Origin of the sequence: Allorhizobium sonneratiae, from assembly GCF_023700755.1 — a bacterium.
In the GTDB taxonomy this organism is placed as follows: domain Bacteria; phylum Pseudomonadota; class Alphaproteobacteria; order Rhizobiales; family Rhizobiaceae; genus Allorhizobium; species Allorhizobium sonneratiae.
On the sequence record NZ_JAMKOJ010000005.1, the window covers coordinates 286,532 to 335,662 of the forward strand.

The window sequence follows — 49,131 nt, forward strand, 5'->3', positions numbered from 1 at the left end:
GCATTTTCGGCGGTGTTTCTGCCGGAAAATCGCTGACATCGCTGCAATAGGCGACATTGCCGATGCGAAACCCCAGAGACATGATATCTCCATGCTGCTGGAGCAGGGGCAGGAAGTCTATCGCGCCGCCCTTCCCTTCAATCCTGATCGGCTGATCGATATCGTCGATGAGCACAGACTTGATGATCGGCGGATAATTGCTGCCGTCCGGGGTTTTAAGACAATAACCGAAGCCCGCCTCAATCCGGCGCATGGTTTCCGGATCGGCGTGAATGGGAATACGATGATGCTGCATCAAGGCGAAACCGCGCAGATCGTCGATGCCATGCAGATGGTCGGCATGAGAGTGGGTATAGATCACCGCATCGATGCGGGAAACCTCGGCGCGGATCATCTGCTCGCGAAAATCCGGTCCTGTATCGATGACCACCGTGGTCACGCCGCCATCGGGGGCAAACTGCTCAACCAGAAGTGCTGCCCGGCTGCGCCGGTTTTTAGGGTTGGTCGGATCGCACGCGCCCCAGTCACCGTTGATCCTCGGCACGCCCGGTGACGAGGAGCATCCTAGAACGGTGAAACGGCGCGTATAAGGCATCGGTCAGAGTCTCGGCATTTTAGCAAACAGCCGCAAGGCATTGTCTGTGGTGATCCGGGCGATCTCGGCATAGCTCACCCCTTTGACCTCAGCCAGAACCTCCGCCGTGTTCACCACATAGGACGGTTCGTTGCGTTTTCCACGCCAGCGCTTTGGCGCAAGGTATGGCGCATCGGTCTCGACCAGAAGACGGTCGAGTGGCAGGTCTTTGGCGATGGCGCGCAGCTCTTCGGATTTCGGAAAGGTCAAGATGCCGGAAAAGGAAATATAACCGCCAAGCTCCACTCCGGTTTTCGCCAGCATTTCACCGGCGGAAAAGCAATGCAGGATGAAGGGGAAGGCCCCTTTCTCCGTCTCCTGCCGCAGAATGTCCGCCATGTCTTCATCGGCGCTGCGGCTATGGATGACGAGCGGCAATTGCGTGCGGCGTGCGGCCTCGATATGGCGCAGAAAGCCGGTCTTCTGATCTTCCGGCGTCTGGGTGTCGTAGAAATAATCCAGCCCACACTCGCCGATCGCCACAACCTTGTCATGGGCCTCGGCCAGCCGCACCAGATCGTCGGCACTGATGTCCAGCTCCTCGCCCGCATTGTTGGGATGGGTGCCGACCGAGCAGAACACCGAAGGGTAGCGCTCGGTCAGCGCCAGCAATCCATCAAGCTTTGCGACGCGGGTGGAGATCGTCACCATTTGCTTCACACCCGCATCATGGGCGCGCTTGACCAATTCGTCGCGCTCGGCGTCGAAATCGGCAAAATCCAGATGGCAGTGGGTATCGATCAGCATCAGGTCAGGCCTTGTTTGCTTTGGTGTCTGCTTCGGGGGCAACATAGCGCGGGAACACCGGCGAAACGGCGGGCAGTTCCGTACCCGGCGTCAGGCGACCAGCCTCGCCCAGCCTGGCGAAGACGCGATCATCCGGGGCAACGGCCACGAGGTCGAGCAGTTTAGCCGCACTATCCGGCATGATCGGCTGGAACAGAATGGCGATCTGGCGCACCACTTCCGCCGTGACATAAAGCACCGTCGCCATGCGGGCCACATCCGTCTTGCGCAAAACCCAGGGCTCCTGAGCGGCAAAATAACGGTCGGCCTCATTGACGATGTTCATGATCGCGCCCACCGCCTTGTGGATCTGCTGGCGCGACATTTCCTCGCGGCAGATCGCAATGGCTTCGTCAGCGGTGGCAAGAATGGCCTTGTCGGCATCGGTCAGCGGACCGGGTTCCGGCACCTTACCTTCGAGGTTTTTGGCGATCATCGACAGCGAACGGCTGGCAAGATTGCCGATGCCATTGGCAAGATCGGCATTGATGCGGGTGGCAATCCCCTCTTCCGAATAGGAACCGTCCTGGCCGAAAGACACTTCGCGCAGGAAGAAGAAACGCACCTGATCCAGCCCGAAATGGTTGACCAGATTAACCGGATCGACAACATTGCCGAGCGATTTCGACATCTTCTCGCCCTTGTTGAGCAGGAAGCCATGGGCATAAACGCGCTTCGGCAGCGGCAGGCCCGCCGACATCAGGAAGGCAGGCCAATAGACCGCGTGGAAGCGGATGATGTCCTTGCCGATGATATGGGCATCCGCCGGCCAGTATTTGGCGCGCGGGCCTGTTTCATCCGTCAGGTATCCGGTCGCGGTAACATAGTTGGTCAGCGCATCGACCCAGACATACATGACGTGCCTGTCATCGCCCGGCACCTTGATGCCCCAGTCGAAGGTGGTGCGCGAGATAGAGAGATCCTTGAGACCGGACTTGACGAAGGACATCACCTCGTTGCGCCGCTCGTTCGGACCGATGAAATCCGTCTGATCCTCATAGAGTTTCAAGAGCCGGTCTTCATAGGCGGAAAGACGGAAGAAATAGCTTTCTTCCTCCACCCATTCCACCGGCGTGCCCTGCGGCCCATAGCGAAGGCCATCGGCGCGGACTTCGGTTTCTTCCTCGGCGTAATAGGCTTCATCCCGCACAGAATACCAGCCGGCATAGCTGTCTTTATAAATATCGCCGTTCTTTTCCATCCGCTTCCAGATTTCCTGGCTGGCAACATGATGGCGCGGTTCGGTCGTGCGGATGAAATCGTCGTTGGAAGCGTTGAGCAGTTTGCCCATGGCACGGAATTCATCGGAATTGCGCTTTGCCAGCGCTTCCGGCGTAATGCCTTCATTGCGGGCGGTCTGCTGCATTTTCTGGCCGTGCTCGTCGGTGCCTGTCAGAAAGAACACATCTTTCCCGTCCAGCCGCTGGAAACGCGCCATGGCATCCGTGGCGATCAGCTCATAGGCATGGCCGATATGCGGTTTGCCGTTGGGATAGGAAATGGCGGTGGTGATATAATAGGTGTCTTTCATCGGGTCGGCCCTTGCAGTCCGCTTCTCGTTCTTGAGGATGGCACCGCTCTTATCGCATGTTGGCGACAAGCGAAACATCAAGTTTCCGGGAAATGACATTTCCGGCCCAAAGGCCGATGAGAAACAAATACCTGTACACTCCAGCCTGGAAGAGAGTTTTTCTCCAGCCGGGGCAAAGCTGAGCCTGAAAAACTTTGGCGGGATTTGTCCTGAAATGCTATAGGTCCCAACTGTTTGAAAATACGTCATTCATTGCAACAGGACAGACACCTGTGAGCAAAAGGGCATAACAACCGGGAAACCGGTGGCTTTCTGAAGTTATCAAGGGACAAGATTGCCAGAAGGCAGGCTTGTCAGAGGGGAAAAGTTTGCTGGGTCATTTATCATTCGATCCTTTGGTGTCGCTGTCCGGTTTTCTGGTCGGGGCACTGGTCGGTATCACCGGTGTCGGTGGCGCCTCACTGATGACGCCCTTGATGGTCTTGCTTTTTGGCATACATCCGGCAACGGCAGTCGGCACCGATCTGCTCTATGCCTCCATCACCAAAATGGCCGGTGCCGTGGTGCATGGCCGTCAGGGCAATATCCGCTGGCGGCTGGTATCGCTGCTGGCGCTTGGCAGCATTCCGGCAACGGCTGTCACCCTCTGGCTGATGAGCGGCACGGACCGCAAAAGTGCTCATGCGGAAACCCTGCTGACGACCTCCCTCGGCATCATGCTGCTGGGAACGGCGATCATCCTTCTGTTCCGCGATGTGCTGATGCGCTATGAAACACGATTTTTCACCCGCGCACAGGCGCCAAAACCCCGGACGATTGCGATTGCCACCGTGGCGCTTGGCCTGACACTTGGCGTGGTGGTAACGATGACCTCGGTGGGCGCTGGCGCAATCGGGGTCACGGTTCTGCTGTTTCTCTATCATCGCGCCGCCATCAGCGAAATCGTCGGCTCCGACATTGCCCACGCCATCCCGCTGACGCTCATCGGCGGCGTCGGCTACTGGATCATCGGCGACGTCAACTGGGTGATGCTGGGCTCGCTTTTGATCGGCTCCATTCCCGGCATCGTCATCGGCAGCTATGTCGCGCCGAAAATGCCGGAGAAGATCGTGCGCACCGTGCTGGCCGTCGTGCTGGCCATCGTTGCGGTCAAGCTGATCAAATTATAAAACGTCAACCACGCACATCGGCGACAAGATCGAGAAGCGTTTGCTTGCGGTCGAGATTATAGGCGCTGGCAAGGCCGATGCGTTCGGTGACAGTGCTGGCAAGGCGTGAGAGATGGTCTGCACGGCCAAGATCGCCCCTCATGGCGGCAGCGTGGGCTCCTTCGCAGACATGTTCGATCAGGTGATCGATAAAAAACTGAAAGATCACATCGCTGTCTTTTGCCGACAAAACATCCGCCAACTTATGCATCTTGAACCGCGCCTCGGCCCCTTCGCTTGCCAGAATGTCGTCAAAGGCCTGAATGATCTCCAGTCCGCCGTAATTCAAAAGCTTCAGCGCCTCAGCCACACTGCCGCTAGAAAGGGCCGCAAGCTGCGCCTGTTGATCCGGCTGCACGGCAATGCCCAGTTTATCCATGGCGTTCAGGAGATGGACCTTGCTGAGTGGCTGCAACCGCAAAGGCAGGCAGCGTGAACGGATTGTGGGCAGAAGTTTTCCCGGCGCATGGGAGAGAACGAGAAATAGCGACCGCTTCGGCGGCTCTTCCAGCACTTTCAAAATGGCGTTGGCGGCGTTGCGGTTCATGTCATCCGCCGGGTCGAGAATGACGATCCGCCAGTTTCCCGTTCCCGATGTCTGGGAAAAGAAATGGCCGACCTTGCGGATTTCCTCGATGGTGATCGCGGTTTTGGCACGCCCGGTTTTCTCATCGCGCGGGCGGGTAACATGCAGCAGATGATGCGATGCGCCAGAGGCAATCTGGCGGCCAATGCTGCTTTCGGGGTCTGGATCGGAGAGACTGGCAGGAGCCAGTTCCGGCTCAGGATGTGATAGAACATGGTGGGCGAAACGGAAAGCAAGCGTTGCCTTGCCAATACCTTCTGGCCCTTCGACCAGAATGGCGTGATGCAGCTTGCCGGACCGATAGCCATCAGCAAGAAACTGTTCCGCCACCTCATGACCATAGAGGGCTGTGTTGCGGGCGGGGGAAATTGCGCCGTCAAGCAGGGCTGTCGCCTCCATCTCAACACTCCTTCCGGGTCGGCCTGAGCCGGTGCAGCAAGGGCTGGACTTCGGCAAAAATGGCGTCTGCCACCTGCTCTCTGCTCATGGCGGCATCGATCACCCGGCAGCGCTCCGGCTCTGCGGCGGCAATCTGCAAAAAGCCCTGACGGCGCGCTTCATGAACCTCATTCGTTTCCTTCTCGAACCTGTCCGGGGCAGAAAGCCCCGCCGCCTCCGCCCGAGCCTGGGCACGGGCAAGACCGCTGGATGCGGGCAGATCGAGAACCAGTGTCAAATCGGGAACCGCGCCATCGACAGCCAGCATTTGCAGCTTGTCGATAAAATCCATATCCATGGTGCCGCTCAGGCCCTGATAAACGCGCGATGAATCCATGAAGCGGTCGCAGAGCACCACCCTGCCCGCCCGGAGCGCAGGACGGATCAAGGCATCGACATGGTCATATCGGGCCGCAGCAAAGAGAATGGCCTCCATCTCAGAGCCAAAAGCCTCTGCCGCACCCGAAAGAAGCACATGACGCAGAGCCTCGGCGGATGGCGAACCACCCGGCTCACGGGTCTTGACACATTCGAAGCCGAGACCGGTCAACCTTTCAGTCAAAAGCGCGATCTGGGTGGATTTTCCCGTGCCTTCTCCACCTTCAAACGTTATGAACAGACCCCGATTTTCAGACACGTAAACGCTTTCTCTTGACCTGGCCCTACCGGCTGCGATTTTCCGCCGGGTTATAATAGCGCGTTCCCATAGCAGAAATACATTTTTGTAAAAAACACTGCCTTCTTAAAGCGTGACCATATCGAAATCCACCCCGGCAAGCCGGTGCCGGAAGACAAATCCGTCATCCCCATCTCCGGTAACAACGCGATAACCATGTTGTTTGCAAACGGCACAGTTCGATAAAATTCGAGCAATTTTTCCCGCCAATAATTATCGGTTGCCGGACCAGTGTTGCTCTCAAAAGAGGGCAAGACATGTTCCAGACCATTGTTACGCGATCGATTACTGCCATTTTTGCCATGATGCTGATTGCTACGGGCAGCGCCCAGGCAACCGAAGTGACAGGCGCCGAACCCAGTGCCTATGCCGAGATTTCGGCAGGCCGCACAAGCGTACCGATTGGCTGGTATCTCTTTTGCAAAGAACAGTCGGTTGAGTGCCATGAAACCGGCAGCCCGCAGGATCAGGTCATGCTGAACAGCCAGAAATGGCAGGATTTGCTGGAAATCAATTACACGGTCAATGCAAATATCGTCGGCGTCACCGATGAAAACCATTACCATATTTATGAAAAGGGTATTCCCAACTGGTGGACCTATCCTGATGACGGCATGGGCAATTGCAACGATTACGCCATTTTGAAAAAACGGCTTCTTGAAGAAGCCGGTTGGCCAAGTTCAGCGCTGCACCTGACTGTCGTTCTGGATCATCACGGCGAAGGTCATCTGATCCTCATGGTGAGCACCGATCATGGTGACCTGATCCTCGATTGCCTGACCAACAAAGTGATGAAATGGTACCAGACCGGCTATAAATTCCTGAAACGTCAATCCTCTGATAATCCGAATAGCTGGGTTGCATTCACCAATGTCGTTCAAGAGGTTGCACGCGTAGGATCAATCAAGCCCTGAACCGTCAGCAACCGTAACGTTGCCAGTACTGCTCCACCAGCGATCTGCCGTCACGGTCCAATATGGCAAAATTGCCCGGAACAACGACAAAGAAATGTTCGGTCCGCGCGTCGTGGTCCACAGTTCGCTCAGACACTAGCCCGCAGGCGACAAAACCGGGAAGAACCTGACTTGGCTGTACACGCTGAATATTCACGCTCAGGATGACATCCCCCAAACGGCGCGATAGTGCTGATTGAACTCTTGCCGGCACCTGATCCAGGGTCGGCGCAGGCGCCCCCGGCGCGGCTGCCAGAATAACAACAGCCGATATAAGCGTACTTAGATTCAACCTCTTATACCTTCGCTTGATAGAAGCCACCAAGAGGGATCAGGCATACGGTATGCGTGACGAAAGCACAGGTGCAAAAGCGAATCCCTACCCTTTGGAACAGGATGAGCCAAGCTTTCATCAAGATTGTGGCAACGTCCTCAGAGGCAAAATTTTGTTCTCAGTTTCAAGGAGGATTGGCACAACTCTGCACATGAAAAGAAAGATTGCTGAACCGCAACTTTACATCTTGCATCGAATGGAATGGAGGCCTCGCCCGGAAGGTGTGAAGACCTTTAAAAACAAACGGATATTCTAAAGTGTAACAATTTTTCAAGGTATGAAATTTCAATAGGTTATAGGTTGTCCTGTTACACCTTTTCCACAGGTGCCCTCATGACCGAAACCATTATCGAGGCTATGCATTCAGACTCGGTGCCTTGGTGAGCTTACTATGGCAGGAACAAAGAAAAGCATGGCTCCCTTCGCTATCCTTGGCGCTTCGCTCGCGCATCCGGTTAGCCGGAATTGGAAGGGATATTGGCAACGTTCCGCTTAAAAAGTTCCATCACATCTTGAAGAGTTGATGAAGCGTTACTACCTGCGGACTCATCTCTGCTTCGGCAGGGGTGAAAATAGAGCAGCCCGGGGGCGTTGGCGCGCCTCCCGGGCCAGAATAGCAACCTTGCGGTGGCTTGTTGTGATCACGAACCTTAATTGGGAAATGTTGACATTTTTGTCAATGGGTGTTTCGCAAAAGTTTGCCGCGTACGACAATGAACGGAAAAAAGTCGTATGCAAGAGCATTTCAACTTCATTCCCCACGCCGAAGGTGGGATCATTATCTATCAGCGCCCAATGGACGGTTACATCAACGCTACAGCGATGTGCCAAGCTGCTGGACGTCCATGGAGCCGCTATTGGGAAACCACGCAAGCGAGAGAGTTTGCAGCAGCTTTATCTTCCGATATCGGTATACCGATATCGGAAGCAATTCAGTCGCTTAAAGGTGGTGACCCGCGTTTGCAAGGTACTTGGGTTCACCCTCAAGTAGCCATTAACTTGGCACAATGGCTATCGGCCCCCTTTGCTGTAAAGGTAAGCAAGTGGGTATTTGATTGGATGTCAGGCGCGGCTCCGGTAAAGCCGGAAATGCCGTATCATCTGCGCCGGTATGTCGCCAACCAACAAAACGTCCCAACGGGTCATTTTTCTATCTTGGCAGAACTAACGATGGCGCTAATAGCTCCAATGGAGGCAATGGGATACATATTACCGGAGACGATGGTGCCGGACATTTCCCATGGCAAAATGTTTTGCAAGTGGCTACGCGATGTTCATGGGGTAGATACAGATAGTTTGCCTACCTACTGGCACATTTACGAAGATGGGCGCAGAGTTAAGGCAAAAGCATACCCAGAAGCCCTCCTACCTTCCTGGCGCAAGCACTTTCGAGAAGAATGGCTACCCAACAGGGCGGTTGGTTATTTCACGGGGCGGGACAACTCAGCGCTGGAGTTCCTGCCCCGTCTTCTGCCCCCGCCATCAGGTGGAAAGGCCGCCTAAAGCCTCTCCCAACTCAAATTCCCCTTAGCGTCCGCGACGCTCCTAACATGCCCTTCGGCCTTCATCTGCCGGAGGGCTTTGCTAACGCCCTTGGTGAGTTCTGATATGTATTTCCGGTCCCTCGCGTATTCCCCACGCATGGCGACAATCTCACAGGCTATGTCACGGCTGGACAATGGTCCTACAGCGTGGCTTAGCGCATCCCATAATGGCCTTAGATAGCTCACCACGTCCGAAGATGTTTGAAAGTTTCCGGTTTTACCGGTTTCATGGTTTAATCCGCGACTTAAACGCGAAACAAATGAGGCGGCACATGACTGATACTAATTCTGTGCGTATAGAAGTGATTTGCGATTGCGGAGAAAAGCATGAGGTAGGCATCGCAGGGATCGACCTTGATACAGTACAATTTAGTTGCCCCAGATGTGGGGAAGTTAATGGTTTTACTGCTGATCAAGTCGCCGATATCGTTAGTCGATATGAACTCGCCGCTGAAAAGGCCAGAGAGGCATTCAGAAATGCCTTCAAGAGTTGATCCAGCCATATAGAAAATCTTTAAATGACTTTTGGCGGCATTCGCGCTTCATTTCCTGATGAGCCACCGCAGCCATTCGAGCAAATGATCGCTGATGGTATAAACCCAAGCGATAAAGCTCAGAAGGCTACCGCCAATCACCAGCATAAAGCGGCCCGCCTGCCCTGCCCCTCTGGCGGCGACCCGCATTTTGTCGATCTCGTCCATCTGCGCCTGGTGGCCGGAAACAACCTGCTCCATGCGCCGCGTTCTATCATCGAGCATGGCAAGCATCCTGTCCTGCTCGCCCAGCTTTTCCCAAAGCCGCCGCCCTCGCTCCGATCCATCGCGCTGAATGTTTTCAAGACGCTCGTGCATCATCTGAAACTGTTGCGTGATAAAAGCCTGCTCGGTCATTGAATGCCCCTCGATTTTGCAATCAGCCGTCATGTGCCGGCGAAGCCGCCGGCGTTGCGAAGGTTTCCCGCGTCTGATCATAAAAACCAGCGCAGAAATTTTTGCGGCGGTCAGCGGCATCGGCTGCCGTTTCCCAGGCCGAGTCCCGGCTTCGCACCAGATCGCCCACTTTCGGCAAGGGCGGCCGGGCCATATCGAGGCGACAGATGACAGGCAATGGCGGCAGGTTTGTCGGCTGACGTGCCACGGCCACAACGGCAGCGGCCCGAGCAACCTCAGCGCGCGCGGCGGCGTCGTGCTGACATCCGCTCAATATCGGTGGCAGTATAGCGAGCGCCATCGGCGCCATCATCCGCAGCCTGATCGGCAGCAAGGGCTTGTGCATCTTTCTGATCCTGTTGCATGAGGCTTTCAACATTGCGTTCGGCCATTTTCCGCAGGCTTTCCGCCCGGGCGAGATCGGCCATCAGCTTTTCCGTCTGCGCTTTGGCTGCGGCGAGATCAGCCGTCGAGACCATATCGGCAATAGCTGCCTTGCGCTGGCTTTCCACGCGCCCGTCAATGACATGGCCGATCAGCGGCAGGCTGATCCCTTCGTAAAACAGCACAAGCACGAGCGCAGAGATCGCCATACCGGCCAGCAGGGCGAGCGGGATCTTGATCAGATCGGAGAGGCCGGAGAATAACGACATCATTTTGCCGCTCCCTCATCAAGACCCGAAACACAAAGCTCTCCCTCACCGATCCGCGTGGCATCACCCATGCCGCGGCGTTTGCCGAGGCCAACGATGAAACGACCGCCAGAGCGGTTATAAGCCGTGGCTGCTTCGCAGCTTTTGAAAAACAGCTTGTCGTCACCCTTGGCCAGCGCCGCCTCGCCCAATCGCGCCGCGGTGGATTTTACCGCGGCATCTGCGCCGATATTCCAGGCCAGAGAGTCCATCATGGCGCGCCACGACAGTGGCATGTGCTCCCAGCCTTTGATTTTCTGGGCGAGGACCGGTCGATAATCCCGCACCATCTTGACTGCCACGCGGCGGTCGCAGCCTTGGGGCGTCTCAACCATGCCCGGCGTCACGTTTTCAGTATCGCCGTCGCAGACCGTCCAGCGCGGTCTCGTCGGCAGCCGGTCAAGATAGGCCTTGAGGCTGCGGCCTTCCCAGGGCTTGACCAGTTTGTTGATGGCAAGAGCCACATCGTCCGGCACGGGAGGTTGGCCGGGAAAAACCTCCACCATGACAGGCAGGTTTTTCGTGTCGGTGTCGCCGGTTTGACTGATATAGACCCCGGCAGATCCGGAGGCGACGACAAAGGCCGCCAGAACAGCCTTGGCGCGCTTGCTGGGCTTGAGTTTAATCGTCGGCATCTTCGATTCCCATGTCTTGTTTGATGAGGCGAACGACGGGGATCAGCGCGAAAATGCCCGCGCTGATCTTGAGGCAGGTCCACGGGTCCAGCACCTGCTGCAACTGCGGCACCAGAAATGGCGCTGCCGACAGCAGAGACGACACGGCAGACACGATCACGACAGCGCTTCGCCGTGCCACGCGCTGCCAATGCGGCACGAGCTGCGGCCTGCGCAAAGGCAGGGGCTTCATGTGTTTTCCTTTTGGTGGGGATCGGGAAAAGTCCGTCGTTTTACTAATTCGCTTGCACCTAAACGACGGGTAACCAAGTCGCGGTGTCATCAGAAGAATATCGTCTGCTGGCTTTTCATCTTCGAATGAGGGCCGCTAGAAGGCCTTCTAATTTATGGGGCGCGTAAGAGCGCATCTATCGCCCGTTGACGCTACCTATGGCCGTGCTGTAGATCGATTTATAAATGTCGTGGGGCCAGTTATGGAAAATATAAGACTGATAATTTGGGATCTTGATGAGACTTTTTGGGAAGGGACGCTGACTGAAGGCGGCATCCGTTACAATCAGAAAAGCCACGATATAGTGATTGAACTCTCAAAACGAGGCATCATAAACTCCATCTGCTCCAAAAATGATCTTGAACAAATAAAGCCGATCTTGTCTGAACGTGGGTTATGGGAATATTTCGTGTTGCCAAGCATAAATTGGGAACCGAAAGGGCAACGTATCGCCAAGCAAATTGAACTGTTCCAACTCAGACCAGAGACTGTTCTTTTTATTGATGACAACCCAAGCAATCTTGGTGAGGCATTGACATTCGTTCCGGGCATTCAAGTTGCCGACGAAAAAATCATCAACTCTCTTTTGGATGATCCAAGGCTAATCGGAAAAAACGACAGCAGCTTATCACGGCTACAGCAATACAAAGTCCTTGAACAAAAACATATCGCAAGCGAGATCCATGCCAACAACCCTCGATCATTCTTGCTGGACAGTCAGATTGTTGTAGAAATCGATCACGATTTGATCGGCAATGAAGACAGGATCATTGAACTCATCAATCGTACAAACCAACTGAATTTCACCAAAAAAAGACTGCCCGAAAACATTGAAGAAGCACGCCTTGAACTTCGCCGGCAAGTGTCTCCATTCAGCGTGCAGGGTGGAGTTGTAAAAGTTAAAGACCGATACGGAGACTATGGAGCAGTTGGTTTCTATCTGATGAAGACAGATGGATACGGATCAAATCTGCTGCATTACTGTTTTTCCTGCAGAACACTGAATATGGGTGTTGAAGCTTATATTTATCAACTTCTTGGCAAACCAAAGCTAAACGTTGTCGGCAAGGTGCTGACCGATCTCGATCAGCATAGGCCGGTAGATTGGATCAATTTGGATCCGACAGGAAAAACGGAAGACGTTATAACAACCGCCCCGGTCGTTGCACGCGGTGGATGTGATTTGAGTGCAATCACCCATTACTTCACTCTCTCGTCACCGAGCATAGCATCTGAACTGGTGACCGTCAGAGCTGGCATCGATATCCGCTTCGATCATTCTCTCATGCTTCATTATTGCATGCATCCACCCAAAGATGAGGTCCTTGATGAACTGGTAAAGCTCGGATACCAGGAGGAGGATTTCAGAACAAAGCTTGATACCGGCGGCCCAAGCATTCGCCTTCTTGGCCTTTGGGGAGATGCAAATTTCCAAGTCTATCGTCACAAAAGGCTTGGGTTTGAAACAGTGTTGTCATTGGTTGGAATTTCCTGGGGCGCCAATCTTATTGCGGCGAATCCCCAACATGTTCTTTCCCTGCTCTCTTCGGATGAAGCGCGTACCGCATATGAGCATTTGCGAGAAAATTACGACTGCGTTGGAATGATCCCTTTTGCAAAAACCAGAGATACAATTTTGGAATTTGCAGAACTCGTTCCTGAGGAAGAGCAGATTATAATTCTCATGGCGAACGAAAACACGTTTGGCTTCGAAATTTACGCTGACGATGCAAAAAGAAATTCTGAATTAAATTCCGCAATAAGATCAGCAAGTGAAAATAGCAAAAAAATAAAAATAATAAACACAATGAAATATATTTATGGATCTGGAGACATTAGAGATCTAAATCATTTTGATAGGAATGTTTATCACAACATATATAAAAATATAAATGGCAACTTAATTTGAACTAAATTGCCATTTATTTGAAATTTATTTACTCATGAAGATGAGGCCGCCTTCAAAGCGGCCACTTCAGCTGCAAGCTGCTGTATGGCTTTAATCATAGGGGCAATAAGCTCATCATAACCGATAGACTGGATATCAAGACCTCCCTTAAGAGTATGGTCTTGATATCCGCCAAAGTCGACGCCGAGACCTGTACAGGCAGCCAAGACCTCTTGGGCGATAAGGCCATGGTGATATCGTGTGCGGACCTTCGAACCATCTTTGACCGGCGACGAAAGCCACGCAGCACGAGACGCCTGCACAGTTTTCAGATCGGCAAGATATGTTGCCATCGCCGTCTCGTAAGCAGCCATGGCATCTGTGCTTTCCGGCTCAATAGGCATTTCAGGTGGTGTCGGCAATGGATAAAGCTCATCCAGATAATCGATACGCAAGTCCCATTTGTAATCGACAGGGCGTAGCGCATTGATAAAGGCAAGACCGAGTTCGGTATCGCGGATTTCCGCCTTATCACGTTCATCAGAGCGGTTTTGCACGGTGCCATAAACATATGTCGTGGTGCTGCTATTGCCCAACTGAACCTGATTCGAACCAGTCACACCTGCCTGATATCCAAGCGCAGAGGAATTAGTGTAATCACCGTCTCCACCAGCCTGAGACCCAACCAATGTGTTCTGTGAACCGGTTATAATTGATGGCCCAGATGCATAGCCAAAAAAGCAGTTGTTATTACCGTTGGTCGCATTAAGACCAGACTGGAACCCCACAGCAGACGATCCGGACTGTGTTGTCGCGCTCTGCATGGAGGCCGACCCAACGGCCGCATTCTGGATGCCCGTTGTCAAATAACGGAGAGAAAAGGCACCAAATGCCGAGTTATTTCCTGCAGTAGCAGTATTGAGAGCATATGCACCAAAAGCGGAATTTGACGAAGCGCTTACCAGCGCATACAGCGTCCCGTATCCGAATGCCGAATTATTGTTCCCGGATACACTCGCCTGCATAGACTGATAGCCATAAGCAGCATTGTTGATGCCTGTCGTGTTGGCCTTCATAGACCAATACCCAAATGCGCAATTGAAATTCGCAGTGTTCACCTGCAATGCATCGTAACCAAACGCGCAATTGTAGCTAGCGGAGTTGCCATCCGCTGTTGCGGTGTTGCTGGCTGTTCCCGCCAAAGCACCTAGCCCCACCGCCGTATTGTCTTGGCCGGTTGTAATATTCATGCAGGCATTCATGCCGACGCCAGTGTTGCCACCGCCAGTCGTCAGTTCTTGCCCGGACCAAGAACCAAGCATGGTGTTGTACGAGCCAGTGGCATTGGCCGGGGTAAAATCGTCTTTCCCCATCGCGCCATGACCAAGGGCAACATTACCGCTGCCAGATGACACAGCACGACCGGCATTAGAGCCGATCCCCGTATTGTAACTCGCAGTTTCGACATCCGATAGCGCATTGCATCCAACAGCAGTATTACCATCTCCGGTAACGGTGAGAGAACTCAGCGTCTTATAGCCGAAGGCAGTATTTTCCGGTGCGTTGGTCTCATTCTGCAATGCATACCAGCCAAAGGCGGTATTAAATTTATTGTTCGCATTCAGATCGGCATTCGTAGCATCAAAATTGCCGGCTTTTGATGAAAGATTGCTATATGTCGAACTTGAGGATAATGCGGATACAGCTTGAGCATCAGCCGCACTGGTGGCTGCAGAGGATGCTGATGCTTCTGCCTGGGCAACAAGCGCGCTCACATCCTGATCGTTGAGCGTTCGCGCTTCGGTGCTTGCGCTGTTGACGCGAAACCAGATGTCCATGCCAGCCGTCAAAGCGCTGGCATTGTTGCCACGATTGGTTTTCAGCGTAAGCGCCGAGCCGCCATTGATCGAGATTGTGATAGGCGCCGATGTCGTGTCACGAAAAAGCGTAAAAGCAACGATCATCCAATCGGACACCGGAACTGGTGTCGTGATCTGAATGGCATTGGCCGTGCCAGCGCCCGCGTCTTCACCCGGAACGAATGAATAAGGCAACGGGCCAACTTTGGTCCAGGTATCGGCTGCTGGGTCAAGCACATAAACGCCGGTATTGGACCCGTCGAACAGCCACGCTGAGCGCGGTTCAGAAAAGGAAGATGCCGCCGCGTTCATCGTCGCAAGCGATGTGTAAATCAGGCCGCCATTGGTCGTGAAAGCATTCATGACCGTTTCATAGGACGTCAGGAGCGTCCGGATTTCCGATTTTTGCGGCTGTGTCGGGTCAAGAACGGGGCCGTCTGCATAAACGGTGGCAGCATTCGGGGAAAAGGTCATATGATGTCTCCACGACAAAAACCCCGCTGAAAGCAGGGCAAAATGTTGCGATGTGCGGGGTGTCAGAGAACGGTGAAACTGCCGGTGGCGGCCGGGTCGCTCTCAATGCCGGACACATTCACCGATGCGATCCAGCCGTAATAAATGCCGGAAGAGAGCGTCCGGCTTTCGGAATAGCTGTTATTGGCCGAGCCATAGACCAGCGGCCCCTCGAACGAGGCAGATGAGAACACATTGACGGTGTTCACATAGATTTTGCCGCTGCTGTAATGGGTGTCGTTCGGCGCAGTCCAAGAGAAGGTGGCTTCACCAGTCCCGCCCGTGGCATCGACATTTGTCGGCACGGCCGCCGCGACGGGATCGGAAATCGTGCTGACCGAATAGGTGGCAGACCAGTCCGAATATTTGTTCTTGGTGTTGAAGAAAGCGGCCTGCACTTCATAGGTCGCATCACCCGCCAGACCGCCGATGGTGGCCGTCAGATAACCATCGGCAGGGTCGACATTGTCATAGGTGATATTGGCGCTCCAGCCGCCTGCCGTGCCGCTGCCATCGTCAGCAAGGCGATAGCGCAGCGCCAGCGTCCATGCGTCATTTTCCGGATCGACCACCTTGACGGTCAGATTGGCATAACCGCTCACAGTATAGGATGCCACGCTGTAGATGGTCGGCGTGTTCATGTTCGCAGCGTTAGGCTTGTCCGGCACCGGTGGTTGCGCGCCCTCATCAGTGGCAGGCGTCCAGGCGTCAATATTGTCGGGCTGCCGGATGAAATCCATCGTGAACCCTCCCTTGTTCAAAGCCAGAACGGAGCGCTTGTTCTCGATCAGCATGCCATCATATCGCGGCAGTCCAAGCGGTGTGGAAAGCCGAACCCAACGGGCATAAATGGCGTTGAGGCCAGATAGCCGAACATCGATGGAACCTTTGATTTTTTCCTGAACCCTGAGCCAGTCGCGCTTGCCAAGCATTCGTGCCTGCCGCCAATTGGTGCACCACGAATAATCGGCCTCTTTTGCCAGCACCCGGCCATCGACGGCCTGTGCGTCTTCATCTTCCCAGAAATCGGTATCGGATGATGTGTAATCGGTATCCGGATAGGTGAATTTCGGCACAAGTCGATTGCAGGCGTCCTGTGGCAGCGTGTCATGCTGAATGGCATAGCCAAGGATATCTTCATCCATGAGGGTGACGACGCGGCTCTCACGGAATTTTCCCACGGTGATCAGCACCGCGCCGTCACCGCGATAACAGATCCATCCATCGCAGGTCGCCAGAATGGCATTCATCCCGACTTTTGGATCATGCTCGGTCGTGTCCCATCCCGAACATTCATAGCGCGGGAAAGAGCCACCTGCTGCCGTAGCAATCGTTTCATCACAGATGTCAGCCTCTTCCTGCCACATGTCCAGAATCGGCAGGATGGCCTTCTTGTAATCCCGGCGTTCTCCATACGGATTGAAGCAAAGATGCCAAGCCAGGATCAGAACGCTGTTTTTCGACCAGGCCCATGTGCTGTCATTGTCTGGGTCTTGGCTGCTGTCACGAAAATCCCAGACGAAGGCCCAATCACCCTCCGTGGTTAGCCGCGGCGCCCCATAGGGGAAACGGCTGGCCTGCAAGGATGCTTTCGTCTGCTGCGCCACAAAAGCCATTGAGGCCGTACCGTCAAGGCGGTGGTTCAGCGTCCATATGCCTTCCGCGCCCAGACCGTCAACGCCGGGATAGCCGTTGACGATATAATCATAAGGCGCTTCCGGCACGTTTCCGAGCCGGGTCCAGATTCTGACATTGTTTTCGTAAGGTTCTCCCGTATAGGTCAAAAACCCGTCCGATCCGATATGGTCCGTCACCTCATCGTCATGCAACCAGAAACGGTTGAACGAACGCACCTTGTGACCGCAAACCGCCTGCACGGCATAAAGCGCCTCGCCTTTCGCCTCCCAAAGCATATAGGCCCCAGCGAGACGGCAACGCCCAACCGCCCATATCCGATACGGGATGGCTTGCGTTACCGGAACTTTGCCGTCATCTGGTTTCGGCGGCTTTGGCGTCAGCAGCAGCTGCAATCCGATAGAGAGCGCTGTTGTGGCAATCGCCGAGGCGATGGCCGCCGTCGTGATTGTTGTTGCACCGATCGTCACCGATCCCGTCAAACCAATGGCCGTGAAAAGCGGCGTGAAGATCGGATCATATTCAGCCGGAGGCGATTTCAGCGACGTGCTCGACCATGCATCCATCGCCTGCACACGCCGATTGATTTCCGCGCTATCGTCGCCATCATGAACACCGCCGAAAATGCGTTCCGGGCGGGGCAGATCGAAAACAGCCCTCTTAACCTGCCTTGTCGTCATACCGGCAGCCTCCAGCAAGCAATATGCTCAGACCGGCGCACAACCACACCATGCGGTGCTATAGCCGCCCAGGCAGGGCCGAAGCGCACCACCCCGACAAGAGCGATTGCTGCCGTCGTCTCATCGTCCCCCGCCAGCATCCGGCAAAGACCGATATCGCCATCCTGTGGATGCTGCACACGGCGCGCGCCAACAGGGTCCAGATGCGCAGCCATGAAGGCGGCATGACCACCGGCGCGCTCAAGCAGTGCATGTGCCGCTTCTCTCGTGCGGTACGTTCCGCGCAGATCCGCAGCAGGGTCGATGCCGATCGCACAAAAGCACCAGCTGGCGGCGAAAGTCATGCAATCATCCCCGCGCGTGGCATCCGGCGCCCACGGTCCTGCACCACCCCACCGAAACCGGTGCGGCATATGAATAAATTCGTGAATGTTCATGATGCCTCAGTAGTTCGGCCACACAGGCTGCACTCCGCGCGCCAATCGCGCGGTCTGATCACAGCCAAGATCGCCAGGATATTGAGCCTGCTGTTGGGCCGGGGTCCATGTCGCATAAGACGGACGTGAGCGCGTGTCGGACCCTGTGGTTACAATCAGCGAAACCGTCATGCTGCGGTTGCTTGAACCGCTCGGCGCTTGACTGCCCTCCCCGGTATGACTGCACTTTCCCTGCCAGATCGGGATGGGATTGGTCAGGGGCTGGTAGTAATCATCCAATGTCGTCAGGGCGACGTAGAATTCCGAACCGCGCACGGAAGGAATGCTATCCAGCATATCGTTACCAGTTGCCGGATCGACGCCAGAAAGCGAAAACTCGACACTGTCCGCCGTGCCGTTGATCTGAGTTTCCAGCGTTGGCAAGCCATTCAGATAGCCAGCGCCGAGATAGACCGTTCCGGCTTCGTCAATGCTGTCGATCTGGGCCGGGATATCGTTGACGCCAAACCAGAGATGCAAGGCCGGGTCAGTCTTTACACTGGTGAAAATCCCAAGCTGATGCGACCCGCGCAACGCCTCGATGACGTTGGCCGGAAGATATTGGACCGAATAAGCCATCAGAACGCCTCAACGAACTGCAAAGTAGGCCTGGCGCTGAGAAACCCGCTGAAGCCGGTCGAAAGACTGAAATCCGGCGCGAATTTCATGACACACCGGGGCGCGGAAAACTCAACATAATCTCCAGCAGAAACCGCCTCCCGAAGCGCCGGGCCGATGGCGAGGGTGTAATCCCGATAGCTGAGATCAACACCACCAACAATCTCGGAACCTTGGGCTGATTTGCTGATCACCTCCCAATAGGCATATGCCCGCCATCCCTTTGTTGGATGGAGGATCGAAAACCAGTCCGACCATCGAAGATCGCGCGCCGCGCCATAAAGGCGAATACTCATTTGCCCAGCGCCAACCGATGCCGTTGAGAGCACCTTCCCGAAAACCGTGGCCTGACTGTAGCCAGATCCGTCAGAAAACAGCGAACCGTCGGAATGAGGAATTCCAGTGATAACCGGCCTTTTCCTGCCATTGATTGAGGGGAAAGGTCCGATATCCCGGTTGATGATCGGCACAGTGAAAAAACGGAACGAACCATTGCCACGCTGCGCGAGCCACTCAACGACTTCGTGCCGTTCCGTATCATCGCGCTCCAGAACGCAATCTGAATAGGTGCAACGCACATATCCGCCACCGGTGATCGCCATCGACACGGTTTGACCGGCCAGATTGCGGCCGCCCTCAACGGCGGAGGCAACCCTTTCGAAAAGCGCCTGTTTTGGCCGCAGGTAGGTAATAGGCACGAGCGGCTGGTTGACATAAACGGCCATGCCTTACCCCTTGTTTGCACTCCACGAGTTCCAGGCCGAACCCGTTCCACCACGCTCGTTCGCAATTTGCTGGGCCTGCAAGCCCTGCTGGACACCGCTGCTGATCAGATTTTGAAGGTGGCTGTCGCCATAGGCGTTCCCCATAATGGATACGGGAACGGTGACTGATCTTGCGCCCTTGCCGCCCTGTTGATTGCCGCCCATCATCTGTGCAGATTTGTTCGTGTTGAAGACCTGCGAGCCTTGCGGCAGGTTGACGAGTTCCGGCCCCCGCTCGCCGACAATGGAAAGACCGCCAGGGGCATAGTTCGTTCCATCAGCAAAATGAAACAGCGAACCGATGCTGGAGAACAGACTGCCGAGAAAACCTGAGCCAGAACTTGCCTTCGATGATCCGGAATATCCAAGAACGCTGCTCAATGTGGAATTTGTCTGGAATGAAGGACTTGTCAGGCTCGACCAGTTGAACGCGCTACCACTTCCACCCATGAGCGAAGACCCAATCTGCCCAAGACCGTTTCCGAATCCTGTCAGATTGTTCGCAGCATTTGAGGAAGCACTGGCAAGCTTGTTCACCGCATCGGCGGCAGTACCAGCACCCCCGCTATTGATCCCATCCCAGTTTCCAATCCCGGCTTTTTTTGCCCCATACCATGCGCTCCAGCCGTTCTGTTTGGCATAGTCGAGCGCATAATCAACACCAGCCGGGCCATTCTGGGCAAGCGCCGGGTCAAGGCCGGTCTTGTTCATGAAATCGTTGCCGAGACCGCCACCCTTATAAAGCTGGAATGGGCCATAGGACTGTTCCTGCACACCATTTTTGAAATATTGCGATTGCAGGTTCCAGCTGCTCAAACCGCCCTCCGATTTAGCAACAGCAAGCGCCGTGGTCGGATCAATACCGCGCTGCGCTGCGGCCTTGGCGATGTAAGATGCCACATCCGTATTTGCGGAGATATCGGGCAAAGCGGATCGGGTCACCGGAATGACCGAGGCCAAGCCGCTATAGCCACCAGCCGTGTTATTGTTTGCCGCCTTGCCGCCAAGTGCCGCGACAGCGGAACCGACTGCACCAATACCAGATGCGCCAGACGTGCCGCCCCCGATCGCGCTGTTGAAAACAACGCTCAGCAATTGAGAGAGCTGCTTTTGCGCCACATCCTGCAATGAAGACAGGAAGGTTTGAGCGAATGCTTTCCCAATATCGCCACCGCTATGGATGATGCTATTGGCAAGACTGGATGAGAACTGGTCTATGGCTACTTTCTGCTCTTGGCTTTGGAGTTCCTGGCGGACAAGCTTGGCATTATTCCCGCTCAGATCTTCGGGAAGCCCGTATTGGCGAAGCTTTGACACGACCTGCCGGTCAATGGGCGAAAGGCGTGCATCGGAAGCCTGCTGCGCCATGTCGGTATCGAATTTTCTCTGGTTCAGAAGATCGACATATTTTCCATATTCCGCCGTCTTCTGCTTGATCAACTCGATCTCTTTCTGATCAACCTCAGTACCGTTGCGCGCGGCCTCCATCTTCAGCTGGGAAATCAGCTCATATTCCTTGCGCAATGCCGCCGCCGCACCGCCAGTTCTGCCGATCAGGTCAAGTTCAAGCTGCTGATCGGCCAAGGTCTTGTCGAGGTTCATTACGCGGTCGCGTTGGGCGTCCGATAACTGCTTTTCAGCCTGAATGAGCGCCAGCGTTCCAGCCTGTTCGATCCTCGTTTTCCGCTGCTGTGGATTTTCGTCGTTGTTGTATTGAGCTGCAGCGGCGGACCGGGCAGCCGCAGCACGCTCTTGCGGAGAACGAGCATTGATGCCCTCAACAGATGCATCGAACCCTTGGCGTTGTCTTTGGGCAGCAATCCTCTGTCGGCTTTCATAGAGGGCAAGATTACCCATGTCGGCGGTATTCGTCGTACCCTGAGACAACAGCATTCCATTCGGGCCACGATCATTGAAGATCGCTCGTTGCGCGCGATCCATCTCCTGAATGGCCTTTGTGCCCTGCCGAAATTTCTCAACCAATAATGCAAGTTCATCCGCCTTCTTGGCGAACTTCGGATCAACTGCTGCGGCTTTGTAGAGGCTGTCGTAGAATGCATCAAAGTCCGGTCGACCGTTCTTTGCCTCGGCACGCAATCGGCGCAAAGCATCTTCAATCGGCTTGTAAGTGCTGGACACCACAAGATCATTGCCGCCATCCGTACCACCTCGAACGCGCCCAACGATGTTGCCGGTCTGCTGAAAGACATCATACTGAGCCTGATTGGTCGCGCTTCTGAGGACGCGAACATCGGCAGCCGATAGATATCCGAGCACGTTTGCGGTTTCTGACGCAAAGCCACGCGTCTTTTCCGTTAGCGCACCATACCTCTCATCAATGCGCTTCAACAGCGCATCATGCCGCTCCAAGGCATCGTCCAACTTCACCGTCTGAGTGGCGGCCGAGATCATGCTTGATCCAAACTGGATTGCCGCGGCGGCAGCCGTGGTCAGACCGATCGCAGCCAATGACACAGGGCTGGCAATTGCCGCGAAGCCAGCTGCAAGGCCGGTCAGCGCCTGCTTTGCCGATTGTCCGGCGAATGCCTGCGCCAATTGCGGGCCCTGCTGCAGCCCAACTGTCGTCGGGCTCATGAATGCCGCCGTTGAGCCGATATCGAAAAGCTGCGCGGCGATGTTTGAGGTCTGGAAATTGCTGTTCGCCGGGCGCTGGTGATTGGGCTGCACCGGCATCGGTGTGTTGCGCAGCTTCGCCATCTCTGCATTGAGGGAGGCAATCGACGCTTTTTGCTTCTCGATCATAGCAAGCGAACCGGATTGCGCAGCTTCCGCCTTCTTCTGCGCCACCGTCACTGCGATCAAGGAAGCCTCAAGCTGTTTATAAGCCGTGCTGGCTTCCACAGCGGATTGGTCCAGTACGGCAGTTGCCTTGGAAGCCCTGACCGCCGAAGACGTCATTGCATCAAGACGCTTGTCGATCGATGAGGCAAATCCTTCCAATCGACCCAGTGAACCGATAATCTTCTCCAGTGCCGGATTCAGGTCGGCGAAACCACGCGACATACGAGTGCCTGCACCGCTGACCTTCGCTGCCGCCTGCTCCGCCCTCGTAGCCGAAGATGTCAGCTTGTCGAGATCGGATGCCGCACTCGCCGCCTGACTGGAATCGATGGCAAAACCAAGCGTTGAAGTGGTCATGGGCTTTACCTTTTCGATGGGAAGAGCGCATCAAAGAGTTTGGATGTCAGCGGGCGGGATGAAACCTGATCCGCTGGCTTGCTGTCTTCGTCTCGTTTTTCGAAGTAGGTTTTCATCCGCAAGGCATCCATTCGCTCGATTGCATCGAGATGCCATGCCAAGGGCGAGATGTGCCGCATCTGAAACCATGCCTGGATTTGCGATGGTTGAAGCGGGTTGATCCCGTAGCCGGTGCCCTCTCTGGTACGATCCATTTTCCAGAACCATTCCCAGACATGGCGTCCGGCTGCGGGTATTCTTGGCTTTTTCCCGTTGAGCTGATCGCGTAAGGCCTTTTCAAGCCTGCGGATCAGCCCTTGATAAAAGACCCGCGCCGGTCAGCCTTGAACCGGACCTGATTTTCAATAATCGGATATTTCGTATAAAGCCGCACTGCATTTTCTTCGGAAAATGCCAGTGCCTCACCATCGACCATTGGCGGGATATTCCAGCCTTTCGTCAGCTTGGCGAGATAGAGAATTTGCCGGTTACGCAACATTTCCGGGCTATCGTTATCGAGATTGCTGTCCGATGCAGCCTGTTGTTCGATGATCCGGGACAGTTCTGCGCTTGCCTTGGCCGCGCGTGTGCTGTCCGGGCCGTAGATGTCGATGACAAGGCCCGTTGGCTTGTTGGTCGGGCCGATGATCTCAACGCTGATACCCTCCTCCTGAAGGCGCAGGTTTTCATCCAGGAGGGAGAGATCGATAAAGGCAATATCCTTGCTGGCCATTATTCACCCCCAACCGGAGCCACAACGATAACCGGGCTGTTGATTTCGAGATTGCCCTGAAGCAGACGGGCAGTATTGGCGCCGCCGCCATTTTCCTGCGCGCTCATCACCAGGGCGTAGAAGTTTTTCGTCCCGCCTGACGGCACGGTCGCCGCAGTATGCGTGCCGGACTGTGTGCCGCTGGTTTCAATTGCAGCCCCTCCAGCCGTGGCGGCAACGCTGAAGGCATCATCGGTCGGATCAACCACATAATAGGTCGTTCCAGCCGTCAGGCCCGTGGGAAGTGCACCCGTTGTGCTGAATTTCACGGGCGTGCCGGCGGCAAGGCCGTGGGCAGCCCACGAAATGACGCCGGGCGCTGCAATGGTAATCGTGACAGTTGATGTTTTGACGGGCGGAGCGTCGTCAAACAGGATTTTGAACGGATAATTGTAATCCGTTGCTTCGGCAGCAATCATGGCAATCTGGCCCGGATCTGTCGGCAGGATGATGAAATTGTTCTGCATCGATCCCGCGTTGCGCGTGCCTTTGCCCTTGAGCGTCCGACCGGAGGAAATGACGTCTTCGGAGATGAGCGTTGCGGTATCGCCAACGGCTCCCATCGTCTGCCAACCCTTGATTTCGGTCCAGGTGATCCCGGAGAAGGTGCTGACGTCGATGTCAGCATCATCGGGGACGGAACTGACGGCCGGGCCGATATAAATCTTGGCGCCGGCCACAGGATATAACTGAGCCATGATGACTATCCTTCATGTCTGATTGAGCGCTTGCCGAAGGCGCGAGTTAGGCAGGCCATCAGGCCGGAACTGGTGGGTAGCATCGCCAAAAGGCGGTGACCGGCACCTGGTGGTGGGTGTCGCCGGTCATAAGGTTGGCGAGTGCCGGGTCTTGGTCGATGCGGACTTGTGTGCCGCCGCGATAAAGCTTGGTGCCGCGCCGAAGGGCCGCCCTTACCTTCCCGGCGGCTTCGTAGGCATCGACGATTGCGCTGCCCTTTGGCAGCATGACGTTTGCCCGGACGAAGCCCTGTCGGATCGGGTCCATTTCAAGGGAAAGGTCCGTCTCGATAGAGGTGTTGAAGTGGATCTCGAAAGACACGAATTTGGTGCTGGTCGACGGCTCGAACGAAACACCTGGCAGCGCCTTTTGCCAGCCAGTCGGCAACGTCACGCCCTGAACAGCAACGAGCAACGCCTGATAGATGCTCTTTTCAATCGTGTCGGCCATCTGTTATCTGTTCTCCATGACCGATCAACCGCTCAGCGACAGCGAGATATATGCCCTGCTCGACAAGGCACATGACGTGTTCCGCGGCCAGAAAGGCCAAACGGAAGGCGGTCAGGCTGTGATTGATCTATTCCTGCGAAACACCGATATGATTCAGCGTGCCATGCTGATCATGCTCACTGACCAGAAGCGCCCTCAAAGCGGCTCCGGATCTTAGCCTCTGATGCAGTTACGATCTGGGGCCACCTTTGCGCCACGGCAGCGACAAAGCCGAACCCGGCCTGGTTATAGACGCGCCCAAGGCTGTCAGGGCCGACAAAGCCATATTCCATCCGGGCAGCATAGGCAGCCTGAAACCCGAGATAGACGGTTGATCCAAGCTCGGCCCCGGCGATAACCATCTCAATGCCGCTATCTGTGAACGTCGTTTGCTCCGGCTTTACCGACGGCATGTCGGAGGTCGAAGCCATGAGGGATCGGCGCAGGTTGCCCAGGTCGATGGGCAAGCGGCCACCTTCGTTCACGGTGATGCGTACCTCGTTGGCGACGGTCTGGGCGGCATCCTGAAAAATGGCCTCGGCGCGGTCCAACTCAGCCCGGCCCCATTCGCTGATCGTGGCGGCGAAACTCATCAGCGCCCTCGCGATCTGGCATAGGCCTCGGCGAAGTTGAACTTGTATTCCACATCGCAACGGCAGCCGATAATCTCGGATGCGCCCGCGCCCATGCTGGTGTCACCAGGGAAACGCATCAGCGCGCCTGACGGGGACTGAAACGGTGTATCCATCCCTGTCACCTCTTGTGCGTTCAAGATCATGTGCGTGTGACGAACGCGGCTGTCGCCAGCAGATCGCCATTTGCGGGTGACAAGGCTTGCGTCCCTTCCGGCGATATCAAGCCCCTGCTGATATGCCTCATGCTTGGCCGCCATAACCGATGTCGTCGTCTCAGTTCGGGCAATCATCTCACCCCGGAGCTTCAGATTCCTGTCACGAAGCCGCATCAGGATTTTATCCAGATCAGACGCGCTGACCGGCTTTCCTGCGGCCATGGCGCGCTTCACAGCGCCATCGAGACGCTTGTCCCGGGTTTTCAGATCGAGATACTTTGCCATCAGCTTCGGATCACCGGATAGCAGGTTGATCCTGTTTCTGGCGATCAGGTCGGCTTGAGGCTCAGAAAGGCCGATGATGCCGCCTTCGCGCTGTTGCGTCACCGGCGAGGTCTTGCCCACCAGATCAAGCGCGATGGCCCTCGGCCCCTGCCCTTGTGCGTATCCCGCGACAATCGCCTGGCGCGCCGCCTGCTTCGTCCCTTCCGTCACATTCGTGATGAGATCAGAGGACAATGCCCTGATGTTCGCCTCGGCGCGCTGATTGCCGACGTCCCATCGAAACACCACCCTGCCCCCGAGCGGATCAGCAAGCCGGGGGATATTCTCAACGACCAAAGCGCCGCCCTGATTGAATGCCTGTCGCAGCGCCTCGGTCAGCGGACGAAAGGCCGATGCATCAATGTGCAGTGCGGCGATAGCTCCCTCAATGTCGCGCCGCTCAAGGCGTTCAACGACCTCCCGCAAAACGATCTCGGATTTCACATCGCCAATCGCTTTGAGAAATGCCCGCTCCATGTCTGGGACAAGCTTCTCGACCAGATCAAGAAGCTGCTGGCGTAGACTGGCCAATCTCGACCTCTTCCGTTTCACTCACGGCTGGGGCTTCAACCTCAGCCGCTTCATCCGGCATGATCGTTCCCAAGCCGAGGTTTTCAACGGCGTTGGCTTCGATTGACGAAATGTTGGCAAGGATATCGCCGGGTTTACGGCCCTTATAAGCCTTGGTGAGAAGCACTTTCACGCCGCTATCCTTCCCTGAACGATGTGAACAACGTTCGTCACACCGTCATAGCAATTGGGGTCACCATTGATGATCCGAAACATCTTCCCGTTTGCGGTGACCAGATCGCCGGGCTGCGGAGTAATGGCGAGGCCCACGCTGCTGATGTAGATCTTCACGTCGCCCGCCAATATCACCGTGCCGTCAATCTCGCGCGCCTCGTAGGCCATGGGTACCAGGGTAGCCGGATATTCTGTTTCGACGGGATCGCCGCCCTCGACAGGATCAGGCGGCGTTAACCGTCTGATGGTCCCTGACTGCCCATATTTGACGAGGAGCCGGTTGGCAGTGGCTTGCATTCGGGCGTAGAGTGCGTTTGTCAACGTTCACTCCTCCGTAAATGAACAGATCGGCAACAATTGGAGAGAAAAATGGCTTCAAGTTATCGTGGACTTTATAAGTGCGAACCGAAAAGTGACCGGCCTACTCACATTCAAGTTATTGAACTTGGGGGCAATTCATTGTCCTTGACGACTGACGAATATGAAAAGCGCGAGGTCCAACCAAGCTGGAAAACGCTCCCGTGGCACTCAGATTATAAGTCGAACTAAACGGCCAGAATTCCAGGCAAACATGGGCGCAAGAAGAGCCAAAGCATTCCCTCGATGATCGACACGACGGGCGTTGCCAGCCTAACCAGGTCATAAACTGTCGCGCCGGAAGCGATATCCTGATACTCAACCTCCAACTGCCCGACCTGCTCCCGCTTGACAGACTGGCCCGGGGTAATGACAGGGAGAAGGCTGCCCTGATTGGTCAGTTCAAGGAAAGCAGCTTCATAAGAAGCATTGATGATGGCAGCGGGGATCACATCGGACGGGATAGCCTCGCCGTAATAGGTTATCGCGCCGGTCCGTGGCCAAGATCTCTCCTGTCCAAAGCCGCCGGTGCGCGTCCCGCTGAATTTCACTTCATACCGATCGATCACCAGAGAACCGCGCTGACGGGCAGCGGCAATCTGGGCATCGGTCGTATCCTCCGGAAGGACATAGCCGGCTGCGGTCGCATAAGCAGTGAAGTCGGAATTGGTACCGTATCCAGCCATGTCTCTCTCCAATGAGGTGCAGACCCGGCTATCGCCAGCCGGGCCAGATGTCAGGATGCGAGTTTCGCGTCGATCAGCTCCTTGAGCTTTTCGGTCGTGATGTTGCGGGCATATTCGATGCCAAGCTCATTAGCCTGCTTCTTCAGGTCTTCCCGGTCCAGGTCGCTGTCACTGGCATCATCCTCGATCAGCAGGAATGCCAATCGCTGAGCCTGCTTAAGTCCCTCTTCTGTGAAGCTGATATCGTCGGTCTGGCCCGGTTTGAGATATTTGATGCCATGCAGAGTATGAACGCCCTGCATGGCCTTGCTGTTGTTTGTCACCTTCATAGGAAGCTCCTATCAGGCCGGCGGAGCGGTGATCTCGTCGCCGTATGCCGCCGCGCCTGGCAGACGCCATTCGGTGCCACCGGTACGGGCAATAATCCCGGTTTCGAAGCCCATGATAGACTTCTGACGCGGCTGGAGAACCCGGCGCGGCATCGGGAGATGGAAACGCAGCACCTCCGGGTCACGACGATAGACAACCATACGACCACCGCCATCCTGAGAGGCGGTCGCCAGTTCGCGCAGCGGCTGGATGTCAAGAGGCTGGCCGGTTTCCGCCGTATAGACGTTGTTCTTCCGCAGATATTCCAGGACGGTCACAGTCCCATCACCATCAGCCAAGCGCTTGGTGGCGATCAGACGGAAGGCATCCGGCGGAAGGCGCAGGCTGTCGATCCACTCGACTTCCAGCGTGTTCCGGCGAACAGCAGAGATCAGATCGTTGACGTCGCGAACGATCTGATCCTGTGTCTTCGTCGACCAGTATGTGGATGAGCCGGTGCCATCGGCGGCAACGTCCACGCGGGAGACGTTCGGATCGTTGGCAAAGCCGGTCCAGTTCTTTTCTGTGCTTCCGATGATGGCGATGGAGTTGAGCAGGCGCTCAACCTTGTCGGCAGCAGACATGGCCTTGGTGCCGTTCAGGTCGATATTATAGAGCGCCGCCTGATTGACTTCTTCAAGGTTCCATTCCCAGCCGGAGCCGAGCATGGCGAAGTCATGGCTGGCCATATCCTTCGTCGCCTGGTTGAACGGCATGTCGGTACCGGCCCCGGAAAGGAACTTTGCCTCGCCCGTCGTGTCGACGGTAAAGAAGGTCGTTCCGATGGCCCATTCGTTGCCTTCGGTCACCACCGGCACGTGGGCACCGTAATTGAAGGTGGGATAGCGCCGCTGGTAGATGCGGGTTTCGATGTTTCGGCCCTGCGCGATCACGAAGGGCATTGCGGCCTGTGCATCGGCAAAGGCCTGACGAACGATGGTGTTCATTGTCGGATGTCCTTTCGCGATTAGCGGAGCTTGAGCGAGATCTCGACGATGTCGCCGTTCGCGCCGGTGGTATCGAACTCCGCATTCGGGATGCGGATGTGCGTGGTCGTTTTGGTGTACCGCTTGGTTGCCGGGTTCCAGTACACATCATCGCCATCGGCAACGCTCTCACCGGCCACGACATACATCTGCCCCATGGTCATGAAGGCACCGGTGAAATACTGCGGATAAGCGTCCGGAAGGCTGGCGCTGGCCGGGACGGCGGGATTGAGGACGGCCAGGCCGACGAAATCTCCATTGGCCGTCAGGCTCACGGTGATATTGAATGAATCCCCGGCGACGAAATCGGTCGCGCCATCGGCGAGCGTGAACGCCAGACCGCCAGCAGAGAAGGCAGTGCCGACCGTACCGTTGTCGACAAAGACACCATCAGGGTCGGTGACCTCAAAGGTTCCGGCATTGGCGGCAGGTTCGATGATCAGGAGCGTATAGATGCCCTGCTTGGCCCCGGCCGAGACCGTGACAGCGCCCATGACGCCATCACCAGTATTGCCGGTTCCGGCTGCACTGGTGGCAGTACCGGCGAACGTTCCGCCAGCCACAACGCCATGATCGCCAGAGCCGCGGAATGCGGGCTGGCCGAACTCGATACCGGCAGCCGATTCGACGGTGCGGGAAATCTTGTTGCACTTTTCCTCGTTGGCGATCTGCCCCGGCAGGCCCTTCGGAGGATTGGCGGAATAGGTGGTCTGATATGTAGCCATCAGAGTGCCTCCTTATGCTGCGGTGGACTTGCCGGCCTTGAGATCGGCAACCATCTGCGCATAGGCATCGGTTACCAGCTTATCAGCGTCGGCGGTGGGCTGGACGCCATCGGCAAGCGCCTTGGCGAGCGGATCGGCCGTCTTTTTCACGTCCTCGACGAGGAGATCGAAACGGGCATCGATATAGGCGGATGTCTTGCCAGCGATGGCGGCATCGCCGACCTTGGCGACGACGACAGCCTTGCGGATATCGGCGTCGGACAGGCCTTCGATCTTCACGTCCTTGGCGATAGCCTTCGCCACGGTGATCAAGTCGGCGCGCGCCTGCACGCGCTTGTCGAGATCGCCATCGGACAGCACTTTGGCCTTCAATGCATCAATCTCGGCGTCCTTCTTGGCAAGGTCAGCATCCTTGGCCGCAATGGCCACCTGATGAGCCTTTTCCGCGTCGGCGAACTTGGTGTTGGCGTCGGCAAGCCGCGTCTGCAGCGTACCAATCACCGTGGCGCCCTGGTCGGTTACTTCAACCGGGATGCCATCGACGGTAACCGTCTTCAGGGTCATGATCTTATCCTTTTGAGGGTTGTGATCAGGGGTGAAAGGGCTGGCGCCCCATGCCGCCGCATCACCGATGCGGACGTTTGAACCCGCTCGCCCGCGCTGCACGACGGCAACGTGGTTGATACGGATGTTTCTTTGAACTGCGTCGTAGGCCTCGCCCGTGGGCGTCTGGCCCGGCGTGAAATCCAAATCACAGGTGTATCCAGCGGACAGTTCCTGTTTGCCCGCCTCAATGTCCCTGATGGCGGCTTCATCGCTCACCATAAGGGGGACGCGGATAAAGATGCCTTCGCCTGCGATTTCGTCGCCGGTCTGCCCGACGGCGAACTTCTTCCAATTGTCAGAAGTGACCATCTCAGGCGGATGATCATTCGTCACCGGGCGATGGGCGGCGCTCTTCAGCGTGTCCTTGGCGAAGACTTCGGAGCTGGGGCGATACACCCGCACCGTGCTCATGTCAGGCTTGCCGACCTCAGAACCGAGGTAGGTCTGGATGCCAGTGCGGGCGATCCGTGCGTCAGCGACAAGATAGCCGTCATCACGCCGACGCGTTCCCGCGACGGTTACAGCGTCGGTGAAATTCATGGTATGTCCTATTCAGCCAGCTATAGATTTAGAAAGGGAACAGCATGGAAGACGAACAATTTCAGAAGATTGCGATTAGCCTAGCCAAGATAGAAGTTTATCTTAAGTGGATATTCAACCTAGTACTTTTCATATTCGTCATAAATGTTATTGGCCCAACCATCACGCCGACAATGAAGTCACTGGGCATCTACAATATCCTTCATCTTCCCGAATAAATCACCGCTCGATCATTCCCGCCGCCCAATCCTGCTTGACCTCTGCGAAGATCTCGGGGCCAAACTCGATTGCACCACGATACGGCTCGACCTTGTCAATATCGACATCGCCGGGCTGGTAGGCGAATGTGATGTGAGGCGAATACTGCGGATAGGTCGGCTCTGCACCGATGCGTTTCAGCTCCTCATGGCGCCAAGACAGCGCAGCGGAAGCGAATTCGATCACGATCGCTCCGCCGCCGAACAGAGACACAACACGCGGGCCACCTGGTGGGATTGTCAACGTGCCATCAACGTTCCATGTGTCTTGCCCAGCCTGCATCCAGTCGATGGCCGCCGGCGAATACATGATGGTCACATGCAGATCATCGGCAGGCAATGTCGTCGCAAAGCCCTGTCCCTTCGCCCATGCGATGATATCGGCAGCATTGGTCACGCTGCGGCTGACATAGAGCGACCGTGGAGCGGCGTCATTCGTCTTCTGGTCCTGATTACCGGAATTCCCGGTTTGTAGTGCCTGTTGGGCTGCGGCGGCGATCTCTTCTTCGCTCGGCTCATTTTCAGCCAGAGACCCGTATTCCTCAATCGCGGCTTCCAGACCGGGCAGTGACCCATCCTCGACGAAGGCATTGACCAGAGCGTCTGACAGCGCAACGCGCGGGATGATCTCCTGACCGCTGGCTGACCCGACGAGTGTCCGGGCCGCATCGGACTTTGTCTTGAATATATCGGCCTTGTCCTTCTCGCTCATCTGCTCAAGCGGCGCCCATGCGTCATAAATGCTTGGATCGCGGCCACCGGTCGCCGATCGGATGATGCACTCATCCAGGCGGCGCATGGCGGGCGACATTTCCAGCTCCTGCATGGACTGGATGCGATCATGATAATTTTTCATGTCGCTTTCGCCCGTGGCATTCATACCGGCGGGCGACTGACCCAAAAGGCGGGTCACCGGAATATCGGCAGCGCCTGACACGATCTGCATGAATCCCATAAGAATGTCGGTCAAGCCACCGAGTTGAGCGGACTTGCTCTCATACTCCTCCTCGGCATCGAGGATAAGCGTGCCGTTGATCCCCTTGACCCGGTTCGCGAGCGAATACCGGCGCAGAACCGCATCTTCATAGGCTTGGTTGCCGATGTTTGCCGAAAAGTTCGGAACCTTGATGATGTCAATCTTCGCCTCGAAGATCATGGAGGCGATATTCCCGGCCGTCGCATCAGCGTTCTTGATGGCATCAAGCGTGGATGTGAGCACGCTTTCACCCCATCCATTTGCAAAGCCGACTTCAAATTCCTCATCTGGCAGCATGGCACCATTCAGAATGACCAGGCGAGAAGGGTGCACCCGGACCTGCTGGCCGCCCGCGACATTGACTGTGTAATAGCCTGGCTTGCCGTACCATTCGGAAGCAACGTCACGTTCGATCTCGCCCGCTGCGAGGTGACGGCGCGTCAAGACCGTCAGATAGCGGAGCCCCTGCTTGCCCATCCTTTCCGGTTCAAGAGGGAGTGACGGGTCGACATCTCCATTGCCGATCAGAAGCGCGGCGCCACCGAACAGGCGCGCCTTTTTATAAGCTTCCAGCACCTTGCCCTTGACGTTCAGCCGCTTCTCTTCAGCTTCGATGGCCTCGATCTGCGCATCATCAGCCTGCCAGTTCCGCCACTTGCGGCATGCATCCAGCGCCGGGATATCAACGATCTTGCGCGGCAGCCACGATCCGCGATAGGCAGCGACAATCTGATCATCCGTCAGGACGGGATTGGTATAGAACGTGGTTGCCGCCTTATCCCGATCGGTACCCATTCGGGAAACCAAGCTCGTCAAGCTGTCACGCATGAGCGTTATGACGTTTCCCATGAAGACCCTCAGATATTGGCGAGCGTGAATGTGCTCGCGTTCAAAAGCGCATTGAAGGCGCGGCTTGTACTGTCTGCGTCATCATCGTGAGCAGCTTCCGGGAAGCCCTCAAGCGCGGTGAACCAGTCGTTGTTCCAGGGGCCGCGAAGTACCAGCACATTCCCGGCTTCGGCCTGCGCCGAAAACGGTGCGAAACGCGTTGTCTTGTCGCCGGATTCCGGCGTTGCCCTGACGTTGAAGCCTGCCAGCATCTTGGTCAGGTTGGTGACCTGCGACTTGCCCGCCTGCCCCGGGTCTTGCGGCAGGGAGATTTGGACATCTCGCCCGTCGGCGTCTGCGGTATTCTTGATCAACCGTTCGACACCTGATGGCGAGAGCCAATCTCGGCAATGATGCGCCACGATGTATCGTCCATCCGGCAGCTTGCCGATCTTGGTTCCGGCCGTGGCATCCGGGTCAGTGCCTTCGACCTTTGGTGTCGCGGCCATATCCCAACCCCGCATCCACCTGATATTGCCAGCGGGGATCGCGTCAACGACTTCGCACCAGCCGCGTTGGAACAGAAGGCCGGCAGCAGGCCTGATTTTCCAGTTCCCGCCGAGGAGGCGTTCGCGCTCAACTGTCGGCAGCGCCATCAGATTTGCGAGATAGCCGGGATCAGCCGCCATCAACGCCTTGTTGTCCGTCAGCTTTGCCGGAACGAAGGTCACCGACTTCGGCTCGATCGGCTTCGGATTGCCGTTCTCATCCGGCGCCGTGTAATGGGCGAGGTCCGACGGATGATCCGCCCAGATGATGGCGTCACCGATGCGAACAAACCAGCGAAGCTTTCCGGCCCGCGAAGGGATCGGAAGGCCGGTGTCCTGATCGATCCACCAGGAGATGAACTCGGCAACCCAGCTATCCGCATCCGGATTGCATGTCGCCCTGACATAGGGCCTTACGCCGCACATCGATCGGTTACGCGACAGCAGGTACCAGAACTGCTTTTGTGTGAAGTGGGTCAACTCATCGAAGCAGATCAACGGGATCTGGGAGCCTTGCCAATTCGATACCGTCTTGTCGTGCTCAAGGTGCGCGAAGCTGACAGACGATCCTGAGGGGAAAGTCCACGATAGATCCGGCGCCACCTTTGGCTTGGCGCTCAGGCTGGGATAGAGCTTTTCGCTCTCATCCCACAGACCGCCCTCGTTTCGGACCTGAACCAGTGTGCGGCGGAAAAACACAGCGCCGAATTGCGGGTTCGCGATGTGGCGCAGCGGCTCCATGAGCAGCGCCCATGTTTTGCCGCCCCCGGCTGATCCGCCATAGATGGCAATGTCTGCCGGTGATCCGAGAAACTGTGTCTGCGGCCCTGGCTGCGGCCTGATGATTATCTGGGCTGCCGCGCCAGCCTCACCCCCTGCCATTGTCGGGCAACTGGAAGATCGTCACCGGCGACACAGGCACCGGCAACTCCTTTCCATCCTTCCCTGTCAGTTCGCGCCGGTTGGTGTATGCATTGCCTACCTCTTCGGCCGCCTGCTTCAGCAGTGAAGAAGCCAAGACCATGTTGCCCTGCCCCTCTGCCTTGTCTGCCATGCGCTGGAGCGCCCGCAACCGGACGGCGCGATGGCTGATGGCAATGCTGGCAGTGTCCTCAAGGAATGTTTTTCGCGTTTCCTCGAATAGGGCCTTCCAGCGTTCTGCCAGGTTCTTGCCGGCCTTCTTGGTCGGGTCATAAGCTTCGATCGACTGCGGGGTCAGCGTGACCGAATATTCCTTCCTGAGTGCGGCAGCGACAACCGTCGGTGAATCGAAGCAGGCGAGCGACTGGACCACAAAGGTTTGCTGCTCACGGGAGAGTTTCGCTTTGGCCATCGGTCTATCAGGATTCCTTCAGGTTTACGCGACACGCAAGTGCGTCCATGTGCGGCCCTTAACGACATCATAGATTGTCGCCTTGGACACATTGAACTTGGCAGCAAGAGCAACAAAGTTGGAACGATCTGAGGAGGCTTCGCTTCTGATCGCGATGACAGCCTCGTCAGTCAGTTTTGAATACCCGTTTGCGGAACCTGTCGCGTTGCAGGCGCCTTGGCGATAGCCATGAAGAATGTTCTCGGAGATGGTCGCCCACTCAAGATTGTCTAGCTTGGGGTTAGCCCTGTCGCTGTCCTTGTGGTTGACCTGCATATCTGGATGCGGCGGCTCACCAAGGAAGGCAAAAGCCACAAGCCTGTGAATTGCAGCCATCAGGCGATCGCCGTTGGGCCTGGTCATCGACACCATGAGATAGCCGGTCGACTTCATCAGGATCGGAGATCTGATGCGGCCGGTTTCGGCACGGCGAACTCGGCCTTCCGAACTCACTTCATAAGGCCAATCTTTTACGGGGCGCCACTCTTCGATCATGCAGCCTTCCTCGCCTCACATGTTCCACAGCAGAAGCCAACTTCTTCCGCTGTGAATAATGGCTTCTTCTTCAAAGCCTCGACGAGCTCTTGCACGCCGGACTCGACTATTCCGTACCGAGCGGCGATGCTGACGAAGCCCTCGAAATCATGAGCCCTCAACGCGAATGAGGGCCTTCCATCTTTTCGAAACCTTGGAGCCCCGTATGGATCTCGCGCCTGCCCACAATGCAGCAATTCGTGCTCAACAAGCGCAGCGAACGCCACATCCGAACATACCGAGCAGTATTCTGCATCGAAGGTCAGAACGAAGTCCGGCACGCAACCGAACCACTGCTGCAACTGGAATTCAACGCGGGCGCGCGACCACTTGCTGCCGGGCGGTAAGCCCATCTCAGCCTGTCCAATGATCCTGCGACCATGTCTACCATTGGGGACATTTGTCCAGAGGGCCCCGATCGTTGCAGATCTGAGATGTGCATGATCCTCGTTCATTAGGTCAGCGTCTTCCTCAATGAATGAGGCGCGCGCCCAACTGATAATCTCGTCTGCCGGTTCGAACCGGATCGCAACATCCTCGATCATGTCTGCCGGTGGCATCGGGCGCATTAGATGATCTTGCCTTTCGCCGACACCTGCGCGAACTTCTCATGCCGGGCATTTTTCAAAACTGGCATGGGTTAGTAAGGAGGATACATCGCTGCCATTGAGCTACATTCGCGCAAAAATTTCGTACCTAGTATGATTTTATTATTGCGTACTCAGTACGAATTTGCTATAAAGAATTCACCGAGGCAATCATGCTTCGGGTCCGAAGGAGGTGAGACGATTGAAAATCCGGGTTACGGTTTCTGTGAAACTGTTTGGTTGGCGCCTGACACTCACAGTTAGCCGATAATAAAACGGGGATCGGCCTTCGGGCCGGTCTCCACCGGAGATAAATCGGTCTCACCTTCGTCGAGGAGAATAACATGACGCCTGACGATTTTAAAGCTTGGCGAAGTGCGATGAACCTTACCCAAACCCAGGCAGCGGAAAGGCTTGGCATTTCGCGCGGGACAGTTGAGAATTACGAGCGTGGCTCCCGCAGGGAAGACGACAGGCCGGTGATCATTCCCTTATCCATCGCATTGGCCTGCTCCGCCCTTGTCATGGGGCTGAAGCCTTATACCGCATCCGAAAGGTTCGACCCTAATTCAGAGGCTTGAAAATGGAAACCACCTACGGAAACAAAGACGACACCGCCGGCTTAAAGGTCAAGGTTCAATTCCAGAAGGAGGGCCCGGATCCAAAAGGCCTTGCCAGATGGGACGCATTTGAAAAACGGTTTCTGGTCGTCGAGGTTCTTCTTGGATCAGTGCTTGCCGGGAGTCGCGAGGACGCACTGTCAAAAGCAAAAGCTACGTGGCCTGACGTAAAGAAGATCAGCGTTTCACCTTCGGCTGACTGAAATGAAAAAGCCGCCTCGGCGGGCGGCTGATTTGATGATCATGTGGCGCAAATCACCATCATAGCGAAATAATAACTAACAGGTTATAAGTTGGCAATACGGCGGCTCGGTTTTGTTTTCATTCCCCACAGGTCTGACAGGTCATCGAGAGCGTTGCGGAGATAGTCGGCAAGCGTGGTTTTCTCCCTGTGAGATGCGCCAAGCTGAGAAACCGGGATTCCCTCGCCGGCAACCTTCTCAACAATGTCATAGCATCGACTGCCGATATGCTTGCGGGCTTCATCGAGCTTGGACCCGGCATCAATCTGGCGATCGGTTATGGGTTCGCGAACGCCGCCGCCGTCTACCGGCTCCCTGGAATAGTCGAAAGATCCCGCCCCGGCCCCGCCCAGGGCTTCCCATAGCCGACGGAACTTGATCGCGGCCTCGACCTGATGAATGGTCAGGTGACCTTTCGCGGCCATCATGGCAATCGGGCTTTCGCGCAGGTTCAGCGCCGCTGTCGTCGTCTTGGGGTTCCCGCTCGCGCCGGCATGCGCCCGGCTGTAATGCGGGTTGTCGATCTCTGTCAGCTTGATCTCCGTATGCTGATTGCCCAGACCGATGAATTCGAAATCTGTGTTCGCCACCACACGGTTTTTAAATGATCGTGTGCCATGCTTCTTTGGTTTCTTCGCCGCCATTACCGTTTCCTCGTGTATCGTGCTGCCGCTCGATGATTACCGTCAGACAGTTGCCGCTCCCTGTGCGTCCTCCGGCATCTCCATCTGAATTTTGTTCCGGAATGCCTGCTGTTCGGTGCTGACCTCTCGCGCGTCTTTCAGCGCTTCGATCTTGCGCCAGTATTCGGCTTTGTCGGCGCTCATAGGCGCCGGTGCGGCATGTCCTCGCTGCTGCGCCTTCTGGGCTTCGTGGCCAGCTCTGAACCGGCCAAGGATCGACCGAACGCGGGATCGTGCCTCTTCCGAAATCGGCTCTGGCTTCACCTGCAATTCTCGTATGGCCCGTTCCTTCTCGCGAAGGCGGATAAGGTCCTCGCGGATTGTTCGCGCCTCTGCCCGGGCCATGGATGCAAGCTCAGGCGGACGCGGGATAAAGCCGCGCTCGATGTCGTACTCGCCCTTGATGATCTTCTCGACCGTGCGTTTCAGGCCGAAGGTTGGAACATCGGAAAGGGCATACCCATAGACTGCTTCCAGATCCTCCGGCTTGATGCCGGGCGGCAGAGACATTCCGGCTTTGCGCATCGACAGCAGGTATTTGGAAATGCCACTCTGCTCTACGGGCTTAAGCTGCTCAGTGAGGACGCCAATCTCCTGGCTCAAGGTCGTAAGCTGGACTGTTGCTGGCAAACTGGTCATGTCGTCTGTCTCCGTAAACTTTGCGCTCCAACGCTTCCGTGCATTCCCGCTGGTGGCGGGCAAAATCGCTTTCCTGCCGTACTGGTGGCCCGGTTTTGCCACCACCGCCCTTGTCCTGCTCTCTGGTGAGCCATGAGACGACGAAGCGCCTCATACCCCGAGCAGTCTTCCGTTTTTGAGGATTGGCGATCAGCCATTGCCGGATGGATTTGAGCTTTTGAGGAACATCGACGGCGGGGAATGCATCCGCCCATTCGGCGACGTCTGCCTCTGTGATCCCCACGATCTGATTTTGTGTCGCTGGAAGCTCGATCACCGTTGGCGAGACCGGAGCAGCTTGCGGCTCCGGGCAAACATCTGAACGAAGTGAAGATGTATCTTGGTTATCGGGTATAGGTGGCACGCGCGTATCACTGCATTTGCTATGCATGTGCAGTGCATGTGCATCAGATGTGTGCTTCTTTTCCTTCGAATGTCGGGCTTCTGCTGCAGCGCGGCGCTTTTCGATGATCTCGTCAGCTTTCGCAAGCTCGGCATCTATGCGCTTATGCGTCCAGCATGGGCCGAACAGCATGGCGAGTATGTCTCGGCTCTCGTCCCACTGGTCCGGTGTCAGCTTGGCAATACGGGCGATAACGCGCTCGTTCTCCGGCAGGTGCCCGTGCTGCCAGTAATGCATGATCAGCAGAAGATAGGCGCCATGCTCTGTTGCCGTCAGGTGACCTGTGTCAGCGAGATAATCGGCGATGTGCAATGGCATCCAGGCTCTGTTGCTCATTTCACGACCTCAATTTCCAGGCCATGACATGCAAGCATCAGTTTGCGCTTGATCTTGAACACAGGCGTTTCCACGCCTTTCACGTCAATGACCCGTCTCCGGCCCTGCAAAACGTCCCAGAAGACAAAATCAGCCCTGTATGTCGCAATCAAAGCGCCGTTTATGGTCAGGGCATACGGGCATTGCATTTCAACGTTCTCGACCTCTCCCGCCCTCTGGCGTAGCTTCAGCGTTTCATAGAAAGCGGCCTCGGCCTTGCTATCGAACGTGATGCCGTCAACAGTCGTGCGCTTCGCGCCAAATTTATTGCCACGCTTCTTCTCGCGCTTTTTTCCGTGCTCGATCATGGCGAGTTCGGCCCGGTACTGCTGGCGGGAAAGGCGATCAATCATGATGCATCCCTCTTCGCGAGCGCCTTGACATATGCCGCCTTGATCTCCTCGAACCGGGCGATGTCGTATTCCTTGATTTCGATCTCCATCTCAGGCCGGGGCTTTTTCGAGCGGCGGCCATGGTCGGCAAGCCAGGTCTCGGCACTCGCTATGCGGCGGTCGAGCCATGCAATCATCTCTTGTGGCTCGGTCATCGACGAGTTCTCCAGACTTCGTCCGGGTCGATGCCTTCAGCGGCCATCTGCTCGAGCGCAGCGCTTTGACGGGCCTCATGCTCGGCGAGCCGATCTCCCGACCATCCGTCCAAGCGGGCATACTTTTCTGCAAAAGCTCGCGAGTCTCGCCATGATCTCGCATAGGACGGCCAAGCGCGGGTCAGTTGGATTTTTCTCTTGCCGCCCTCGGTAAGCTGTCCCAGGCAGACCCGCTCAAGCCACCCCTTGCAGTCAAGCTTCGCTCCGGCGATGACGTAGTCGTCTGGGCAGACCTGAAACGATCGGTATCCCGTCTCGGAGAAGAAGGGCTTATCCCAGTCGATGATGCGAGCCTCGCCGCCACATATTCCGAACATTCCCGAGTAGGCGAAATCAACTCGGCAACTGGCGATCTCAATCTCAAAGCGACCTTTCTGACCGAACAGCGGGATTTCGCCGTCAATCGCAGCAAGTGCGGCGGACATCCAGTCCCATGCATCGCGAAGGCAGAAGAAATTTCCGTTGCCGTCAGGTGGACCACCCTTTTCGGCTTCGGCTTGTGTCAACCCAAACGCATGCTCACCGATCGCCTTCAAGCGATTACCTGATGCGACCATACCGTCGTAGTCGGCTTTCCGAACTGCGGCGTCATAGGCACGAAGCTCTGCCGATGCTCTGTTGAGCATTCCAGCATCGTCGCTCGGCAACGTGTTGCGGTATGCGAAGCGAGCGAGCCGATTGTCTCGCTGCTCGATCTGCCAAGGTGACAGTTTCACCTTGGTCTGCACCGGCGTAGCGTGCGGTACCGGAGGCGCCATCATCAGGTCGAACATGGAAAGCTGCTGCATCATGCGGCGCCGTCCATGGCGAAGAGATTGACGGTCTTCGCCTCATCAAGCTCTGCGATGTTGCGCACGGCTTGCCGGAAGTACGACGGTTTCAGTTCGAATCCGATGCCTTTGCGGCCGGCAGAGACGGCACCGTATACCTCGCTACCGATGCCGAGGAATGGCGTCAGAACAACGTCGCCGGGATTGCTCCACAGTTCGATGCAGCGCTCGATCACGTCGAGCTGCAGGGGCGAAATGTGCTGTTCGTCCTTCTCATCGCGGCCTGCGCGATACTGCAGGGTGCGGGTCTGGTTGATATCCATCCAGACCGGCGACGCGTAGCGCTGCCAAACCTCGATGGAGAACCACTTTTCCGCATCGGCCGAAGATTCCCCCGATGCAATCCGGCTATCGATGCTCGATGGCTCATTGCCATAACCGACATACCGATCGAATATGCCATCGACTGGCTCGGGGTTGTCACCCGGCTTGCGGAACATCAGCATGTAATCGGCGAGCCCCTGCCCGCTGATCGTGCTGTCCTTGATGATCTGCTTGTGAAGGAGCCGGATCGACTTCGTGCGCTGCTGAGCGACGACAGGGTCTTTCCAGATGCAGACTTCGGAATGGAAGATCCAGCCGGCGTCTTCGTAAGCGCGCACCACCTCGCCACGGAAGTCGCGCATACCGATATGGCCGTGCCTGATTTTGCTCGTCGGGAGCTGCATGCAGTGAACCGCATGGATGCGCCCAGGCATCGTCACCCGCAAAAGCTCCTGGATCAGGAACTGGTAATGCGTCCAGAATCCGGCCGTGTCGTTGTTCGATATGTCCCGGTCGAAGTTGCTGAACTTGTAGAGCCCTTCGAACGGCGGAGAATGGATGCCGAAATGAACCGTATCGCTCGGGATGCCGCGGATCAGCTCGCAGCTATCACCCTGGTAGATCGCGTATCGGTCAGTGACTACCTGCTCGACTGCATTGATGGTCATGCGGCTTCTCCGTTCAGCCATGAGGGCACGGTCATGGGGACTTGAGGGTTGTAATCAGGGCGGTCGCGCACCATTCCTCGAACCTCTTGGCTCGACAGGTCGGCCATATGCATGACCATCGCCGCCGCCATGCGCTCGGCGTCGTGATCCTTCCGGCGGATATTCGCGACGGTGGCGCCCTCCATCTCGGATGCGATGATGTGGGCATTGACGGGCTTGGTTTGGCCGAAGCGCCAGAAGCGGCGGACAGCCTGATAAAGCTGCTCGTAGCTGTCATTGAGGCCAACGAAGCCAGTATCGGCGCAGTGCTGCCAGTTCATGCCGAACCCAGCCAGAGATGCCTTCGTGATAAGCTTTTCGATCTTGCCATCGCTAAAATCGAGGAGGATGCGCTCTTTCTCGCTATCCTTTAGACCGCCATGAAGGTTGACGGCGCCAGGGATGGCCTTGGTGAGAGCTTCGGCCTCGCTGTTGAGGTTGCACCACCAGACGAATGGCTTGCCGGCCGGCGTCATCGATGCGGCAAGATCAACGCGTTCCTTGACGCTGTCGCGGCGGCCAGCGAGACGCTCCTTCATCGTCCGCGCCTGCATCGGGAATAGCAGGCCTGTTTCCATGCTGGGGGCATAGTCGACGCTAACCGTGTGCTGGTGGTAGCGAAGCGGCGGCAGGTCGTATCCGGTATTGTCGTATCCGAGATCCGACGGCATGCGGAGCATGACGGCCCAAGACGCCATCCATTTCCAGAACTCGGTTTCAGCGTGACCTTTCAGCCGCCATTTCTGAGTGTCGCCGCCATCGTGGGTGAAGAAGGTCGAGAGCATGTCGGTGTAGGACATGACGCCAAGGAACTCGGCATGATTGCCAAGCTCCATGAAATCGTTGGGAGCCGGCGTCGCCGTAGCAGCCAGCCGGAACGGCACGGATGCGCAATCCTTGATGAGCCGGTTTCGATACTTGCCGTCGGTATTTTTCAGGATGGAGCTTTCGTCCAGAGCGACTCCGCCAAACCCGGCTAAATCGAAGCGATCAACCTTCTGATAGTTGGTGATATCGATTGTCTCGCTGGACGGCGCGGAAACGACCGTAGCAGAAATGCCGAACTTCTGGCCTTCCCTGACATGCTGGTGGCTGACAGCGAGCGGCGCCATGATTAGGACCGGCCGGCGCGTCTCACGTGCCACTTCTTTCGCCCAGACCAGTTCCATCAAGGTCTTGCCGAGTCCGGTACCAGCGAAGATCGCAGCCCGGCCCCGGCGAAGCGCCCAGGCCGTAATGTCATGCTGATGAGGCTTAAGATATTCTGGCAGCTCGACACGACGGGCTATGCCGGTCGAAGGGTCGAATATCTTTTTACGAGTAAGGAAGTCTGCATAAGCATCATTCATCGTGACAATCCCTCAGTTCAGGGCAAATCCACTCAGCCACACCTGCCGCCTTATCCCTCAGCCAAATCGCGATTGCGTGCCGACGATTGAAGCTCAACCATCTGACGAAGACGGGCGGTTTTTGCTCTGTATTCCTCATGTTCTTCCCTCGCCTTCCTCAGTGCTTCTGCGGTCTCAAAAAGCTCCACCATCTGGAAGTGCTTCACGATCTGGCTTTCGTTGTAACGCCATGCTTTCAGACGCTTTTCGGTCCATTGATTTTCGGGATCATCCCGATGCGGGAAGCGGGCCCGAAGCTCTCGGCAAGCAGTTCGGAACATGTCGCCGACATGGCGCTTCGCCGCGATTTGCTCGACCAGAAAATTGGCTGTTGCTACATCTGACATCTGCTTTGCCTGTTTTAGATTTTCTGAATATCCGGACAGCTTTTCCGACATTTCCGAATTCTCCTGTGGTCAACTGCTCTTGTTCACGGAGCTTGCTGATGACCAAAGGCACTCGAATTGATGGAGACGATGACGCCTGCTGCGCTCAAGCGGTGCGCGAGTTAGCGCCATCGTCTCAGTCCGCCGCACCGGCGAGCCATGTAATTTCCTTTCCCCGCAGGGACACCGCCGCCTCGGTCCCTGCTGCTGGTGGCGATCCGCCGTCGTCACCAGCGCCATTTGAACCGATAGGCCCAATCCTCCATGCGGTGGTGATGAGGATCAAAGACCAAAGGGTTCGTATTCATGTTCAGCGGGCCGCTAGGGAGGAGGATAACGGCCCGCTGAGTTGACCGGCTCATGGGGGGCTACCGGTCAATCCGATGATGTCTGCGCTTGAGAAATTCGCCGGTTCTCATTGCCATCGGCAACGTGATGAGTATCCAGCCTGCAATGCTGGCGATGATGGAGATCAGCATCACCAATCCCTCCGGTCGATGTAGCGCACGAACGCTGCCGAGATCGAAGGCCAGAAGGCAACGGCTGCGATAATGGCCGTCGACGCGCCAACAAGAACCAGGATGAAAGATGCGAAGCTCATGATGGCCGCCCTGGTCTTGCGACCTGCTTCCGGTCCAGCCCGACGCCGCATTCAATTGCGCGTTGGGCCAATCTGTCTACGGATGCTGGATGCAGGATCGGGGTCATGCCGACGCCACCTTTTCTTCGAAGATCGGGGCATCAGCCTCGGCAAACGATCTGGCCCGCAACTGCCGGCAAACCGCACGAGAAACCTCTTGGCCCGTCATCAACATCGACATGTTCTGGATCATCGTGCCGCGGTTCTCGCGGCTTCCGCATGGAAGACGATGGCGGCCGCTCTCGATCCTGAGTTCTTCCGCCCAAAGCATCTGAAGAAGGTCGGAACTGCGCAGCGGGAACTTCCAGCTGGTCGTGTGCCTCACCAAGTCAAAGTGCCACGTGTCCATACCCCGGCTGCCCTTGTCGGGGCGCGGGTACTTCCAGACGTCTTTGCCGTAGCTGAAGCGACGGCCATAAAACTCCGGGTGATCGAGGTGATATTCACTCGGCACGTCGGCGCGCCAATCGCCCCGGTATTCCTTGAAGTGCTTGCTATGAGCGGCCACGACGACGATGTGGCAGCACTTTCGAAAAGCTGTGAGCTGATCCGTCAGGCGCTTGAGAACGTCCTTCTCGGACTTGATCTCGACACCCACGATAACGTCTCGGGTAATCGCAGCCACATCAATGCGGTTCGTCCCCTGCCCGGAGCAATTCAACTCATGAACGATGCGGGCATCTGGAGCGAGTTCGCGAAGGCGCGCAACAACGGCGTCTCGGATTTCCCGTTCAGCGGTGGAGGTCATGCCGCGTCCCCTTCCCTCATGGATTTTTCACAGGACCAGCAATGCTTGCTTCCATATCCGCCACATGCTTCACCGGGGTTCCGGCAGTTGGGTCGGAGGGAGGAAGTGGCCGGGCGCGGAGTCCTGACGATGTCCGACCCGGCCTGATGTGTTGCGGCAGAAATCGAAGCGTCTACATGGCTGCCTCCTTCGTTTGGGCCGGAGGTCGACCCGGTTGGAGCTTCGGCTTCGCCTTGAGAGGCCGAAGCGATGGGGGTGGCGGGATGGATCGCAACTTCGTCCTGCATCCCGCCGGAGGCATCAGCTTCTGGCGCCTCCCTGCCCGACCTGTTTTCAATCTCGGGCTGATTAAACTCAGGGCGAGAAATAGCAGCGTCGGTTTCTGTGTGGTTCGCGGTCCTCTCGGATACCGCCTCCGCCGCCTTGCGCGGGGATTGGAGAGCCATGGCGGGGCTGTTGCCGAACTTGGTGGCGACGGCATCCGCAAGAGCTTTGTTTTCGTGACGTGCTTCCTCGGAAATCAGGCCTGCATCGGCCATCTCGTCGACCAAGGACTTATGATCTGCCATCGCCTCAGAGGTGCGGCGCTTCGCCCTGTCTTCACGAGTGGCAGGTGCCGGCTCATCTTCGAAAAGATCGTGCTGCAGCATACCGAGAGCCGCAAGATAGGTGTCGAGGATCATTTCTTCCTCGCTGCGCTCTTGCTCATCCTTTTTGCGCAGCGAGATAACCTTTTTCAGAATCTTGGTGTCGAAGCCCATGGCTTTGGCCTCGCCGTAAACATCCTTGATGTCGTCGGCGATGGTCTTCTTCTCTTCTTCCAGGCGTTCGATGCGCTCGACGAAAGCGCGAAGCTGGTCACGCGCAACACCATGAGCGTTGGTCATTTATACGCCCTCCCCGTTTACAAGGTGATTGATTGCCTGCTCACGGGTCATGCGCCTCATTTTAACCGGGCCAGTTCTACTCACGAAAACCACGATGGCAACGAGCATACCTGCCCACTGCATTGCGGCACTTTCAGCTATGACGCCGAGGCCGATCAGGCCGGCAAACAGCATGAAGGTGGATGCATCACGGGCCCAGCTTTGCAAAACCGTCTCGTGAATGACGATGAATTCCGTGTTCGGCTCGCGTGCCTTTGTTTGATTATCGGTGCTCATGCGACACCTTCCTGTTCCGGATGCGCGGCGCGCTGCTGCGCCAGCCACTCAAGCGTTACTCCCGGGATTTTTCTCGCCCGGCTGGCCGAAACAATCTTCGGCCAATGCTCGGGAGCGATGCTTTGACGGCGGCGCATCTGGCGCGCTGCCTCGTACCCGCAGCCAACTTCTGCCGCGAATTCTGTGATCGTAGGCCACTGCTCAATCAGGGCAGAAATGGATGAAGGTGCGTTGCTCATGCACAAAACGTACATAACGTACGAATTAAAATCAAGTCAAAATCGTACGCCTTGTCCGACAAATTTGCGCAATAAGATTCTCATGGAAGAACCAAGGCATAGATTACAGCGAGCGAGGGAAGCGGCAGGGTTTTCGAGCCCGACAGAGGCCGCGCGCGCCTTTAAAGGGCTACTTGGGAAAGACCTACTAATCAGCAACGAAAACGGCAATCGACCGATTTCGCGCAAAGCTGCTGAGAAATATGCAGAGGCATTCGGAGTGCGCGCCGGGTGGATCCTGTATGGCGAAAGCGAGAACCTGGAACGATCAGATATAGACGTCCCTCTCGTTTCTATGGTGTCCGCAACGAACCTGCGCGATCAGGACGGCGTCAGTGAACACGAAATCATCAGGCGCATCAAAGTAGGTGAACTGCCAAAGGGCGATTGGGTGGCCCTGCAGGTAGAAGGCGATTCCATGAACCGTATCGCCCCAGATGGCGCAATTATTCTTGTTGACCGCAGTGATGACGTTCTTCTTGACGGTCGATATTATGTCTTCGTTCTCGATGGCGGAGCGGCCACGTTCAAAATGTATAGACGCGCGAGCAACGGCTATCCGAACCGGATGGTGCCATACTCGACGAACCCTGATCACATGGCTATCCCCGCCGACCGAGATGATCTCTATGTTTTTGGGCGCGTGAAAAGGATTATCCAAGATGTTTGACCGAAGCGGATTGATGATAATCCTGATCTCTTGGGCGCTATCATTAGCGCCAGCGGTCAGCGCCTCTGCTCAGCAAGTTATGGACGGATCGGATAAAGGAATGCCACCTGAAACATGGAACGCAGCTCGCGAAGCAATTCTTGAAAAGCTCCGCGATCCATATTCAGCCCAATTTGACCACATGAAGGTTCTTTCAGAAAAGCCTCCTATTATCTGCGGACGGTTCAATGCAAAAAACGCCTCTGGTGGCTATGAAGGATTTCGACCCTTTCAATATGATGCTGCTGAAAAAAAATTGACGTTGAATGAAACGAATGAATGCGGGCAATCCGTTGTCGATCCTGCAGAAATTGAAAGAATAAAAGCTGAATGCGAAGAGAACACTCACCAAATGAAGCTTTATAATTCTGGATACTCAAATGAAATTAGCTTCAATATTCTCATGGCAAAGGGAAGATGGTGTCAGAATTGGTACAAACAGCAAATTTTGATTGAACTTCAAAAGCTTGATCAAAAATGAAGCCCTGCATGTCATCTAAATTTCGACGCTGCGCACCACCTAAAGGGACATTAAATGGCTATAGCCGTTCCACGTTGGAAACCCCGCGCCGACCTTGGCAATCGCTGCCATATCGGTAGCTGCTCTCTTTGGTGCTCTGGCTCACCCGAAGAGCTAGAAAAAAGCGCCGGTGCGCCAGCGTTTCAAACGGTATGTACACGTCATTCCAGGTTGACAGCGACCTGTTCAACGAACTCGGATATGGCAAGGTGATATTTTCCTTACAGGATATGGGCGCGCGAAACTATTACTGGAGGCCAAAATCTAAAAGCCGGGACAGGCACCAAACTCAGTGTCGTTTCCGGCAATACGCTCGCCAAGAACAAAAACTGACGTGACGTGATCCGCTGGCCGGATGCTAAAATGACCCCAACACGCTTCAATGAATGCCTTCACATCATCTCATAGAAAGATACAACGGCGCGAGTTATAGCCCACCCACACATCATTACATAAACCACATTTTTTAGCAAAATCACATTTTTTCATTACAGGCGCACAACGAAGATAAAACTTCACAATTTCGCTTGACCCACACCTTGCTTACGTGTCATCGCTGTTTCAATAACAGCGCGAAAGGTGTGCCGATGAATTCCGGGTTAGACAAAATCATTTCGAATCATGAGGCGTCATTGTCAGATGGCGTGCAGAACTTGCCGAACTTTAGCTATAAGACTTACTGCGTAAGCAACCTGCGCGGTGGCATCGGAAAATCTACGCTGAGTTTCAATTTGGCATACCTGATGGCGTGCAACAAAAGTACACTTGTAGGCGACCTGTGCGCCCAAGGAAATTTGACCGATAGCTTGAATAATTCACAGTCAAAACTTGATGTTAGTATTGACGATGCAATACAGCCTCGGTTGCTCGGCCCCGCATTTGGGGATATTCCCGATGACATTTCTTATCTCATCAGCGGGAAGAATGAAGAATTCAAGGGAATAAAGGCCTCGTACTTCATTCCGAGCAGCCCCGGACTTTTTGCCTTTGCCAGCTCTCTGTACCAACAGCTTCAGTTGGCTTCTACGCAAGCGAACTCCGAAACAAAAGTAAAGAATATTCTCTATACCATAAAGAGCACGCTCGATAAGGAATCTGAGCTAAAAAAATGCGAGCTTCAACTTCTTGATTGCAGTCCATTTTACACCGGCGCCACACATTTGGCGTGGTGCGCCAGCGATGCCCTGATAATCCCTGTTCGGGTTGACGAGCACTCTATCAAATCGCTGGAGTTGACTCTGGATATGCTTGGAAACCCATCCAGCGATTTCAATCAATGGCTGAAACGTGGCGGAGATTTAATTCCACCAAAGGTTGCCGCAATCGTTATGACTATGGTTGGCGCCCGTAGTAATGTCAAAAAAACGAAGGATCGTGCTTCGCTCTCATTCATCGAGCGCGCCTATGACGTTTCTAGAAAATACGCCCACTTGTTCGATAAGAACCCTGAAGACGCTTTCGCAATTACAGATGATTTCACGTCATCAGGCAGGATCAGCGGCGCGCTCGGTATTCCTATTCCCAAGCTTCAAATAGGCAAGAGCTACACAATCGAACCTAAGAAAAGGCTTGAGGTTTATGAAGCAAACAAAAAATACCGCAAGGAATTAGAGTATCTTACCTCCCTGCTGTAACCCCAGTCTCTCACAACCCCGCTCGGCGGGGTTTTCCTTTGCCGCTTACAAACATTTGCAACTGGTTTCACTGAGCCCGCCTAGCGCGGACTTTTATGTACGCGCATATCGGACCGTTCATTCCATATGAAACTTTGATGCACATGCACTGCACATGCATAGCAAATGCAGTGATACGCG

The 49,131-nt window shown here is 55.8% G+C and carries 56 protein-coding genes and 1 pseudogene (1 of these 57 running past the window's edge); 10 read left to right on the top strand and 47 right to left on the bottom strand.

Features of this window, described 5'->3' with window-relative positions; all coding sequences use genetic code 11:
* The 3 genes in view from NAC44_RS11865 to metG are tightly spaced (at most 4 nt apart) and all read right to left on the bottom strand, a layout consistent with a single transcriptional unit that may run on beyond the window.
* On the bottom strand, nucleotides 1-595 hold the 5' portion of the coding sequence (locus NAC44_RS11865) for an MBL fold metallo-hydrolase (protein ID WP_250940993.1). The gene continues 233 nt to the left of window position 1, outside the view; only the first 595 of its 828 coding nucleotides appear in the window; its start codon is at nucleotides 593-595; the stop codon falls past the left edge of the window.
* A gap of 3 nt (nucleotides 596-598) precedes the next feature.
* Nucleotides 599-1,381 (bottom strand): TatD family hydrolase, encoded by a 783-nt coding sequence (locus NAC44_RS11870; protein WP_250940995.1) that lies wholly within the window; start codon nucleotides 1,379-1,381, stop codon nucleotides 599-601.
* Nucleotides 1,382-1,385: 4 nt separating this feature from the next.
* Nucleotides 1,386-2,951: a methionine--tRNA ligase gene (gene metG / locus NAC44_RS11875; RefSeq protein ID WP_250940997.1), complete on the bottom strand. Its 1,566-nt coding sequence runs from the start codon at nucleotides 2,949-2,951 to the stop codon at nucleotides 1,386-1,388.
* Between the two features lie 368 nt (nucleotides 2,952-3,319).
* On the opposite strand from metG, the gene NAC44_RS11880 reads away from it, so the two are divergent.
* The gene (locus tag NAC44_RS11880; RefSeq protein ID WP_250940999.1) at nucleotides 3,320-4,120 is read left to right on the top strand and encodes a sulfite exporter TauE/SafE family protein; all 801 of its coding nucleotides are present in this window, start codon (nucleotides 3,320-3,322) and stop codon (nucleotides 4,118-4,120) included.
* Nucleotides 4,121-4,124: 4 nt separating this feature from the next.
* On the opposite strand, the gene NAC44_RS11885 is transcribed toward NAC44_RS11880, so the two are convergent.
* The gene (locus tag NAC44_RS11885) at nucleotides 4,125-5,144 is read right to left on the bottom strand and encodes a DNA polymerase III subunit delta' (RefSeq protein WP_250941001.1); all 1,020 of its coding nucleotides are present in this window, start codon (nucleotides 5,142-5,144) and stop codon (nucleotides 4,125-4,127) included.
* A 1-nt stretch (nucleotide 5,145) separates the two neighbouring features.
* Nucleotides 5,146-5,820 (bottom strand): dTMP kinase, encoded by a 675-nt coding sequence (gene tmk, locus NAC44_RS11890; protein WP_250941003.1) that lies wholly within the window; start codon nucleotides 5,818-5,820, stop codon nucleotides 5,146-5,148.
* Nucleotides 5,821-6,116: 296 nt separating this feature from the next.
* On the opposite strand from tmk, the gene NAC44_RS11895 reads away from it, so the two are divergent.
* The 3 genes from NAC44_RS11895 (at nucleotide 6,117) to NAC44_RS11905 (ending at nucleotide 9,184) form a co-directional block, all read left to right on the top strand.
* Nucleotides 6,117-6,773 carry a transglutaminase-like cysteine peptidase gene (locus NAC44_RS11895; RefSeq protein WP_250941004.1) on the top strand — a complete coding sequence of 219 codons (657 nt, stop codon included), beginning with the start codon at nucleotides 6,117-6,119 and terminating at the stop codon, nucleotides 6,771-6,773.
* A gap of 1,105 nt (nucleotides 6,774-7,878) precedes the next feature.
* Nucleotides 7,879-8,649 (top strand): KilA-N domain-containing protein, encoded by a 771-nt coding sequence (locus NAC44_RS11900; RefSeq protein ID WP_250941005.1) that lies wholly within the window; start codon nucleotides 7,879-7,881, stop codon nucleotides 8,647-8,649.
* A gap of 313 nt (nucleotides 8,650-8,962) precedes the next feature.
* The gene (locus tag NAC44_RS11905) at nucleotides 8,963-9,184 is read left to right on the top strand and encodes a hypothetical protein (protein WP_250941006.1); all 222 of its coding nucleotides are present in this window, start codon (nucleotides 8,963-8,965) and stop codon (nucleotides 9,182-9,184) included.
* A gap of 48 nt (nucleotides 9,185-9,232) precedes the next feature.
* On the opposite strand, the gene NAC44_RS11910 is transcribed toward NAC44_RS11905, so the two are convergent.
* The 4 genes from NAC44_RS11910 to NAC44_RS11925 all read right to left on the bottom strand — a co-directional run bounded on the left by NAC44_RS11910 (nucleotide 9,233) and on the right by NAC44_RS11925 (nucleotide 11,178).
* On the bottom strand, nucleotides 9,233-9,700 hold the full coding sequence (locus NAC44_RS11910) for a hypothetical protein (RefSeq protein WP_250941008.1): 468 nt from the start codon (nucleotides 9,698-9,700) through the stop codon (nucleotides 9,233-9,235).
* Nucleotides 9,701-9,855: 155 nt separating this feature from the next.
* On the bottom strand, nucleotides 9,856-10,275 hold the full coding sequence (locus NAC44_RS11915) for a hypothetical protein (RefSeq protein ID WP_250941010.1): 420 nt from the start codon (nucleotides 10,273-10,275) through the stop codon (nucleotides 9,856-9,858).
* The gene (locus NAC44_RS11920; protein WP_250941012.1) at nucleotides 10,272-10,946 is read right to left on the bottom strand and encodes a glycoside hydrolase family protein; all 675 of its coding nucleotides are present in this window, start codon (nucleotides 10,944-10,946) and stop codon (nucleotides 10,272-10,274) included. The genes NAC44_RS11915 and NAC44_RS11920 overlap by 4 nt, the downstream gene beginning before the upstream one ends.
* Entirely contained in the window at nucleotides 10,933-11,178 is a 246-nt protein-coding gene (locus NAC44_RS11925) for a DUF7940 domain-containing protein (protein WP_250941014.1), read from the bottom strand. Before NAC44_RS11925 ends, NAC44_RS11920 begins: the two co-directional genes overlap by 14 nt.
* A gap of 154 nt (nucleotides 11,179-11,332) precedes the next feature.
* On the opposite strand from NAC44_RS11925, the gene NAC44_RS11930 reads away from it, so the two are divergent.
* On the top strand, nucleotides 11,333-13,126 hold the full coding sequence (locus tag NAC44_RS11930) for an HAD-IIIC family phosphatase (protein WP_250941016.1): 1,794 nt from the start codon (nucleotides 11,333-11,335) through the stop codon (nucleotides 13,124-13,126).
* A 32-nt stretch (nucleotides 13,127-13,158) separates the two neighbouring features.
* Here the strand turns inward: NAC44_RS11930 and NAC44_RS11935 are convergent, their stop codons facing one another.
* The 24 genes from NAC44_RS11935 to NAC44_RS12050 form a co-directional block, all read right to left on the bottom strand.
* A complete protein-coding gene (locus NAC44_RS11935) occupies nucleotides 13,159-15,438 on the bottom strand; it encodes a tail fiber domain-containing protein (RefSeq protein ID WP_250941018.1) in 2,280 nt (759 codons plus the stop codon).
* Nucleotides 15,439-15,500: 62 nt separating this feature from the next.
* Nucleotides 15,501-17,792 carry a phage tail protein gene (locus NAC44_RS11940; protein ID WP_250941020.1) on the bottom strand — a complete coding sequence of 764 codons (2,292 nt, stop codon included), beginning with the start codon at nucleotides 17,790-17,792 and terminating at the stop codon, nucleotides 15,501-15,503.
* On the bottom strand, nucleotides 17,789-18,136 hold the full coding sequence (locus tag NAC44_RS11945; protein ID WP_250941022.1) for a DUF6950 family protein: 348 nt from the start codon (nucleotides 18,134-18,136) through the stop codon (nucleotides 17,789-17,791). Before NAC44_RS11945 ends, NAC44_RS11940 begins: the two co-directional genes overlap by 4 nt.
* A gap of 99 nt (nucleotides 18,137-18,235) precedes the next feature.
* Nucleotides 18,236-18,847, bottom strand: coding sequence for a hypothetical protein (locus NAC44_RS11950; protein WP_250941024.1), 612 nt, complete (start codon nucleotides 18,845-18,847; stop codon nucleotides 18,236-18,238).
* On the bottom strand, nucleotides 18,847-19,611 hold the full coding sequence (locus NAC44_RS11955) for a hypothetical protein (protein WP_250941025.1): 765 nt from the start codon (nucleotides 19,609-19,611) through the stop codon (nucleotides 18,847-18,849). Before NAC44_RS11955 ends, NAC44_RS11950 begins: the two co-directional genes overlap by 1 nt.
* A 3-nt stretch (nucleotides 19,612-19,614) precedes the next feature.
* Nucleotides 19,615-22,809: a hypothetical protein gene (locus tag NAC44_RS11960; RefSeq protein ID WP_250941027.1), complete on the bottom strand. Its 3,195-nt coding sequence runs from the start codon at nucleotides 22,807-22,809 to the stop codon at nucleotides 19,615-19,617.
* A 5-nt stretch (nucleotides 22,810-22,814) separates the two neighbouring features.
* Nucleotides 22,815-23,162, bottom strand: coding sequence for a phage tail assembly chaperone (locus tag NAC44_RS11965; RefSeq protein ID WP_420839927.1), 348 nt, complete (start codon nucleotides 23,160-23,162; stop codon nucleotides 22,815-22,817).
* The gene (locus NAC44_RS11970) at nucleotides 23,159-23,581 is read right to left on the bottom strand and encodes a hypothetical protein (protein ID WP_250941031.1); all 423 of its coding nucleotides are present in this window, start codon (nucleotides 23,579-23,581) and stop codon (nucleotides 23,159-23,161) included. The genes NAC44_RS11965 and NAC44_RS11970 overlap by 4 nt, the downstream gene beginning before the upstream one ends.
* Entirely contained in the window at nucleotides 23,581-24,318 is a 738-nt protein-coding gene (locus NAC44_RS11975) for a hypothetical protein (protein WP_250941032.1), read from the bottom strand. Before NAC44_RS11975 ends, NAC44_RS11970 begins: the two co-directional genes overlap by 1 nt.
* Before the next feature lie 58 nt (nucleotides 24,319-24,376).
* On the bottom strand, nucleotides 24,377-24,808 hold the full coding sequence (locus NAC44_RS11980; protein WP_250941033.1) for a phage tail terminator-like protein: 432 nt from the start codon (nucleotides 24,806-24,808) through the stop codon (nucleotides 24,377-24,379).
* Between the two features lie 176 nt (nucleotides 24,809-24,984).
* A complete protein-coding gene (locus NAC44_RS11985) occupies nucleotides 24,985-25,440 on the bottom strand; it encodes a hypothetical protein (RefSeq protein WP_250941035.1) in 456 nt (151 codons plus the stop codon).
* Nucleotides 25,440-26,492, bottom strand: a complete 1,053-nt coding sequence (locus NAC44_RS11990) for a structural protein (protein ID WP_250941036.1) — start codon at nucleotides 26,490-26,492, stop codon at nucleotides 25,440-25,442. The genes NAC44_RS11985 and NAC44_RS11990 overlap by 1 nt, the downstream gene beginning before the upstream one ends.
* Complete coding sequence (locus NAC44_RS11995; protein ID WP_250941037.1) at nucleotides 26,464-26,664, bottom strand: hypothetical protein; 201 nt, start codon at nucleotides 26,662-26,664, stop codon at nucleotides 26,464-26,466. The genes NAC44_RS11990 and NAC44_RS11995 overlap by 29 nt, the downstream gene beginning before the upstream one ends.
* On the bottom strand, nucleotides 26,661-27,026 hold the full coding sequence (locus NAC44_RS12000) for a hypothetical protein (RefSeq protein WP_250941038.1): 366 nt from the start codon (nucleotides 27,024-27,026) through the stop codon (nucleotides 26,661-26,663). Before NAC44_RS12000 ends, NAC44_RS11995 begins: the two co-directional genes overlap by 4 nt.
* A 224-nt stretch (nucleotides 27,027-27,250) precedes the next feature.
* Nucleotides 27,251-27,748 carry a DnaT-like ssDNA-binding protein gene (locus NAC44_RS12005; RefSeq protein WP_250941039.1) on the bottom strand — a complete coding sequence of 166 codons (498 nt, stop codon included), beginning with the start codon at nucleotides 27,746-27,748 and terminating at the stop codon, nucleotides 27,251-27,253.
* 50 nt (nucleotides 27,749-27,798) lie between these two features.
* Complete coding sequence (locus NAC44_RS12010; RefSeq protein ID WP_250941040.1) at nucleotides 27,799-28,077, bottom strand: hypothetical protein; 279 nt, start codon at nucleotides 28,075-28,077, stop codon at nucleotides 27,799-27,801.
* Nucleotides 28,078-28,089: 12 nt separating this feature from the next.
* Entirely contained in the window at nucleotides 28,090-29,064 is a 975-nt protein-coding gene (locus tag NAC44_RS12015) for a DUF2184 domain-containing protein (protein WP_250941041.1), read from the bottom strand.
* A gap of 20 nt (nucleotides 29,065-29,084) precedes the next feature.
* Nucleotides 29,085-29,828: a structural cement protein Gp24 gene (locus NAC44_RS21455; protein WP_250941042.1), complete on the bottom strand. Its 744-nt coding sequence runs from the start codon at nucleotides 29,826-29,828 to the stop codon at nucleotides 29,085-29,087.
* A gap of 12 nt (nucleotides 29,829-29,840) precedes the next feature.
* Nucleotides 29,841-30,974, bottom strand: a complete 1,134-nt coding sequence (locus NAC44_RS12025) for a DUF2213 domain-containing protein (protein WP_250941043.1) — start codon at nucleotides 30,972-30,974, stop codon at nucleotides 29,841-29,843.
* A gap of 219 nt (nucleotides 30,975-31,193) precedes the next feature.
* Nucleotides 31,194-33,035 (bottom strand): anti-CBASS protein Acb1 family protein, encoded by a 1,842-nt coding sequence (locus NAC44_RS12030; RefSeq protein ID WP_250941045.1) that lies wholly within the window; start codon nucleotides 33,033-33,035, stop codon nucleotides 31,194-31,196.
* A gap of 29 nt (nucleotides 33,036-33,064) precedes the next feature.
* On the bottom strand, nucleotides 33,065-34,465 hold the full coding sequence (gene terL, locus NAC44_RS12035) for a phage terminase large subunit (protein WP_250941047.1): 1,401 nt from the start codon (nucleotides 34,463-34,465) through the stop codon (nucleotides 33,065-33,067).
* Nucleotides 34,452-34,916, bottom strand: coding sequence for a DUF2280 domain-containing protein (locus NAC44_RS12040; protein ID WP_250941049.1), 465 nt, complete (start codon nucleotides 34,914-34,916; stop codon nucleotides 34,452-34,454). The genes terL and NAC44_RS12040 overlap by 14 nt, the downstream gene beginning before the upstream one ends.
* Before the next feature lie 24 nt (nucleotides 34,917-34,940).
* Complete coding sequence (locus tag NAC44_RS12045; RefSeq protein ID WP_250941050.1) at nucleotides 34,941-35,450, bottom strand: HNH endonuclease; 510 nt, start codon at nucleotides 35,448-35,450, stop codon at nucleotides 34,941-34,943.
* Entirely contained in the window at nucleotides 35,447-36,034 is a 588-nt protein-coding gene (locus tag NAC44_RS12050; protein WP_250941052.1) for a putative metallopeptidase, read from the bottom strand. Before NAC44_RS12050 ends, NAC44_RS12045 begins: the two co-directional genes overlap by 4 nt.
* A gap of 386 nt (nucleotides 36,035-36,420) precedes the next feature.
* Between NAC44_RS12050 and NAC44_RS12055 the strand changes: the two genes are divergently transcribed.
* Nucleotides 36,421-36,657: a helix-turn-helix domain-containing protein gene (locus tag NAC44_RS12055; RefSeq protein WP_274706866.1), complete on the top strand. Its 237-nt coding sequence runs from the start codon at nucleotides 36,421-36,423 to the stop codon at nucleotides 36,655-36,657.
* A gap of 2 nt (nucleotides 36,658-36,659) precedes the next feature.
* Nucleotides 36,660-36,899 (top strand): hypothetical protein, encoded by a 240-nt coding sequence (locus NAC44_RS12060; RefSeq protein ID WP_250941055.1) that lies wholly within the window; start codon nucleotides 36,660-36,662, stop codon nucleotides 36,897-36,899.
* Nucleotides 36,900-36,982: 83 nt separating this feature from the next.
* On the opposite strand, the gene NAC44_RS12065 is transcribed toward NAC44_RS12060, so the two are convergent.
* The 14 genes and pseudogenes from NAC44_RS12065 to NAC44_RS12125 all read right to left on the bottom strand — a co-directional run bounded on the left by NAC44_RS12065 (nucleotide 36,983) and on the right by NAC44_RS12125 (nucleotide 46,049).
* Nucleotides 36,983-37,582, bottom strand: coding sequence for a hypothetical protein (locus NAC44_RS12065; protein WP_250941058.1), 600 nt, complete (start codon nucleotides 37,580-37,582; stop codon nucleotides 36,983-36,985).
* Nucleotides 37,583-37,624: 42 nt separating this feature from the next.
* Complete coding sequence (locus NAC44_RS12070) at nucleotides 37,625-38,224, bottom strand: hypothetical protein (protein WP_250941060.1); 600 nt, start codon at nucleotides 38,222-38,224, stop codon at nucleotides 37,625-37,627.
* A complete protein-coding gene (locus NAC44_RS12075; RefSeq protein ID WP_250941062.1) occupies nucleotides 38,196-39,038 on the bottom strand; it encodes a YdaU family protein in 843 nt (280 codons plus the stop codon). The genes NAC44_RS12070 and NAC44_RS12075 overlap by 29 nt, the downstream gene beginning before the upstream one ends.
* Entirely contained in the window at nucleotides 39,035-39,430 is a 396-nt protein-coding gene (locus tag NAC44_RS12080) for a DUF1064 domain-containing protein (protein WP_250941064.1), read from the bottom strand. Before NAC44_RS12080 ends, NAC44_RS12075 begins: the two co-directional genes overlap by 4 nt.
* Entirely contained in the window at nucleotides 39,427-39,624 is a 198-nt protein-coding gene (locus NAC44_RS12085) for a hypothetical protein (protein WP_250941066.1), read from the bottom strand. The genes NAC44_RS12080 and NAC44_RS12085 overlap by 4 nt, the downstream gene beginning before the upstream one ends.
* Nucleotides 39,621-40,475 carry a hypothetical protein gene (locus tag NAC44_RS12090; protein ID WP_250941067.1) on the bottom strand — a complete coding sequence of 285 codons (855 nt, stop codon included), beginning with the start codon at nucleotides 40,473-40,475 and terminating at the stop codon, nucleotides 39,621-39,623. The genes NAC44_RS12085 and NAC44_RS12090 overlap by 4 nt, the downstream gene beginning before the upstream one ends.
* Nucleotides 40,472-41,446, bottom strand: a complete 975-nt coding sequence (locus NAC44_RS12095) for a DNA-methyltransferase (protein WP_250941069.1) — start codon at nucleotides 41,444-41,446, stop codon at nucleotides 40,472-40,474. Before NAC44_RS12095 ends, NAC44_RS12090 begins: the two co-directional genes overlap by 4 nt.
* Entirely contained in the window at nucleotides 41,443-42,834 is a 1,392-nt protein-coding gene (locus NAC44_RS12100) for a helicase-related protein (RefSeq protein WP_250941070.1), read from the bottom strand. The genes NAC44_RS12095 and NAC44_RS12100 overlap by 4 nt, the downstream gene beginning before the upstream one ends.
* 50 nt (nucleotides 42,835-42,884) lie before the next feature.
* Nucleotides 42,885-43,271, bottom strand: a complete 387-nt coding sequence (locus NAC44_RS12105) for a hypothetical protein (protein WP_250941071.1) — start codon at nucleotides 43,269-43,271, stop codon at nucleotides 42,885-42,887.
* Between the two features lie 466 nt (nucleotides 43,272-43,737).
* Nucleotides 43,738-43,860 carry a hypothetical protein gene (locus tag NAC44_RS21235; RefSeq protein WP_274706867.1) on the bottom strand — a complete coding sequence of 41 codons (123 nt, stop codon included), beginning with the start codon at nucleotides 43,858-43,860 and terminating at the stop codon, nucleotides 43,738-43,740.
* Between the two features lie 103 nt (nucleotides 43,861-43,963).
* Nucleotides 43,964-44,647, bottom strand: a complete 684-nt coding sequence (locus NAC44_RS12110; protein ID WP_250941072.1) for a hypothetical protein — start codon at nucleotides 44,645-44,647, stop codon at nucleotides 43,964-43,966.
* 641 nt (nucleotides 44,648-45,288) lie between these two features.
* Nucleotides 45,289-45,534: pseudogene (locus NAC44_RS12115) on the bottom strand (DUF2312 domain-containing protein); the annotation flags it as partial.
* Nucleotides 45,535-45,810 carry a hypothetical protein gene (locus tag NAC44_RS12120; protein ID WP_250941073.1) on the bottom strand — a complete coding sequence of 92 codons (276 nt, stop codon included), beginning with the start codon at nucleotides 45,808-45,810 and terminating at the stop codon, nucleotides 45,535-45,537. It abuts the pseudogene before it with no gap.
* Nucleotides 45,807-46,049 carry a hypothetical protein gene (locus NAC44_RS12125; protein WP_250941074.1) on the bottom strand — a complete coding sequence of 81 codons (243 nt, stop codon included), beginning with the start codon at nucleotides 46,047-46,049 and terminating at the stop codon, nucleotides 45,807-45,809. Before NAC44_RS12125 ends, NAC44_RS12120 begins: the two co-directional genes overlap by 4 nt.
* 82 nt (nucleotides 46,050-46,131) lie before the next feature.
* Between NAC44_RS12125 and NAC44_RS12130 the strand changes: the two genes are divergently transcribed.
* The 3 genes from NAC44_RS12130 to NAC44_RS12140 all read left to right on the top strand — a co-directional run bounded on the left by NAC44_RS12130 (nucleotide 46,132) and on the right by NAC44_RS12140 (nucleotide 48,951).
* Nucleotides 46,132-46,758 (top strand): LexA family transcriptional regulator, encoded by a 627-nt coding sequence (locus NAC44_RS12130; RefSeq protein WP_250941075.1) that lies wholly within the window; start codon nucleotides 46,132-46,134, stop codon nucleotides 46,756-46,758.
* On the top strand, nucleotides 46,751-47,278 hold the full coding sequence (locus tag NAC44_RS12135; RefSeq protein ID WP_250941076.1) for a hypothetical protein: 528 nt from the start codon (nucleotides 46,751-46,753) through the stop codon (nucleotides 47,276-47,278). The genes NAC44_RS12130 and NAC44_RS12135 overlap by 8 nt, the downstream gene beginning before the upstream one ends.
* 566 nt (nucleotides 47,279-47,844) lie before the next feature.
* Nucleotides 47,845-48,951, top strand: coding sequence for a ParA family protein (locus NAC44_RS12140; protein WP_250941077.1), 1,107 nt, complete (start codon nucleotides 47,845-47,847; stop codon nucleotides 48,949-48,951).
* Nucleotides 48,952-49,131 lie beyond the last annotated feature (180 nt).

Bases quoted from the DNA above. Each gene is read 5' to 3' on its own strand.
- NAC44_RS11870 (WP_250940995.1), bottom strand. From the start codon at position 1,381: ATGCTGATCGATACCCACTGCCATCTGGATTTTGCCGATTTCGACGCC.
- metG (WP_250940997.1), bottom strand. From the start codon at position 2,951: ATGAAAGACACCTATTATATCACCACCGCCATTTCCTATCCCAACGGC.
- NAC44_RS11885 (WP_250941001.1), bottom strand. From the start codon at position 5,144: ATGGAGGCGACAGCCCTGCTTGACGGCGCAATTTCCCCCGCCCGCAAC.
- NAC44_RS11895 (WP_250941004.1), top strand. From the start codon at position 6,117: ATGTTCCAGACCATTGTTACGCGATCGATTACTGCCATTTTTGCCATG.
- NAC44_RS11900 (WP_250941005.1), top strand. From the start codon at position 7,879: ATGCAAGAGCATTTCAACTTCATTCCCCACGCCGAAGGTGGGATCATT.
- NAC44_RS11905 (WP_250941006.1), top strand. From the start codon at position 8,963: ATGACTGATACTAATTCTGTGCGTATAGAAGTGATTTGCGATTGCGGA.
- NAC44_RS11910 (WP_250941008.1), bottom strand. From the start codon at position 9,700: ATGCCGCTGACCGCCGCAAAAATTTCTGCGCTGGTTTTTATGATCAGA.
- NAC44_RS11915 (WP_250941010.1), bottom strand. From the start codon at position 10,275: ATGATGTCGTTATTCTCCGGCCTCTCCGATCTGATCAAGATCCCGCTC.
- NAC44_RS11920 (WP_250941012.1), bottom strand. From the start codon at position 10,946: ATGCCGACGATTAAACTCAAGCCCAGCAAGCGCGCCAAGGCTGTTCTG.
- NAC44_RS11925 (WP_250941014.1), bottom strand. From the start codon at position 11,178: ATGAAGCCCCTGCCTTTGCGCAGGCCGCAGCTCGTGCCGCATTGGCAG.
- NAC44_RS11930 (WP_250941016.1), top strand. From the start codon at position 11,333: ATGGGGCGCGTAAGAGCGCATCTATCGCCCGTTGACGCTACCTATGGC.
- NAC44_RS11935 (WP_250941018.1), bottom strand. From the start codon at position 15,438: ATGACCTTTTCCCCGAATGCTGCCACCGTTTATGCAGACGGCCCCGTT.
- NAC44_RS11940 (WP_250941020.1), bottom strand. From the start codon at position 17,792: ATGACGACAAGGCAGGTTAAGAGGGCTGTTTTCGATCTGCCCCGCCCG.
- NAC44_RS11945 (WP_250941022.1), bottom strand. From the start codon at position 18,136: ATGACTTTCGCCGCCAGCTGGTGCTTTTGTGCGATCGGCATCGACCCT.
- NAC44_RS11950 (WP_250941024.1), bottom strand. From the start codon at position 18,847: ATGGCTTATTCGGTCCAATATCTTCCGGCCAACGTCATCGAGGCGTTG.
- NAC44_RS11955 (WP_250941025.1), bottom strand. From the start codon at position 19,611: ATGGCCGTTTATGTCAACCAGCCGCTCGTGCCTATTACCTACCTGCGG.
- NAC44_RS11960 (WP_250941027.1), bottom strand. From the start codon at position 22,809: ATGACCACTTCAACGCTTGGTTTTGCCATCGATTCCAGTCAGGCGGCG.
- NAC44_RS11970 (WP_250941031.1), bottom strand. From the start codon at position 23,581: ATGGCCAGCAAGGATATTGCCTTTATCGATCTCTCCCTCCTGGATGAA.
- NAC44_RS11975 (WP_250941032.1), bottom strand. From the start codon at position 24,318: ATGGCTCAGTTATATCCTGTGGCCGGCGCCAAGATTTATATCGGCCCG.
- NAC44_RS11980 (WP_250941033.1), bottom strand. From the start codon at position 24,808: ATGGCCGACACGATTGAAAAGAGCATCTATCAGGCGTTGCTCGTTGCT.
- NAC44_RS11985 (WP_250941035.1), bottom strand. From the start codon at position 25,440: ATGAGTTTCGCCGCCACGATCAGCGAATGGGGCCGGGCTGAGTTGGAC.
- NAC44_RS12005 (WP_250941039.1), bottom strand. From the start codon at position 27,748: ATGGCTGGATACGGTACCAATTCCGACTTCACTGCTTATGCGACCGCA.
- NAC44_RS12010 (WP_250941040.1), bottom strand. From the start codon at position 28,077: ATGAAGGTGACAAACAACAGCAAGGCCATGCAGGGCGTTCATACTCTG.
- NAC44_RS12015 (WP_250941041.1), bottom strand. From the start codon at position 29,064: ATGAACACCATCGTTCGTCAGGCCTTTGCCGATGCACAGGCCGCAATG.
- NAC44_RS21455 (WP_250941042.1), bottom strand. From the start codon at position 29,828: ATGGCTACATATCAGACCACCTATTCCGCCAATCCTCCGAAGGGCCTG.
- NAC44_RS12025 (WP_250941043.1), bottom strand. From the start codon at position 30,974: ATGAATTTCACCGACGCTGTAACCGTCGCGGGAACGCGTCGGCGTGAT.
- NAC44_RS12030 (WP_250941045.1), bottom strand. From the start codon at position 33,035: ATGCGTGACAGCTTGACGAGCTTGGTTTCCCGAATGGGTACCGATCGG.
- terL (WP_250941047.1), bottom strand. From the start codon at position 34,465: ATGGCAGGGGGTGAGGCTGGCGCGGCAGCCCAGATAATCATCAGGCCG.
- NAC44_RS12040 (WP_250941049.1), bottom strand. From the start codon at position 34,916: ATGGCCAAAGCGAAACTCTCCCGTGAGCAGCAAACCTTTGTGGTCCAG.
- NAC44_RS12045 (WP_250941050.1), bottom strand. From the start codon at position 35,450: ATGATCGAAGAGTGGCGCCCCGTAAAAGATTGGCCTTATGAAGTGAGT.
- NAC44_RS12050 (WP_250941052.1), bottom strand. From the start codon at position 36,034: ATGATCGAGGATGTTGCGATCCGGTTCGAACCGGCAGACGAGATTATC.
- NAC44_RS12055 (WP_274706866.1), top strand. From the start codon at position 36,421: ATGACGCCTGACGATTTTAAAGCTTGGCGAAGTGCGATGAACCTTACC.
- NAC44_RS12060 (WP_250941055.1), top strand. From the start codon at position 36,660: ATGGAAACCACCTACGGAAACAAAGACGACACCGCCGGCTTAAAGGTC.
- NAC44_RS12065 (WP_250941058.1), bottom strand. From the start codon at position 37,582: ATGGCGGCGAAGAAACCAAAGAAGCATGGCACACGATCATTTAAAAAC.
- NAC44_RS12075 (WP_250941062.1), bottom strand. From the start codon at position 39,038: ATGAGCAACAGAGCCTGGATGCCATTGCACATCGCCGATTATCTCGCT.
- NAC44_RS12080 (WP_250941064.1), bottom strand. From the start codon at position 39,430: ATGATTGATCGCCTTTCCCGCCAGCAGTACCGGGCCGAACTCGCCATG.
- NAC44_RS12085 (WP_250941066.1), bottom strand. From the start codon at position 39,624: ATGACCGAGCCACAAGAGATGATTGCATGGCTCGACCGCCGCATAGCG.
- NAC44_RS12090 (WP_250941067.1), bottom strand. From the start codon at position 40,475: ATGATGCAGCAGCTTTCCATGTTCGACCTGATGATGGCGCCTCCGGTA.
- NAC44_RS12095 (WP_250941069.1), bottom strand. From the start codon at position 41,446: ATGACCATCAATGCAGTCGAGCAGGTAGTCACTGACCGATACGCGATC.
- NAC44_RS12100 (WP_250941070.1), bottom strand. From the start codon at position 42,834: ATGAATGATGCTTATGCAGACTTCCTTACTCGTAAAAAGATATTCGAC.
- NAC44_RS12105 (WP_250941071.1), bottom strand. From the start codon at position 43,271: ATGTCGGAAAAGCTGTCCGGATATTCAGAAAATCTAAAACAGGCAAAG.
- NAC44_RS21235 (WP_274706867.1), bottom strand. From the start codon at position 43,860: ATGAGCTTCGCATCTTTCATCCTGGTTCTTGTTGGCGCGTCGACGGCC.
- NAC44_RS12110 (WP_250941072.1), bottom strand. From the start codon at position 44,647: ATGACCTCCACCGCTGAACGGGAAATCCGAGACGCCGTTGTTGCGCGC.
- NAC44_RS12120 (WP_250941073.1), bottom strand. From the start codon at position 45,810: ATGAGCACCGATAATCAAACAAAGGCACGCGAGCCGAACACGGAATTC.
- NAC44_RS12125 (WP_250941074.1), bottom strand. From the start codon at position 46,049: ATGAGCAACGCACCTTCATCCATTTCTGCCCTGATTGAGCAGTGGCCT.
- NAC44_RS12130 (WP_250941075.1), top strand. From the start codon at position 46,132: ATGGAAGAACCAAGGCATAGATTACAGCGAGCGAGGGAAGCGGCAGGG.
- NAC44_RS12135 (WP_250941076.1), top strand. From the start codon at position 46,751: ATGTTTGACCGAAGCGGATTGATGATAATCCTGATCTCTTGGGCGCTA.